Annotated in this window: 42 protein-coding genes and 2 pseudogenes (1 of these 44 running past the window's edge); 17 read left to right on the top strand and 27 right to left on the bottom strand. The window is 72.2% G+C overall.

Annotated features, from left to right (window positions below):
• From ACFWBF_RS14285 to ACFWBF_RS14270, 4 genes are all read right to left on the bottom strand, one after another.
• Positions 1–590: the beginning of an arginine deiminase gene (locus ACFWBF_RS14285; protein WP_385600324.1), read on the bottom strand. Its footprint begins 637 nt before the window's first position; the window shows 590 of its 1,227 coding nt (coding positions 1–590); it begins with the start codon at positions 588–590; the stop codon falls past the left edge of the window.
• A gap of 46 nt (positions 591–636) precedes the next feature.
• Positions 637–1,143, bottom strand: a complete 507-nt coding sequence (locus tag ACFWBF_RS14280) for a hypothetical protein (protein ID WP_385600321.1) — start codon at positions 1,141–1,143, stop codon at positions 637–639.
• Positions 1,144–1,358: 215 nt separating this feature from the next.
• Entirely contained in the window at positions 1,359–3,914 is a 2,556-nt protein-coding gene (locus tag ACFWBF_RS14275) for a polynucleotide kinase-phosphatase (RefSeq protein ID WP_385600318.1), read from the bottom strand.
• On the bottom strand, positions 3,911–5,401 hold the full coding sequence (locus ACFWBF_RS14270; RefSeq protein WP_385600315.1) for a 3' terminal RNA ribose 2'-O-methyltransferase Hen1: 1,491 nt from the start codon (positions 5,399–5,401) through the stop codon (positions 3,911–3,913). The genes ACFWBF_RS14275 and ACFWBF_RS14270 overlap by 4 nt, the downstream gene beginning before the upstream one ends.
• Before the next feature lie 214 nt (positions 5,402–5,615).
• Here ACFWBF_RS14270 and ACFWBF_RS14265 point away from each other — a divergent pair, with 214 nt between their 5' ends.
• The gene (locus ACFWBF_RS14265) at positions 5,616–6,038 is read left to right on the top strand and encodes a hypothetical protein (RefSeq protein ID WP_385600312.1); all 423 of its coding nucleotides are present in this window, start codon (positions 5,616–5,618) and stop codon (positions 6,036–6,038) included.
• Positions 6,039–6,048: 10 nt separating this feature from the next.
• Here the strand turns inward: ACFWBF_RS14265 and mmuM are convergent, their stop codons facing one another.
• Positions 6,049–6,948 carry a homocysteine S-methyltransferase gene (gene mmuM, locus ACFWBF_RS14260; RefSeq protein WP_385600309.1) on the bottom strand — a complete coding sequence of 300 codons (900 nt, stop codon included), beginning with the start codon at positions 6,946–6,948 and terminating at the stop codon, positions 6,049–6,051.
• Between the two features lie 14 nt (positions 6,949–6,962).
• The gene (locus ACFWBF_RS14255) at positions 6,963–7,886 is read right to left on the bottom strand and encodes an LLM class F420-dependent oxidoreductase (RefSeq protein ID WP_385600307.1); all 924 of its coding nucleotides are present in this window, start codon (positions 7,884–7,886) and stop codon (positions 6,963–6,965) included.
• A 201-nt stretch (positions 7,887–8,087) separates the two neighbouring features.
• On the opposite strand from ACFWBF_RS14255, the gene ACFWBF_RS14250 reads away from it, so the two are divergent.
• Positions 8,088–8,291 carry a hypothetical protein gene (locus ACFWBF_RS14250; protein ID WP_385600305.1) on the top strand — a complete coding sequence of 68 codons (204 nt, stop codon included), beginning with the start codon at positions 8,088–8,090 and terminating at the stop codon, positions 8,289–8,291.
• A 132-nt stretch (positions 8,292–8,423) separates the two neighbouring features.
• On the opposite strand, the gene ACFWBF_RS14245 is transcribed toward ACFWBF_RS14250, so the two are convergent.
• From ACFWBF_RS14245 to ACFWBF_RS14230, 4 genes are all read right to left on the bottom strand, one after another.
• The gene (locus ACFWBF_RS14245) at positions 8,424–8,909 is read right to left on the bottom strand and encodes a DUF6099 family protein (protein WP_385600302.1); all 486 of its coding nucleotides are present in this window, start codon (positions 8,907–8,909) and stop codon (positions 8,424–8,426) included.
• Positions 8,910–9,032: 123 nt separating this feature from the next.
• Positions 9,033–9,419 carry a nucleotide pyrophosphohydrolase gene (locus tag ACFWBF_RS14240; RefSeq protein ID WP_385600299.1) on the bottom strand — a complete coding sequence of 129 codons (387 nt, stop codon included), beginning with the start codon at positions 9,417–9,419 and terminating at the stop codon, positions 9,033–9,035.
• Complete coding sequence (locus tag ACFWBF_RS14235; RefSeq protein ID WP_385600296.1) at positions 9,416–10,639, bottom strand: ATP-binding protein; 1,224 nt, start codon at positions 10,637–10,639, stop codon at positions 9,416–9,418. Before ACFWBF_RS14235 ends, ACFWBF_RS14240 begins: the two co-directional genes overlap by 4 nt.
• Before the next feature lie 67 nt (positions 10,640–10,706).
• Positions 10,707–11,105: a cell division protein SepF gene (locus ACFWBF_RS14230; RefSeq protein WP_385600293.1), complete on the bottom strand. Its 399-nt coding sequence runs from the start codon at positions 11,103–11,105 to the stop codon at positions 10,707–10,709.
• A gap of 172 nt (positions 11,106–11,277) precedes the next feature.
• Between ACFWBF_RS14230 and ACFWBF_RS14225 the strand changes: the two genes are divergently transcribed.
• Together ACFWBF_RS14225 and ACFWBF_RS14220 are read left to right on the top strand one after the other, a co-directional pair.
• The gene (locus ACFWBF_RS14225) at positions 11,278–12,012 is read left to right on the top strand and encodes a DUF2470 domain-containing protein (protein ID WP_385600290.1); all 735 of its coding nucleotides are present in this window, start codon (positions 11,278–11,280) and stop codon (positions 12,010–12,012) included.
• Positions 12,013–12,106: 94 nt separating this feature from the next.
• On the top strand, positions 12,107–13,027 hold the full coding sequence (locus tag ACFWBF_RS14220) for an NADP-dependent oxidoreductase (RefSeq protein WP_385600287.1): 921 nt from the start codon (positions 12,107–12,109) through the stop codon (positions 13,025–13,027).
• A gap of 73 nt (positions 13,028–13,100) precedes the next feature.
• Here ACFWBF_RS14220 and ACFWBF_RS14215 read toward each other — a convergent pair whose 3' ends face one another.
• From ACFWBF_RS14215 to ACFWBF_RS14190, 6 genes are all read right to left on the bottom strand, one after another.
• The gene (locus tag ACFWBF_RS14215; RefSeq protein WP_385600285.1) at positions 13,101–14,429 is read right to left on the bottom strand and encodes an LLM class flavin-dependent oxidoreductase; all 1,329 of its coding nucleotides are present in this window, start codon (positions 14,427–14,429) and stop codon (positions 13,101–13,103) included.
• Between the two features lie 1,038 nt (positions 14,430–15,467).
• A complete protein-coding gene (locus tag ACFWBF_RS14210) occupies positions 15,468–16,373 on the bottom strand; it encodes an ABC transporter permease (protein WP_385600282.1) in 906 nt (301 codons plus the stop codon).
• A complete protein-coding gene (locus ACFWBF_RS14205; protein WP_385600279.1) occupies positions 16,370–17,200 on the bottom strand; it encodes an ABC transporter ATP-binding protein in 831 nt (276 codons plus the stop codon). Before ACFWBF_RS14205 ends, ACFWBF_RS14210 begins: the two co-directional genes overlap by 4 nt.
• Before the next feature lie 6 nt (positions 17,201–17,206).
• Positions 17,207–18,244 carry an ABC transporter substrate-binding protein gene (locus ACFWBF_RS14200; RefSeq protein ID WP_385600276.1) on the bottom strand — a complete coding sequence of 346 codons (1,038 nt, stop codon included), beginning with the start codon at positions 18,242–18,244 and terminating at the stop codon, positions 17,207–17,209.
• Between the two features lie 94 nt (positions 18,245–18,338).
• A complete protein-coding gene (ssuE, locus tag ACFWBF_RS14195) occupies positions 18,339–18,920 on the bottom strand; it encodes an NADPH-dependent FMN reductase (protein WP_385600273.1) in 582 nt (193 codons plus the stop codon).
• Between the two features lie 49 nt (positions 18,921–18,969).
• Positions 18,970–19,926 carry a TauD/TfdA dioxygenase family protein gene (locus ACFWBF_RS14190; RefSeq protein ID WP_385600269.1) on the bottom strand — a complete coding sequence of 319 codons (957 nt, stop codon included), beginning with the start codon at positions 19,924–19,926 and terminating at the stop codon, positions 18,970–18,972.
• A 1,139-nt stretch (positions 19,927–21,065) separates the two neighbouring features.
• Here ACFWBF_RS14190 and ACFWBF_RS14185 point away from each other — a divergent pair.
• The 4 genes from ACFWBF_RS14185 to meaB all read left to right on the top strand — a co-directional run bounded on the left by ACFWBF_RS14185 (position 21,066) and on the right by meaB (position 27,448).
• Positions 21,066–22,310: an ROK family protein gene (locus ACFWBF_RS14185; protein ID WP_385600266.1), complete on the top strand. Its 1,245-nt coding sequence runs from the start codon at positions 21,066–21,068 to the stop codon at positions 22,308–22,310.
• A 62-nt stretch (positions 22,311–22,372) separates the two neighbouring features.
• The gene (locus ACFWBF_RS14180) at positions 22,373–24,250 is read left to right on the top strand and encodes a methylmalonyl-CoA mutase family protein (protein WP_385600263.1); all 1,878 of its coding nucleotides are present in this window, start codon (positions 22,373–22,375) and stop codon (positions 24,248–24,250) included.
• Entirely contained in the window at positions 24,247–26,439 is a 2,193-nt protein-coding gene (scpA, locus tag ACFWBF_RS14175; RefSeq protein WP_385600260.1) for a methylmalonyl-CoA mutase, read from the top strand. Before ACFWBF_RS14180 ends, scpA begins: the two co-directional genes overlap by 4 nt.
• 10 nt (positions 26,440–26,449) lie before the next feature.
• Positions 26,450–27,448 carry a methylmalonyl Co-A mutase-associated GTPase MeaB gene (gene meaB, locus ACFWBF_RS14170; protein WP_385600257.1) on the top strand — a complete coding sequence of 333 codons (999 nt, stop codon included), beginning with the start codon at positions 26,450–26,452 and terminating at the stop codon, positions 27,446–27,448.
• A gap of 69 nt (positions 27,449–27,517) precedes the next feature.
• Here the strand turns inward: meaB and ACFWBF_RS14165 are convergent, their stop codons facing one another.
• Positions 27,518–28,519: an asparaginase gene (locus ACFWBF_RS14165; RefSeq protein WP_385225012.1), complete on the bottom strand. Its 1,002-nt coding sequence runs from the start codon at positions 28,517–28,519 to the stop codon at positions 27,518–27,520.
• A gap of 132 nt (positions 28,520–28,651) precedes the next feature.
• Here ACFWBF_RS14165 and ACFWBF_RS14160 point away from each other — a divergent pair, with 132 nt between their 5' ends.
• From ACFWBF_RS14160 to ACFWBF_RS14145, 4 genes are all read left to right on the top strand, one after another.
• Positions 28,652–29,101, top strand: coding sequence for an Lrp/AsnC family transcriptional regulator (locus tag ACFWBF_RS14160; protein WP_385600255.1), 450 nt, complete (start codon positions 28,652–28,654; stop codon positions 29,099–29,101).
• A gap of 97 nt (positions 29,102–29,198) precedes the next feature.
• The gene (locus ACFWBF_RS14155; RefSeq protein WP_385600252.1) at positions 29,199–31,304 is read left to right on the top strand and encodes a PQQ-binding-like beta-propeller repeat protein; all 2,106 of its coding nucleotides are present in this window, start codon (positions 29,199–29,201) and stop codon (positions 31,302–31,304) included.
• A gap of 82 nt (positions 31,305–31,386) precedes the next feature.
• Entirely contained in the window at positions 31,387–32,388 is a 1,002-nt protein-coding gene (locus ACFWBF_RS14150) for a serine/threonine protein kinase (RefSeq protein ID WP_385600249.1), read from the top strand.
• 5 nt (positions 32,389–32,393) lie between these two features.
• Complete coding sequence (locus ACFWBF_RS14145) at positions 32,394–34,616, top strand: protein kinase (protein WP_385600246.1); 2,223 nt, start codon at positions 32,394–32,396, stop codon at positions 34,614–34,616.
• Positions 34,617–34,670: 54 nt separating this feature from the next.
• Here ACFWBF_RS14145 and ACFWBF_RS14140 read toward each other — a convergent pair.
• Both ACFWBF_RS14140 and ACFWBF_RS14135 read right to left on the bottom strand, forming a co-directional pair.
• Positions 34,671–35,513 (bottom strand): annotated as a pseudogene (locus ACFWBF_RS14140) (serine/threonine-protein kinase); the annotation flags it as partial.
• 126 nt (positions 35,514–35,639) lie between these two features.
• Positions 35,640–36,254 (bottom strand): annotated as a pseudogene (locus ACFWBF_RS14135) (SPFH domain-containing protein); the annotation flags it as partial.
• 793 nt (positions 36,255–37,047) lie between these two features.
• Here ACFWBF_RS14135 and ACFWBF_RS14130 point away from each other — a divergent pair.
• Positions 37,048–38,910, top strand: a complete 1,863-nt coding sequence (locus tag ACFWBF_RS14130) for a DNA/RNA helicase domain-containing protein (protein WP_385600244.1) — start codon at positions 37,048–37,050, stop codon at positions 38,908–38,910.
• A gap of 197 nt (positions 38,911–39,107) precedes the next feature.
• Entirely contained in the window at positions 39,108–39,236 is a 129-nt protein-coding gene (locus ACFWBF_RS14125; RefSeq protein WP_274549949.1) for a DUF6408 family protein, read from the top strand.
• 54 nt (positions 39,237–39,290) lie between these two features.
• On the opposite strand, the gene ACFWBF_RS14120 is transcribed toward ACFWBF_RS14125, so the two are convergent.
• The 6 genes from ACFWBF_RS14120 to ACFWBF_RS14095 all read right to left on the bottom strand — a co-directional run bounded on the left by ACFWBF_RS14120 (position 39,291) and on the right by ACFWBF_RS14095 (position 50,660).
• A complete protein-coding gene (locus tag ACFWBF_RS14120; protein ID WP_385600413.1) occupies positions 39,291–41,372 on the bottom strand; it encodes a DUF2075 domain-containing protein in 2,082 nt (693 codons plus the stop codon).
• Positions 41,373–41,621: 249 nt separating this feature from the next.
• A complete protein-coding gene (locus tag ACFWBF_RS14115) occupies positions 41,622–42,407 on the bottom strand; it encodes a hypothetical protein (protein ID WP_385600240.1) in 786 nt (261 codons plus the stop codon).
• Positions 42,408–42,506: 99 nt separating this feature from the next.
• Positions 42,507–43,748: a TIGR02679 family protein gene (locus tag ACFWBF_RS14110; RefSeq protein ID WP_385600237.1), complete on the bottom strand. Its 1,242-nt coding sequence runs from the start codon at positions 43,746–43,748 to the stop codon at positions 42,507–42,509.
• Positions 43,739–47,866 (bottom strand): TIGR02680 family protein, encoded by a 4,128-nt coding sequence (locus ACFWBF_RS14105; RefSeq protein WP_385600234.1) that lies wholly within the window; start codon positions 47,864–47,866, stop codon positions 43,739–43,741. Before ACFWBF_RS14105 ends, ACFWBF_RS14110 begins: the two co-directional genes overlap by 10 nt.
• Positions 47,863–49,101 (bottom strand): TIGR02678 family protein, encoded by a 1,239-nt coding sequence (locus ACFWBF_RS14100; RefSeq protein ID WP_385600232.1) that lies wholly within the window; start codon positions 49,099–49,101, stop codon positions 47,863–47,865. Before ACFWBF_RS14100 ends, ACFWBF_RS14105 begins: the two co-directional genes overlap by 4 nt.
• Positions 49,098–50,660 carry a TIGR02677 family protein gene (locus tag ACFWBF_RS14095; protein WP_385600229.1) on the bottom strand — a complete coding sequence of 521 codons (1,563 nt, stop codon included), beginning with the start codon at positions 50,658–50,660 and terminating at the stop codon, positions 49,098–49,100. Before ACFWBF_RS14095 ends, ACFWBF_RS14100 begins: the two co-directional genes overlap by 4 nt.
• A 625-nt stretch (positions 50,661–51,285) precedes the next feature.
• Between ACFWBF_RS14095 and ACFWBF_RS14090 the strand changes: the two genes are divergently transcribed.
• On the top strand, positions 51,286–52,509 hold the full coding sequence (locus tag ACFWBF_RS14090; RefSeq protein WP_385600226.1) for a hypothetical protein: 1,224 nt from the start codon (positions 51,286–51,288) through the stop codon (positions 52,507–52,509).
• Positions 52,510–52,549: 40 nt separating this feature from the next.
• Here the strand turns inward: ACFWBF_RS14090 and ACFWBF_RS14085 are convergent, their stop codons facing one another.
• Positions 52,550–53,881: a class I SAM-dependent RNA methyltransferase gene (locus ACFWBF_RS14085; RefSeq protein WP_385600223.1), complete on the bottom strand. Its 1,332-nt coding sequence runs from the start codon at positions 53,879–53,881 to the stop codon at positions 52,550–52,552.
• 125 nt (positions 53,882–54,006) lie between these two features.
• A complete protein-coding gene (locus tag ACFWBF_RS14080; RefSeq protein WP_385600220.1) occupies positions 54,007–56,055 on the bottom strand; it encodes an APC family permease in 2,049 nt (682 codons plus the stop codon).
• A 219-nt stretch (positions 56,056–56,274) separates the two neighbouring features.
• Here ACFWBF_RS14080 and ACFWBF_RS14075 point away from each other — a divergent pair, with 219 nt between their 5' ends.
• Positions 56,275–56,943: a potassium channel family protein gene (locus ACFWBF_RS14075; RefSeq protein WP_385600217.1), complete on the top strand. Its 669-nt coding sequence runs from the start codon at positions 56,275–56,277 to the stop codon at positions 56,941–56,943.
• The gene (locus ACFWBF_RS14070; protein ID WP_385224996.1) at positions 56,940–57,602 is read left to right on the top strand and encodes a potassium channel family protein; all 663 of its coding nucleotides are present in this window, start codon (positions 56,940–56,942) and stop codon (positions 57,600–57,602) included. Before ACFWBF_RS14075 ends, ACFWBF_RS14070 begins: the two co-directional genes overlap by 4 nt.
• Positions 57,603–57,671 lie beyond the last annotated feature (69 nt).

Below are 57,671 nucleotides of genomic sequence, written 5' to 3'. Positions count from 1 at the left end.
GTGAAGAGCGGGTGGTGCTTGTAGATCGCCTCGAAGTGGACGGTCTCGCGCTGCCGGGCAGGCCAGCGCATGGCGTTGATGGAGACCCCGTCGTAGATCCAGGCGGAGGTGTCGCGGGTGAAGAGGTGGTTGGGCAGCGGGCCCAGCAGGAAGCCGTCGAGTTCCAGGACGTGGAAGCGGACCGACACCGGCTCGGCGTGCCGCTCCAGGAACTCCCGCTTGGTCATCCCGCCGACCAGCGCCTCGACCAGCTCGGCCGAGGTCAGCCCGTCGAAGACCGACCGCAGGTGGTCGGTGGCGAGCGGACCGTACTCCTTCTCGTCGAAGACCCGGTCCAGCACGAGGTGTCGCGCCTCCGGGATCTCCAGGGCCTCGCCCAGCAGGTCCCCGAAGAGGTGGACCTCGACGCCCCGGTCACGCAGCACGTCGGCGAAGCCGTCGTGCTCCTGGCGGGCCCGGCGCACCCACAGCACGTCGTCGAAGAGCAGCGCGTCCTTGTTGCTCGGTGTGAGCCTCTTCAGCTCCAGGTCGGGCCGGTGGAGGATGACGCGGCGAAGCCGCCCGGTCTCGGAATCGACATGGAATCCCATGCCGTACACGTTCGCAGACCGAGCGGCTTTTTGACGTGGCGTCGGCTCAGCGGGGCAGAGCGAGGCCGAGCAGGGCCGTCGGCGCACCGGTGAGCTCCGGGGCGATGACGCCCAGCTTGGGCGCCGTCACGTTCGGCAGACCGAAGTTGGAGCCGTCCGGCATCGTCAGCGGGGAGCCGATCACCGCACCCGGGGTCCGGGTGTGCATGGTCGTGGCCGGCGCGTCCAGGGAGCCCTCGCCGTCCGTCTCCGGCCTGCCGAGCAGGTTCGGCACCGGCGAGGTGACGAGGGTGTTGCCGAGCTCGGTGGCGATCGGGACGGTCGGGAGCAGCGGGGTGGGGAGCATGTCCCCCGTGTGATGGCGGGGGACTTCGGGCGCGCCGACGACCGGCACCGGAACCCCGGTGGCCACGCGCGGGGTGTCCACGCCCAGCGTGGTCTTCACGGCGTCGAGCGGGACCCCGACCGGCACCGCGTCCGCCACGGCCGGGGTGGCCGCACCGGCCGCGGCCATACAGGTCATGAGCGCCGCAATGCTTCCGCGCGCGGTCATCTTCATAGGTGATGTTCCGTCCTTCCAGGGTCGCGGACATTCCGCTGCCCTGGATGAACGATCCCGCCGGTGGTTTCCCCGGAGTTCCGGGCGAAAGTTCCCCCATACGACCTAATTAGCGGCCGTACGGGGGCCTCCGCTTTACGCGCGTGCGTCGTCTTGTGTCGTCCCGGTCGTACCGGTCGTCCCGGGTCGTCCCGCGTCGTCCCGCGCGGTCAGAGCCGCGGGTCGACCGGCTCCGACTCCAGGGCGAGCACCGCGAAGACGGCCTCGTGGACCCGCCACAGCGGTTCCTGCCCAGCCAGCCGGTCCAGCGCCTCCAGGCCGAGTGCGTACTCGCGCAGGGCGAGCGAGCGCTTGTGCCCGAGGAACCGCCCGCGCAGCCGCTCCAGGTTCTCCGGACGCGTGTACTCCGGGCCGTAGATGATCCGCAGGTACTCGCGTCCGCGCACCTTCACGCCCGGCTGGACCAGCCGGCCCTTGCCGTCCCTGGCGTACGCCTGGAGCGGCTTGACGACCATGCCCTCGCCGCCCGCGGCGGTCAGCTCCAGCCACCAGTCGGTGCCCGCCCGCACGGAGTCCTCGTCGGCGGTGTCCACCAGGATCCGGCCGGTGCGGCGCAGCAGGCCGGTGCCGGCGGCCTCGTCCGCGGCGACCAGCCGGTCCAGCCAGAAGAGCTGCTCGTCGTGCGGTACGGCCGCCAGCGAGCGCCCGGCCACGGCCAGCAGCTGGAACGGCGCGAACCGTACGCCGTCCAGCCCGTCGGTGGTCCAGCAGTAGCGCCGGTAGGCGTCGGTGAACCTGGCCGCGTCGGCGGACCGCTCGCGCTGGCGCTCCAGCAGCTCGCCGGTGTCGACGCCCCGGGCGGCGGCCGCCTCCAAGGCGGCGAGCGCGTCCGGGAAGACGGCTCGGGCGGCCGCGCCCACGGCGGCGTACTGGTTGCGCAGCAGTCCGGTGGACTTCAGCGACCAGGGCAGGAGTTCCCCGTCGATGAGCAGCCAGTCGGTGGCCAGCTCCTCCCACAGGCCGGCGTCGCCGACGGCCGAGCGCAGCCGGGCGAGTATCTCCTCGGTGACCTCCGGGTCCTTGAAGAAGGGCCGCCCGGTGCGGGTGTGGACGGAACCGGTCGGCCCCTCGACACCGAAGTGCTCGCGTGCCGCGTCGGCGTCCTTGCAGAGCAGGACGACGGCCCGGGAGCCCATGTGCTTCTCCTCGCACACGACCTGGGCGATGCCGTCCTTGCGGTACTGCGCGAAGGCCTCGGCCGGGTGCTCCAGGTAGCCGTCCTCGCCGGAGGTCGCGGTCGGCGCCATGGTCGGCGGGAGGTACGGCACCAGCCGCGGGTCCACCGCGAAGCGGCTCATGACCTCCAGGGCCGCCGCCGCGTTCTCCTCGCGCACGCTGACGTTGCCCAGGTGGCGGGTCTGGACGATCCGGCGCCCGGTGACGTCGGACAGGTCGAGCGGGCGGCCGTCCTGCCCGCCGGGTGCCTCGGCGACGAGCGGCCGGACCGGCTCGTACCAGACCTTCTCGGCCGGTACGTCGACCAGTTCGCGCTCGGGCCAGCGCAGGGCGGTCATCCGGCCGCCGAAGACGGCGCCGGTGTCGAGGCAGATGGTGTTGTTGATCCAGGCGGTGTCCGGGACCGGGGTGTGGCCGTAGACCACGACGGCCTTGCCCCGGTAGTCCTCGGCCCACGGGTAGCGCACGGGCAGGCCGAACTCGTCGGTCTCGCCGGTGGTCTCCCCGTACAGGGCGTGCGAGCGCACCCGGCCGGAGGTGCGGCCGTGGTACTTCTCGGGCAGCCCGGCGTGGCAGACCACCAGCCTGCCGCCGTCGAGGACGTAGTGGCTGACGAGGCCGCGGATGAACTCCCGCACCTCCTGGACGAACTCCTCCGGCTCCCCCTCCAGCTGCTCGATCGTCTCGGCGAGGCCGTGGGTCCGCTGGACCTTGGAGCCCTTCAGGTAACGGCCCAGCTTGTTCTCGTGGTTCCCGGGCACGCACAGGGCGTTGCCGGACTTCACCATGCCCATCACCCGGCGCAGGACGCCCGGACTGTCGGGACCGCGGTCCACGAGGTCGCCGACGAAGACCGCGGTGCGGCCCTCGGGGTGGGCTCCGTCCTCGTATCCGAGCTTGGCGAGCAGCGACTCCAGCTCGGAGGCACAGCCGTGGATGTCGCCGATGATGTCGAAGGGTCCGGTGAGGTGGGTGAGGTCGTTGAAGCGTTTCTCCAGCACCACCTCGGCCGACTCCACTTCCTCCGCGGAACGCAGCACGTGCACCTTGCGGAATCCCTCGCGCTCCAGGCCGCGCAGCGAGCGGCGCAGGTCGCGGCGGTGGCGCTGGATGACGGCGCGGGGCAGGCCCGCCCGGTCGGGACGGCCCGCGTTGCGCTCGGCGCACACCTCCTCGGGCAGGTCGAGGACGATGGCGATGGGCAGTACGTCGTGCTCGCGGGCCAGCTCGACGAGCCGGCGGCGCGACTCGGCCTGCACGCTGGTGGCGTCGACGACCGTGAGCCGGCCCGCCGCCAGCCGCTTGCCGGCGATGTAGTGCAGGACCTCGAAGGCGTCCTTGCTGGCGCTCTGGTCGTTCTCGTCGTCGGCGACGAGACCCCGGCAGTAGTCGGAGGAGATGACCTCGGTGGGCTTGAAGTGCCTGCGGGCGAAAGTGGACTTGCCCGATCCGGTGGCCCCGATCAGGACGACGAGGGACAGGTCGGTGACGGGAAGTGCGCGCGTTCGGTGGGTATCGGTGCCGGTCATGCCGCCTCGCCCTCCTTCGGGGTGTCGTTGGTGGTGGTGATGGTGGTGATGGTGGTGGTGAAAACGGCCATCTGGGTGGGCGGTCCGACCTCGGGGTCGTCCTCGCCGACGGGCGCGAACTCCACGCCGTAGCCGTACCGTTCGGCCACGCGGCCCGCCCAGGTGCGGAACTCCGCGCGGGTCCACTCGAAGCGGTGGTCGCCGTGCCGGACGTGCCCGGCGGGCAGGGTCTCCCAGCGGACGTTGTACTCGACGTTCGGGGTGGTCACCAGGACCGTGCGGGGCCTGGCCGAGCCGAACACCGCGTACTCCAGGGCGGGCAGCCGCTCCACGTCCAGGTGCTCGATGACCTCGCTGAGCACCGCCGCGTCGTAGCCCGCCAGACGCTTGTCGGTGTACGCGAGGGAACCCTGCAGGAGCCGGACGCGGGACCTCTGCCGCTCCCCCATCCGCTCCAGGCCCAGCCGCCTGGCCGCGGTGTTCAGGGCCCGCACGGACACGTCCATGCCGACGATCTCGGTGTACGCCGGGTCCTTCAGCAGAGCCTGCACCAACTGCCCCTGCCCGCAGCCCAGGTCGAGGACGCGGGCGGCGCCGGCGGCCCGCAGGGCGGCGAGGACCGCCTCGCGCCGGTGCACCGCCAGCGGCACGGGCCGCTCTTCGGTGTCCTTGGTTTCGTCCACCGCGTTGTCGAGCTCCTCGACCTCACTGCCGTCCACCTCGGCGAGGCGCACCAGCTCCAGCCGCTCCAGGGCGACCTGGGTCAGCCGCTTGTGGCGGGCCAGGTAACGGGCGGTGATCGTCGCGTTCTCCGGGTGCGCGGCGAGCCAGCCGTCTCCGGCGCGCAGCAGCTTGTCCACCTCGTCGGGGGCGATCCAGTAGTGCTTGGCGTCGTCCAGCACGGGCAGCAGGACGTACAGCTGCCGCAGGGCCTCGGCGAGCCGCAACTCCCCCTCCAGTACGAGCCGTACGTACCGGGAGTCGCCCCACTCCGGGAACCGCTCGTCGAGCACCACGGGACTCACCGTCACCGACGCCCAGCCGAGCGGGTCGAACAGCCGGTGCACCAGCGCCGCCCCGCCGCGCGCGGGCAGCGCCGGGATCTCGATCCGCAGCGGGCGCGCCTGCTCCGGCAGCTCCGGGCGGGCGGTGCACTGGCCCTTCAGCGCGCTGCGCAGCACCCCGCCGAGGGCCACCGCGAAGAGCGAGGAGGCGGCGTACGGCCGGTCGTTGACGTACTGGGCGAGCGCGGCGTCGGGCGCCTGGCCGCGGCCCTTGCCCTGACCGCGCCGCACGAGCGCGACGGGATCCACCTCCAGCAACAGGGCCGCCGTACACCGCTGCTCCGTGGCCTCGGGGTAGAACACATGGGCCGTGCCGTGGGAGGTGGAGAACGTCTGCGCCTTCCCGGGGTGCTTGTGCAGGAGAAAGCCCAGGTCGGTGGCCGGGTGCTCGGCTGTGCCGGTCGTGGAGATCGTCAGGAACATGCACCCGAGTATGTGTCGACCACCCCGGCCGGACCAACGCGTTTTGTGCGCTGGGGCGGGCCGCGGGCCGCCATGGAGGCCAACGGGCCGTCCGGAAAGGGGCGCAGGGGTGATGACGTATCCATCATGACAGGTCAGAGGGCGTTTTCGTAGGACGAAGGGCACAGTCGAATGCCCTTGTTTGGACCCCTGTGCGGCTTTCAGAATCTCCCTCATGAATCCCACGGAGAACATCAATCACGACGCCGTGCTGCGAGCCCGGGTGGCCCTGCTCGAATCGGGGACCGTGCCGGTCCGCCGTCAGGTCGCCGCCTATCGCGTTCTGGTCCAGGTGAGTCCGTTGGCCTATCTGCCCCCGCTGGCGGTCGCGTTGTTCGGCTACAGCCGCGAGGAGTTCACCCATCGGCCCGCGATAGCGCTGGCCCTGCGCGCCGAGTCCGTCGCCGCCGCGCGCCGGATGTGCGCACTGGAGCCCGAGCGGACCCAGTTGCTCCTCACCTCGCTGGTCCACTACCGCGAACAGCTGGTCCTCATGGAGCGGCCCGGGGAACTCGCCTCCGTGGAGGCGGAGATGACCGCGCTGGTCCAGTCGGGCGGCGGGAGGCTGAGCGTCCGCTGGGACACCAACGGCCGGTAGCGGCCCGCGGCTACCGTCCGGCGGCCAGTTCCGCAATGCGGGGCGGGCCGATGCGGCAGCAGCCGCCGATGAGGCGGGCTCCGGCGCGGCGCCAGGCGGCCGTGGGCCAGGGGGCCGGGGCCCGGGGGGCGTGCCAGGTCCGCGTGACGGCGTCCCAGACGGATCCGTCGTTGGGGTAGGCGAGCAGCGGCTTGCCGGTGACCGAGGCCGCCGCCTCCAGGGCGGGCAGGACGTCCTCGGGGTCACAGCAGTTGACCCCGAGGGCGATGACGCCGGGGGCCTCGGCGGCGAGGGCGAAGGCCTCGGGCAGGGGCTGTCCCGCCCTGGTGCGGCCGCCCGCGACGGTGTAGGCGAGCCAGGCACGGGCCCCCGTCTCGGCGAGGACGGTGAGCAGGGCCTCGGCCTCGGCCGTGTCCGGCACGGTCTCCATCGCCAGCACGTCGGGCGCTGCGCCCAGCAGCGCCTCGATGCGGGGCCGGTGGAAGGCCGCCAGCTCGCGCCGGCTCAGCCCGTACCGGCCCCGGTACTCGGAGCCGTCGGCGAGCACCGCCCCGTACGGGCCCACGGAGGCGGCCACCCACACCTCGTGGCCGGCCGCCCGGGCCGCACGGTCGGCCAGCCGTACGCTGCGCCGCAGCAGCGCGGTGGTCCGCGGCGGCCCGTACCCGTGCCGGTCGAAGGCCGCGTACCCCACCTGGTAGCTCGCGGTGATCAGCACCTCGGCGCCGGCCCGCGCGTACGCCGTGTGCGCGGCCGTCACCTGGTCCGGGCGCTGCGCGAGCACCCGGCCCGACCAGAGGTCGCCGGACAGGTCGCAGCCCTGGTCGGCGAGCTGATTGCTCAGCCCGCCGTCCAGGATCACGGTCCTGCGGGCCAGGGCCCCGGCGAGCGGGCCGGACGCGCGGGCCATCTTCCGGTCCCCTGTCAGCCGAGCCGGGACAGGACCTGGGCCGAGATCAGCTCCAGGTGGTCGAGGTCGTCGAGGTCGAGCACCTGGAGGTAGATGCGGGAGGAGCCGATGGCACCGTACGTGCCGATCTTCTCCACCACCTCGGCCGGGGAGCCGGCCAGCCCGTTGGCCTTGAGCTCGTCGACGTCGCGGCCGATGGCGGCGGCCCGCCTGGCCACCTCGGCGTCGTTCTTGCCCACGCACACCACCAGGGCGTTGGAGTAGACGAGTTCGTCGGCCCTGCGCCCGGCCTGCGCGGCGGCCTCGCGGACGCGGGCGAACTGGCGGCGGCTGTCCTCGATCGAGGCGAACGGCATGTTGAACTCGTCCGCGTACCGGGCGGCCAGGCGCGGGGTGCGCCGCGCGCCGTGGCCGCCGATCAGGACGGGCACCTTGGCCTGGGCCGGCTTGGGCAGCGCGGGCGAGTTCTCCACCTGGTAGTGCTTGCCGGCGTAGTCGAAGGTGGCGCCGGTCCCGGTGGCCCACAGGCCGGTGATGATGGCCAGCTGCTCCTCCAGCCGGGCCATCCGCTCCGCCGGGAAGGGAATGCCGTACGCCTTGTGCTCGTCCTCGAACCAGCCTGCCCCCAGGCCCAGTTCGACGCGCCCGCCGGACATCTGGTCGACCTGTGCCACCTGGATGGCCAGGACACCGGGCAGCCGGAAGGTGCCGGCCGTCATCAGCGTGCCGAGGCGGATCCGCTTGGTCTCGCGGGCGAGTCCCGCGAGGGTGATCCAGGCGTCGGTGGGACCGGGCAGGCCGTCCGCCGAGCCCATCCGCAGGTAGTGGTCGGAGCGGAAGAACGCGTCGAAGCCGAGGTCCTCGGTGGCCTTGGCGACCCTGAGGAGGCTGTCGTAGCTCGCGCCCTGCTGGGGCTCGGTGAAAATACGGAGGTCCATGCCTCCCATCCTGCCCCTTCCACCCCGGCCGGGTGAATCCGAGTCAACGGGCGGTCCACCCCGGGGCCCGCCAGTGACCAGCCCGGATGGGGATCGTTGCTCGGAGGGAGCCGGACCGCCCGGCCCGCGCGCCGGCGGCCCTTCGCCGGTGCGTCCACCGCCCCCTTCTGCCCCGGAAGGGCCAGGGCCGAGGAGGCCGCCATGTCCCAGGAGCCCGCGGTACCCGGCCAGGGCGCGCCCAAGGGGCTGCTCCAGCAGATGGAAGAGCTGATGGCGGCGCTGAACGCCGACCTCTCGCAGCTCGACGCCGACCTCCAGTCCCCCACGGACCGCACCGCCGCCGCCCCCCTGACCCCGGGCATCAGCACGCCGGAGAGCGAACGCCCCTCCTACCGGTCGTACTGACCGCACGGGTCCCGCCGCGCGCGGCGGGACCCCGCTCGAAGCGCCAGACCGCCCGGACCGCCCGGGCAACCCTCCGGACGCCGGCACCGCCGGACCCTGGCCCCACCTGGCTCGGGGCCGCGCCGCCGGGCCTCACGCGACGCCGGTCGCCGACCCCCGTTCGCGCACGGTCAGCCGGCGCAGGATCGCCCGTACCCGATCGCTCGACTCGTCGGCCGCGTCTATCGACTCGATGCACTGCCAGTACAGGCCTTCGTCGTCCGTCCCGCAGGCCACCCCGACCAGGGCTATGCCCACTTCGCCCAGCAGTGCCTGGAGTCCGAGCAGCGCCTGCCGGACGTCCCCCACCTCGGTCAGCTGCGCCGCCCGCGGCGGATGGTCCGGCGCGGCGCCCTCACCGAGCAGGGCCGCCCGGTCGAGCACCCCGCAGCCTCTGCCCCCTGCTTCACCCAGTCCCCGTGCCTCCGCTCTCAGCTCCGGCGGCCCGGTGATCGCCAGCCAGCCCCCTATCCCCTGCGCGAGGGCCTGTGCCTGCCAGGCCTCGCCCACGATGTCCCACGCAGCCCCGCTCTGTGCCAGCGCGTGCCGGCCGGCCGCGATGAGCCGTACCGCATCCATATGCCGTCCCCCGTCCGCACGACATCCGCCGTTCTCACCACTACCCAGAGTGAGGGCAACGAACCAGTAAAGCCAGGGGTATTCGGAAATCTGTGGACACAAACATGGTTGTGGACGACGCCATCACTCCGAAGAGTGACGATTCGGTGTCGAAGCCCCCGGCGCCGGGAAGCGGAGCTCGTTCCTCTCGATCTTCGCGGCGAGCGCATCCAGCACATCCACCCCGAGAACCTCACAGAATTGCAGCAGATACGCGAGCACATCGGCCACCTCATCGGCAACTCTGTGTGCGCTTTCCGGCTGTTCCATGATGCGGGCCGACTGTTCCGGCGTCAGCCACTGGAAGATCTCGACCAGTTCGGCCGCCTCCACGCTCAGCGCCACGGCCAGGTTCTTGGGCGTGTGGTACGGCTCCCAGCCGCGCGCCGCGGCGAACTGCGCGAGCCGCCGCTGGAGTCGGTCCAGCCGCTCGTCGGGCCGCGATTCGGGGGTGTCCCGCTCGTCGTTCATGCCGACAGGTCTACCACCGACACCCCCGGGATTTCCCGGGCGGCCGCCGCGCACGCCTCTTCCACCGACGCGACGAGGCGGACGTGGCCGCGCCCGCACGCCAGCAGGGCCAGCCGCAGCAGCTCGGCGGTCTGCCGCCGGTCCAGGTCCCGGTCGAGGCCGTCGGCCAGCACGGTCAGCGCCTGCCGCGCGGACAGCAGCTCGGCAGCCGGGTCCATGGCCAGCACCCCCGGCCCGGTCAGCAGGACCAGCGCCAGGGCCAGGAAGCGGAGTTCACCCGCGCCGAGCCGGCCCAGTTCGGTTCCCGGCCGGCCGGGGCCCCGGTCCAGCAGCGCCGTGACGAGGCCTTCCGTGGCAGTCCGTACGTCCAGCCCCGCCACCGGTCCCGCGCAGCCGGTACGGGCCGCCTCGGCCAGCAGCGTGTGGCGGGTACCGCACTCGCCGCGGGTGCGGCGCAGCACGTCGGCCAGGTTCGCGCAGTCACCCAGCAGGCGCCCCCACCCCGGCTGCACGGGCGCCCGCATCCGCTCCGGGCGGGGGTCGCAGGGGAACACCGAGCGCAGCGCCACCACCACCTGCTCGGCGGCGGCCAGCACCTGCCGCTGCCCGGCCGTGGCGCCGGCCACCCGCAGCGGGAGCATGGCCGTGCCGAGCCGGTCGTCGGGCAGCGGCGCCTTGGTGACGCCGGTCGCGCCGCCGGTCAGCCAGGCGGCCTGGACGGATCGCCGCCCGGGGTCGCGCAGGGCGGTGCTGAGCAGGACCTGTCCGTCCACCGAGAGCCGTTCGCCGACGATCCGCAGCGTCGGCTCGGCCTGGACTGCGAGGTCGAGCCGGACCGGCCCGACGGGCCCGTCGACCGTGCAGCCGATGCGGAAGCCGCGCCGCCGCTCGGCGTCGGGCACGGCACGGTCCGGGATCAGGGCCCGCGCATCCGGCCAGACCTGCTCCACGGTGGCGCCGGAGCCCAGCACGGCGAGGGCCTCGTAGGCAGCCAGGGCCTGGGACTTCCCGCTGCCGCTCGGCCCGGTGAACAGGGTGACGGGCCCGAGCGGGAAGACGGCGGCGCGGTGCGAGGCGTAGGCGGAGAGCCGTAATCGCGTCACCGCGGGCCGGTGGTGGACCGCGGCGTCCGCCGGCGCGACCGGGGCGGCGGCGTCCAAGGCGGTGGCGTCCGAAGTCGTGGCGTCCAAGGCGGTGGCGTCCAAGGTGGTGGCGTCCATGCGCCGGACGGTACGGCCCGCCGGACCCCTCCTGGGCCCGCCGAACCGTTCCCTCGCCGCGACCTTCCTACGATCGGGGGACGGCCGCGGCCGCGATTCCCTCGACCTCGGTGCCGACGGGCGCCAGCAGGAAGACGTTGCGGTCGACCCGGTGCATCCCGCTGCCCAGCCCGAAGACCACGCCGCTGCTGAAGTCCAGGATCCGCTTCGCCACTTCGCCGTCGGCGCCGGTGAGGTCGAGCAGCACCGGGATCTGCGCGATCAGGTACTCGGCCACCTCCCGGGCGTCCGCGAAGACCTGCACCCGGATCACCACGAAGCGCCGCTGCTGCTCCGCCGCGGACGCTCCGGGCGCCGTGGGGATCGTGCGGTGGTCCACCCGGGATGGCCATTCGTTGCGGCTGCGCAGGGGGACCACCTGGGCGAGCCCCTCCCACTGCTCGTCGGTGACGTCGTACCTGCTCACCGGGCCGCCTCGGCCGTGCGCTTCATGTGCATCCCCCCATCCTCTCGTGTTTCACCCGTTCAGCCCAACAGCGACACGAGGCACCTGTCACCTCGTCCGCTGCCCCGGAACGCGAGGGATGAGTTAGGTTAGGCATACCTAAGTATCCACTCGGGACGATGGAGAGACCCCCATGCGCCTGTCCGGCCCCCCTGCCACCCCGGCCGACCGCCCCGTGCCCGGCGCCTCCCGGCCCAGCGATGCCGAACGGGTGCGCTCGGTCCTGGCGGCCGCCCACTCCATGACCGTGGTCACCGACGGACTGCGCACCGAGGTCCGCCACCTCGACGGCACCGATCCGCTCGGCCGGCTGCACCTGCACCTGCACCCCGCCGAGCCGGGCGGCCACGGCGAGCACCGGCCGGCCATCCGGCTGGAGTTCACCGACGTCGCCCCCACCCCGGTACGCGACCGGGTGCGCGCCCGCGCCACGCTGCTCGGGCGTCTGCTGACCCCGTACGACGACCAGGGCGCCGACTCCACCTGCGTGGAGTTCCGCCGGGCCGTGCTCGAGACCGCGGACGGCCGCTCGTACGTCGGCCTCGACGAGCTGGACGCCGCCCGCCCCGACCCACTGGCCCCCTACGAGGCCGGCATGCTCACCCATCTCCTCGACGACCACGCCGAACTGGTCACCCTCCTGCTGCGCCTGGTGCGGCCGGCGCCCGTCACCGCGGTCGTCCGGGCGCTTCCGGTCGCCATGGACCGGTACGGGATCACCCTGCGCCTGGAGGAGCGCCGCGGGCACCGCGACGTACGGCTGCCGTTCCCCTCGCCGCTCGACGACGTGGAACAGTCCGGGGCGCAGATCCAGGCCCTGTTCAGCGCGGCGCGCCGGCGCTCGCACCGCAACACCCTGCCGGCGTGAGGCAGGGCGCGCTGGCCGCCGCGGAAACGGGGCTCCGCGGAAAGGGTCGCTGGGATGCGGAATAGCCGTCCGCGGCGCCTCGTTTGAGACGATCATGAAGGCAATCACTTACAGCGCATACGGAACTGCAGACAACCTCACGCTCGTTGACGTCCCGGAGCCGAAGGTCGGCCCCGGCGAGGTGCTCGTCCGCGTCAAGGCCGCGGGCGTCAATCCGGTGGACTGGAAGCTCGCCGCCGGCTACCTCGACCCGATCCTGGAGGTCCGCTACCCCGTCATACCCGGCTGGGACGTGGCCGGCGTCGTCGAGGCCGTCGGTGCGGACACCTTCGACCACGCCGTCGGCGACGAGGTGTACGGCTACGTCCGCAAGGAGTGGGTCGAGCTCGGTACCTACGCCGAACTGGTCTCCGCCCCCGTCCGCACCCTCGCGCGCAAGCCTCGCGGGCTGACCTTCGAGCAGGCCGCGGGCATCCCGCTGGCCGGCCTCACCGCGTACCAGTCGCTCACCCGGGTGGGCCTCAAGGCGGGCGAGACCGTGCTCATCCACTCCGCCGCCGGGGGCACCGGATCCTTCGGCGTCCAGATCGCGGTCGCGCTCGGCCTGCGGGTCATCGGCACGGCGGGCGCCCACAACCACGACTACCTGCGCTCCCTCGGCGCCGAGCCGGTCCTCTACGGGGAGGGCCTGGCGGACCGGGTGCGCGAGCTGGCCCCCGAAGGCGTCGACGCTGGACTGGACTTCTACGGGGACGGGGTCGTCGAGACCCTCCAGTCCCTCGTCAAGGACCGCGGCCGGGTCGTCTCCATCGCCGATTACGAGGCCGCCGCCAAGGGCGCCCACCAGCTGTGGGTACGCCCGGACACCACCGACCTGACCTTCCTGGCGGAGCTGGCGCAGGAGGGCAGGCTCACCGTCAACGTGGAGCACGCGCTGCCGCTCGCCGAGGCGGCCAGGGCCTGGGAACTGAGCGCGGCGGGCCGCACCCGCGGCAAGATCGTCCTGACGGTCTGATGGACGCACGCGCGGCGGCGCCGCCGGAGCGCACGGCTCCGGCGGCACCGCATCGGTGGCACGGCCCCCCGGCCTACCCCGCGGCGGCGAAGCGGTTGGCGGGGCGGGGCAGGCCGTAGTTCTCGCGGAGGGTGCGGCCCGTGTACTCGGTGCGGAAGAGGCCGCGGCGCTGCAGGAGCGGCACGACGTGGTCGACGAAGTCGGTGAGTCCGGTGGGCAGCACGGGCGCCATGATGTTGAAGCCGTCGGCGGCTCCCTGCGTGAACCAGGTCTCCAGCTGGTCGGCGATCTGCTCGGGCGTCCCGGCGAAGACGCGGTGGCCGCGGCCGGCGCCGAGCCGGGCGATCAGCTCGCGCAGCGTGAGGCCGTCGCGGCGGGCGAGTTCGGCGACGAGGGTGAAGCGGCTCTTGTTGCCGTTGATGTCCCGCTCCTCGGGCAGCTCGGGCAGCGGGCCGTCCAGGGGGTGGCCGCTCAGGTCGACGCCGAGCATGCCGGAGAGCTGGGCGAGGCCGTACTCCGGGACCTGGAGGTCGGTGAGCTGCTGCTCCAGGGCCTTGGCCTCGGCCTCGGTGGAGCCGATGACGGGGGCGATGCCGGGCAGGACGAGCAGATCGCCCTCGGCGCGGCCGTACTTCGCGAGGCGGGACTTGAGGTCCTTGTAGAAGGTCTGGCCGTCGGCGAGGGTCTGCTGCGCGGTGAAGACGGCCTCCGCGTACTGCGCGGCGAACTCCTTGCCGTCCTCGGAGGAGCCGGCCTGGACGAGGAGCGGGTGGCCCTGCGGCGAGCGGGGCACGTTGAGCGGGCCGGCGACGCCGAAGTACTCGCCGCGGTGGGCGGCCGGGTGGAGCTTGTCGGTGTCGGCGTAGATGCCGCGCTCCTTGTCGAGGACGATCGCGTCGTCCTCCCAGCTGTCCCAGAGCTTGGTGGCGACGTCGAGGAACTCGCGGGCCCGGTCGTAGCGGAGGCGGTGCTCCAGGTGTTCGTCGCGGTTGAAGTTGCGGGCCTCGTCGACGGTGCCGGAGGTGACGATGTTCCAGCCGGCGCGGCCGTTGCTGATGTGGTCGAGGGACGCGAACTTGCGGGCGGTGTGGAAGGGCTCGTTGAAGGTGGTGGAGACGGTGGCGATGAGTCCGATGTGCTCGGTGACGGCGGCGATGGCGGAGAGCAGGGTGAGCGGCTCGAAACCGCCGAGGGCGTTGTAGCGGGCCTTGCCCCAGAGGGCGAGCCCGTCGGCGAAGAAGATCGAGTCGAGCCGCCCGCGCTCGGCGGTGCGGGCCAGTTCCTGGAAGTACCGCAGATCGGTGACGCGCTCGGGAGCACTGTCCGGGTGCCGCCAGGCGGCATCGTGGTGCCCGGCGTTCATGAGGAAGGCGTTGAGGTGCAGGGTCCGGGGTTCGGGCATGACGGTTCCTTGTGAGTCGACGGGTCGCTGCGCCGGTGCGCTGCGCTGGCGGTGACGGTTGGACGGGTCGCTGCGCCGGTGCGCTGCGCGGCCGGTGTGCCGCGGGGCGGTGACGGTTGGGCGGGCGGGCCGCTGCGCGGGTTCGCTGCGCGGCCGGGTCGCTGCGCGGGCGGTGTGCCGCGCGGGCGGTGTGCCGCGCGGGCGGTGTGCCGCGCGGGCGGTGACGGTCCCGGGGTGGTGAGCGGTACGTGGACGTGGGCGGTTCGGCGGTGGTGCACTGCGGTGGCCCGGCGCCGCCGGGGGCGAGGTCCGGCCGCCTTCGGTGGCGGGGCTGCACGGGGCCGGCCCTGCGGGCGCAGCCCCTGGGCGGGTGCGTACCCACCGGGGCCGGGTGGAAGGTCCCGCCCCTGGGGGCGGGTTGGCCACCCGGCCGGCCCGGGGCCGCCACCACCCCGTGGGGGTTGCCCCGGCGGGCCCGGTGGGCGCCCCCGCCAGGCGGGGGTTTGCCCCGGCGAGCGCGAGCCACCGCCTGCCGGGGCCGGGGGCCACCCCCGGCGGACACCCCCCGGGCGGGAGCCACCCCCAGCGGACCCCCCGGGCGGGGGCCGTCCCCCGCGGACACCCCCCAAGCGGGAGCCACCCCCGGCGGACACCCCCCCAGGCGCGACCCCGGGTGGCGGACACGCCCCAGGCGCGACCCCGGTGGGGGACACCCCCCGGGCGGGGGCCGTCCCCCACCGCCGTCCCCCACCGCGGTCGCGTACCCGGCCGGGCCGTGGGCACGGGGCCCGCCCGCAGGCGGGGAGCTTGCCCCGACGGGACCCGATGGCGCGGCCGCCATCCAGGGGCGGAGGCCGCTGCCCCGGGCCGGGGGCTTCCGCCCGAGGCCGGGGGCTTCCGCCCGAGGCCGGGGGCTTCCGCCCGAGGCCGGGGGCTTCCGCCCGAGGCCGGGGGCCGCCCGAGGCCGGGGGCCCCCCGGGGGCGACATCCCCCGGGCGGGGGCCGGCCCCCGGCGGGGCCGGCCTGGGGTGCGGTGGGTCAGGAGGGGGGGCGCCAGAGGCTCAGGCGGCGTTCTATCGCGACCAGCAGTTGGTTGAAGGCCACGCCGATCGCCGAGATGGTCACGATGCCCGCGTACATCTGCGGGATCGCGAAGTTGAACTGCGAGGCGTTGATCAGGTACCCGAGGCCGGCCTTGGCGCCGATCATCTCCGCGGCCACGAGGACCAGGATGGAGACGGCGCCGGCGAGGCGGATGCCGGTGAAGATGGCCGGAACCGAGGACGGCAGGATCACCTTCTGGAAGAGCCGCGGGGTGGACAGGTCCATCGAGCGGGCCAGTCGCACCAGCGTCGGGTCCGCGTTGCCCACCGCGCTGATGGTGTTGAGCAGGATCGGCCAGACGCACGCGTAGACGACGATCGAGACCTTCGAGGTCTCGCCGATGCCGAGCAGCAGCACGAACACCGGGAGCAGCGCGAGGGCCGCGGTGTTGCGGAACACCTCCAGCAGCGGGCCGAGCAGCGCCGCGACCGGGCGGTACCAGCCGATCAGCAGCCCGAGCGGGACCGCGACGACGACGGCGATGCCGAAGCCGCCGAAGGAGCGGACCAGGCTGGCCCGGGTGTGCTCGGCGAGCTGGCCGTCGGCCGCCAGTTCCCACCAGGCCTTGGCGACCTCGCTCACCGGCGGGAGGAAGGTCGCGTCCACCAGGCCGAGCCGCGGCGCCGTCTCCCACACCACGAGCAGCGCGATGATCGCCGCCGAGCGCAGTGCGGCTGCCCGCAGCCACCGCGCTGTCGTTCGCGCCGCGACGCGGGTGGGCTTCGGGGCCTTGGGCCGCTCCTTTGGCGCCGCCGCGCGGGCGGGGACCCGTACCTCCTCGGCTTCGGCCGACGCCAACGCCGTGGCCGGGGCGGGGGTGATGTCGATTCCGGTACTCATACGGAGGCCTCCTCCTTCTCCAGTTGCTGGGCGCGGGCCACCTCGTCGTGGAGCAGGGTCCAGATCTCGTGGCGATAGCGGGCGAACTCCGGGCTGGAGCGCAGGTCTTCACCCGTCGCACCGGCGGCACGGTCCCCGAACGACACCGGGACGACCTCCTTGACCCGGCCGGGGCGGGAGGTGATGACGGCCACCCGCTGCCCGAGGTACACGGCTTCCTCGATGCCGTGCGTGATGAACACGATCGTCTTGCCGGTGCGCTGCCAGATGCGGCGCAGCTCGTCCTGGAGGGACTCGCGGGTCTGCGCGTCGAGTGCGGCGAACGGCTCGTCCATCAGCAGCACGTCCGGGTCGTACGCCAGCGAGCGCGCGATCGCGACCCGCTGGCGCATGCCGCCGGACAGCTCGTGCGGGTGGCGGTCCTCGAAGCCGGTGAGGCCGACCAGGTCCAGGAACTCCCTCGCCTTCGCCGTTCGTTGCCGGCGCGGGACACCGGTCGCCTCCAGGCCGAATTCGATGTTGCCCAGGGCGGTGCGCCACGGCAGCAGCGCGTACTGCTGGAAGACGATGCCCCGGTCCAGCCCCGGCCCGGTGACCGGCTTGCCGTCGAGCAGGATCCGGCCGGACGTCGGGAGGGTCAGGCCGCCCAGCAGGTCGAGGAGGGTGGATTTGCCGCAGCCGCTGGGGCCCACGACGACCGTGAACTCACCGGTTTCGATCTCCAGGTCGATGCCGTCGAGGGCGGTGAACTGCCCGCCGTCGGGGCGGCCCTTGGTGTTCTTCGTCGGGAAGGTCTTGGTCACTTCCTCGAACACGATCTTCGCCATGGCCGGTCAGCCCTTTCCCTGGCCGTTGAACTCGTTGGTGTAAAGGTCGGCGGCCTTGAGCTGGCCCTGCTTGATCTCGCCGCGCTCACCGAGCCAGTCGAGCCAGAGCTGGAAGGACGTGTCGGTGATCCGGCCGCCCGTCTCGGCGACCCCGTACGAGTGCCAGTACTGGAGGGTGGCGGTGTCCTCGTTGCGGCCGCGCTTCTTGACGATCTCCGTCATCCGGGCGATGACCTGCTCGCGCGGGGTGGTGCGGGACCACTCGATGGCCTTGGCGACGCCGGTCACGAAGGTCCGTACGGTGTCCGGGTTCTGCTTGATGAAGCGCTCGGTCATGATGTACGTCCCCGCGCTGAACGGGCCGAGCAGTTCGACGTCGGTGAACAGCGGCCGGATGCCGCCCGCCGCGAGGGCCTTGTCGCGCAGGACCCCCGTGAGCACCCCGACCTCGATCTGCTTCTGCCGCAGCGACTGCTCGGTGTTGACGGGTGGTATGACGAGCGGCTCGACCTTGGCCGCGTCCCCCTTGGAGAGGCCGCCCCGGCTCAGGTAGATGTCGAGCAGGGCCTGGTAGTGGGCGCCCAGGGTGTTCATGCCGACCTTCTTGCCGATCAGGTCGCGGGCCGAGCGGATCGGGCTGTCCTCCAGGACGTAGTAGCCGCCGTACGAGTACTGGTCGGAGCCGTAGGAGGAGATGACGGCCTTGATCGGCGCCTTGCTGGAGGCGAGCTTGATGACGGCGCCGTTGAAGGCCATGCCGAAGTGGGTCTGGCCGGTGGCGGCGGACTGGATGTCCTGGGGGCCGCTGATGGTGTTGCCGACCCAGTCGAGGGTGACGTTGCCGAAGTAGCCCAGGTCGGCGGCGAGTTCGGGGAGGGAGACCGCGCCGACCGAGCCCTGGTACTTCAGGGACGTGATCTGGCCGGAGCCGCCGGAGCCGTTCGTGGCGGTGGCCGTGCCGCAGCTCACCGCGGCCGCCGAGATGCCGAGCAGGGTGAGGAACTGGCGCCGGGAGGTGGAGGTCGTGGTGAAGGCTGCGGGCATGACGGGTCCTTGTCGGGTGCGCGGGGTTGCGTCGGGGGACGAGGTACGGGGGCGAGCTACGGAGACGAGGTACGGGACGAGGTACGGGTGACGGCTACGGGGCGGTGGTGAGCGCGGCGGTGTCGACGGTGTCCGCGGTGCGCAGCGCGTCGGCCCGCAGGGCGTCGGCGAACTCGTCGACGGCCTGGAAGAGGTCCAGCTCCGCCTCGGGCCGCAGCCGGTCGGGGCCGTGGCCGCGCTCGACGGAGGAGTCCAGGACGAACCGGCCGGCGGTGACGTGCCGGGCGCCGAGGGCGGCGAGGACCGGACGCAGGGCGTAGTCGATGGTCAGGACGTGGGCGAGGCTGCCGCCGGTGGCGAGCGGCAGAACCGTTTTTCCGGTGAGCCCGTCCTGCGGGAGCAGGTCGAGGAAGGCCTTGAGCAGGCCGGTGTACGAGGCCTTGTAGACCGGGGTCGCGATGACGATCCCGTCGGCTTCGGCGACGGCTTCGAGGGCCCGGCGGATCTCCGGCTCGCCGCGGCGGGCGGCGAGCAGGTCGGCGGCGGGGAGCTCGCGTACGGAGAGGTGGCCGGTCTCGAACCCGGCGTGGGACAGGCGGCGCAGCGCGTGCTCGACGACGACGGCCGTGCGGGAGTGGGCGGAGGGGCTGCCGGTGATGGCGAGCAGCTGGGGCACGGGGGCTCCTTGGGTGGTCGTTCGGGCCACGGAGGTCAGGCGGCGGAGGTCAGGCGGCGGGTGTGGCCGGTGAGGCGGAGTTGGACGCACCGGAGGCGATGCCGAAGGCCGGGTCCGGCACGGCCTCGGGGCTGATCAGGCGGGACGGCACGCCGTCGGGGCCGACCGGGACATCGCCGTCGACGGTGACGCGGCGCAGGGTGCGCTCGTGGTCGTCGGAGTCGTCGACGCCGTAGTGCTGGGTGGCGCGGTTGTCCCAGATCGCGACGTCGCCCTCCCGCCACTGCCAGCGGACGGTGTTCTCCGGGCTTTCGATGTGGGCCTGGAAGAGGTCCTGGAGGACACGGGAGTCACGGCCGGTGAGACCGCTGATCCGCTGGACGAAGTTGCCGAGGAGCAGGGTGCGTTCGCCGGTCTCGGGGTGGACGCGGACCACCGGGTGCTCGGTGAGGAAGGTGGTGGAGGTGAACACCTCGCGGTACTGCGCGAGCGCCTCGGGCAGGACGTCGGGCCTGAGCGCCGCGTAGTCGTACTCGTTGGAGTGGACGGCGCGCAGGCTGTCGGCCAGCGCGCGCAGCGGCTCCGGGAGGGTGCTGTAGGCGGTGGCGGTGTTGGCCCAGAGGGTGTTGCCGCCGTACGGGGGGATGGTGACGGCGCGCAGGATGGAGAAGGCCGGGTAGGCGGGGACGAAGGTGACGTCGGTGTGCCACTGGTTGGCTCGGGCGCCGTGGTGGGAGTCGATGCCGAGGGCGTAACGGCCGTCCGCCGAGGGCACGGTGGGGTGCGCGACGGGGGCCCCGAGCAGTTGGGCGAAGGCCTCGTGGGAGGCCTCGTCGAGGTGGCCCTGGCCGCGGAAGAAGACGACCTTGTGGGCGAGCAGCGCGGCGCGGATCTCGGCGACGGCGTCGGCGGCGAGCTCGCCGCCGAGCGTGACGCCACCGATCTCGGCGCCGATGCGGCCGCCGATCTTGGTGACGGTGATGTCGGTACGGGTGGCGGTGGCCATGGGGACTCCTTGGTTGTTTCCGCAGCGGAAGAAAAGCGAATGCGGGTACCTGGCGGTGCGGTGCGGTGCGGTGCGGTGCCTTGGCGAGGTGGGAGAGGGCGCCGGGCCGGACGGACCGGGCCGGGTGGCGCCAAGGCGGTTCGGGGAGGGTCGCGGTGCGGACCGGACCGGCCCGGACCAGGAAGAGCGGGCGTGACCCGGGAGGAGCCAGGCGAGGCGACTCCCGAGCCCGGCCCCACCGGTAGGCGCGGGCAGGACCCAGGAGGAGCGGCCGCGGCCGAGCCGGCCGGGACCGCAACCACCTCGGCGGCCACGCGGGCCGGATCCGGCTCGGGCGCCGCCAACCGGGTCCGGGCGCTGCCCCCATTGGCGCGGCACGACCGGGCCCTGGCGCCACTCCCGCCAGGGGCGGCTTGAGCTCGGGCACCACCCCCGCCAGGGGACGGACTCAGGCTCGGACGCCACGCCGAGGGGCGGATCAGGCCCGGGCACCACCCCCGCTCGGGAACGGGCTCGGGCACTGCCCCCGCTCAGGAGCGGGCTCAGGCACCCCCCGCTCAGGAGCGGGCTCAGGCACCCCCCCGCTCAGGCTCGGGCTCGGGCACCACCCCCGCTCGGGAGCGGGCTCAGGCTCGGGCGCCACCCCAGAGGGTTGGCTCAGGCTCAGGCGCCGCCCCAGAGGGTTGGCTCAGGCTCGGGCGCCGCCCCGCGAGGGGCGGCTCGGGCTCTGGCGGCACCCCGCGGGGGGGGGCGGCTCAGGCTCGGCGCGGGGCCGGACAGCGGCCCGGACACTCGCCCGGCGCGGTACAGAGGCCGGTGGTGTGGAGCCGCGGGGCGAGGACTTCGGTCGCGGACATGTCCCGGAGCCTGTCAGCGCCCCCGCCGCCGGTCAACCCCCGCACCCGGCCCCCAAAAAGGCCCGGGCGGACACCCCCCGCCGGCCCGCCAAACCGCCCCTGACCTGGCGTTTCCCCCCGACCCGCGGAACCCGCCACCGCACCCCCGGCAGCCGAAAGCCCCGGCCGGATTTCACACCGCCGCAACGCACCCGCCACGCTCCCGCCGAACAGCCCCCGCCGGAGCCCGCCGGACCCTGCCGGACCGCGCCCCGGCCGCCGGGCCGGACGCGACGGACCGGCATGATCGGGGGCACGCCCCCCTGTTCCCCCGCCCGAGGAGGACCCGTGCCCCCCACCACCGGTGACAGCCGGGCCGCCGCCAACGCCGCCTCCGTGCTGCGCACCGTGCTGGCGCACGGGCCGATCGCCCGGAGCGGGATCTCCCGGGTGTGCGGGCTCAGTCCCGCCGCCGTGTCGCGGCAGACCACCGCCCTGCTCCGCGGCGGGCTGCTGCGCGAGCTGGCCGAGCCCGCCGACGCCGCGAGCCCGGCCGGAGTGGGACGGCCGCGGATCCCGCTGGACCTGCACACCGGGGCCGTCGGCGGGCCGGTCGCCGCCGGTCTGCACATCGGCGTGCCCGCCTCCACCTTCAGCCTCGTCGACCTGCGCGGCCGTGTCCTGGCCCGCCGGGCCATGCCCCACGGGGACCGCGCTCCCGCCGCCCTGCTGGCTGCCATCAAGAGCGAACTCCCCGGCTTCCTGAGGGAGTTCGACTTACCGCACCGCCCCCTGCTCGGCCTCGGCGCGGCCCTCGGCGGCTGGGTCCGTCCCGGCGACGGCACCGTGGTGCGCCACGAGGCGCTGGGCTGGCGGGACGTCCCGCTCGCCGCCGAGCTCGGCGGCGCCCTGGAGGCGCACGGCCACCCCGGGCTCACCGTCCGCGTCGACAACCACGCCCGCGCCGTCGCCGACACCGAGATCGTCTTCGGCCGCCCCGAGGCCCGCCGCAGCCTGCTGCACCTGTTCATCGGCAATGTCGTCGACGCCGCTTTCGGCATCGAGGGCACCGTGCACCGGGGCCCGGGCGCGGCCGCCGGAGACGTCGCGCACCTCCCGGTGCCCGGTTCGCGGGTCCCGTGCGCGTGCGGACGTACCGGCTGTCTCCAGGCGACCGTCTCCGACACCGTGCTCGGCGCCGAGGCCGTGCGCCGCGGGATCGTCCCCGAACCCTCCGTGTTCCTCCTCGCGGACGCGGCCGCCACCGGCGACCCCCGCGCCGACCGGCTGCTGCGCGAGCGGGCGCGCGCGGTCGGCCGGGCCGCGGCGCTGCTCCTCGACGTGTTCAACCCGGCCGTCATGGTGATCGCGGAGTTCTCCAGCGTGCTCGACGAGAGCTACCTCGACGAGATCCGCGGGGCGGCCGGCGACCCCGAGCGCTACGGCAGGCGCATCGTCGGCCCGCACGCCGGGCCCGCCGTACTGCCCGTGGCCGCCGCGACCGTACTGCTCGGTCCGCTCTTTCGTGACCCCTCCCGTCTCACATGAGAGGGGGAGATCACATCCAATGGTTATAGGCGCGCTCATGGGACCCCCCTAACATTCGAGCCATGACGGTCCTGCCTGATGACGGGCTCTCCTTGGCCGCCGAATTCCCTGACGCGACGCATGAGCAGTGGCAGCGCCTGGTAGAGGGCGTGCTGCGCAAGTCGGGCAAGGAAGTTTCCGGCGAGGCAGCGGAAGACGCGTTGTCCACGAAGCTCGAGGACGGGCTCACCACCCGCCCGCTGTACACCGCACCCGCGACGGCCGAGGACACCGGCCTCGACGGGTCCGCCGGCTTCCCCGGCTTCGCCCCCTTCGTACGGGGCGGCAGGCCGGAGGGCAACGCCGCCGCGGGCTGGGACGTGCGCCAGCGGCTGCTGGGCACCGATCCCGTACGGGTGAACGAGGCGGTCCTCGGCGACCTGGAGAACGGCGTCACCTCGCTGTGGCTGACCGTCGGCAGCGGCGGTCTCCCGGTCGACGCGCTCCCCCGCGCCCTGGACGGGGTCTACCTCGACCTCGCACCCGTCTGCCTCGACGCCGGCGCCGAATACGCCGACGCCGCCCGCGCGTTGCTGCGGCTCTACGGCGAGCGCGGGGTGGCCCCCGAGGCCGCCCGGGCCTCCCTCGGCGCCGACCCGCTGGGCCACGAGGCCCGTACGGGCGAGGCGCTGGACCTGGCCGACGCCGCCGCGCTCGCCGCCCGGGCCAGCGCCGGGTGGCCCGGTGTGCGCGCCCTGACCGTCGATGCGCTGCCCTACCACGAGGCCGGCGGCTCGGCGGGCGAGGAGCTGGGCCTGTCCCTGGCCACCGGCGTCGCCTACCTGCGGGCCCTGGCCGAGGCCGGGCTGAGCACCGAAGCGGCCCTCGGGCAGTTGGAGTTCCGCTACGCCGCGACCGCCGACCAGTTCCTCACCATCGCCAAGCTCCGTGCCGCGCGCCGCCTGTGGGCCCGCGTCGCCGAGGCCTGCGGGGCCCCGGAGGCCGGCGCGCAGCGCCAGCACGCCGTGACCTCGCCGGTGATGATGAGCCGGCGCGACCCCTGGGTGAACATGCTGCGCACCACCATCGCCTGCATGGCGGCGGGCGTGGGCGGCGCGGAGGCGGTCACCGTGCTCCCCTTCGACCACGAGCTGGGCCTGCCGGACGCCTTCGCCCGCCGCATCGCCCGCAACACCTCCACCATCCTGCTGGAGGAGTCGCACCTGGCCCGCGTCATCGACCCGGCCGGCGGCTCCTACTACGTGGAGCGGCTCACCGACGAACTCGCCCATGCGGCCTGGGAGTTCTTCCAGAGCCTCGAGAAGGCCGGCGGCCTGGCCGCCGCCCTGCGCTCCGGGCTGGTCGCGGACCGTCTCGCGGCGACCTGGGCGGAGCGCTCGAAGAAGCTGGCCAAGCGCCGCGAACCGATCACGGGCGTCAGCGAGTTCCCGCTGCTGTCGGAGAAGCCGCTCGTACGCGAGCCCGCGCCGCCGCGGCCCACCGGCGGGCTGCCCCGCGTACGGCGTGACGAGGCGTACGAGGCGCTGCGCGCCCGCAGCGACGCACACCTGGCGGCGACCGGCGCCCGCCCGAGGATCTTCCTCGCGGCGCTGGGCCCGGCGGCCGCGCACACCGCGCGCGCCACCTTCACCTCCAACCTGTTCCAGGCGGGCGGCATCGAACCGGTGCACGACCCGGTCTCGGTGGACCCGCGGACGGCCGCCGCGGCCTACGCGGCGAGCGGCGCGGACGGCATGGCCGTGCTGTGCTCCAGCGACGCGCTGTACGAGGAGCAGGCCGAGGCGGTGGCCGCCGCCCTGCGCGCGGCGGGCGCGACGACCGTGTTCCTCGCCGGCCGGCCCGGCACCGCCGAAGCCTCCGTGGACGAGTACGTCTTCGCCGGCTGTGACGCCGTCGCCGTGCTGTCCTCCGTACTCGACCGGATGGGAGTGCAAGCATGAGCATCCCCGATTTCTCCGAGCTCGCGCTGAACGGCGCCGGCGCCGGGCGCGCGGCCGGTTCCGAGGACCAGTGGCGTACGGCGGTGAAGGAGTCCACCGCCGGCGCCACGGGCGATCTGCTGTGGGAGACCCCCGAGGGCATCGGCGTACAGCCGCTGTACACCGGCCGGGACGTGGAGGGTCTGGACTTCCTGCACACGTACCCGGGCGTGGCCCCGTACCTGCGCGGCCCGTACCCGACGATGTACGTCAACCAGCCCTGGACGATCCGGCAGTACGCCGGCTTCTCCACGGCCGAGGAGTCCAACGCCTTCTACCGGCGCAACCTCGCGGCCGGCCAGAAGGGCCTGTCGATCGCCTTCGACCTGCCCACGCACCGCGGCTACGACAGCGACCACCCGCGCGTGACCGGTGACGTCGGCATGGCGGGCGTGGCGATCGACTCGATCTACGACATGCGCCAGCTCTTCGACGGCATCCCGCTGGACAAGATGACGGTGTCGATGACGATGAACGGCGCGGTGCTGCCGGTCCTCGCCCTCTACATCGTGGCGGCGGAGGAGCAGGGGGTGTCCCCCGACAAGCTCGCCGGGACCATCCAGAACGACATCCTCAAAGAGTTCATGGTCCGCAACACCTACATCTACCCGCCCAAGCCCTCGATGCGGATCATCTCCGACATCTTCGCCTTCACCTCGCAGAAGATGCCGCGGTACAACTCGATCTCCATCTCCGGCTACCACATCCAGGAGGCGGGCGCGACGGCCGACCTGGAGTTGGCGTACACCCTCGCCGACGGCGTGGAGTACCTGCGGGCCGGGCAGGCCGTCGGGCTGGACGTGGACGCCTTCGCGCCGCGCCTGTCGTTCTTCTGGGCGATCGGCATGAACTTCTTCATGGAGGTCGCCAAACTGCGCGCCGCCCGCCTGCTGTGGGCGCGCCTGGTCAAGCAGTTCGACCCGAAGAACGCCAAGTCGCTGTCGCTGCGCACCCATTCGCAGACCTCGGGCTGGTCGCTGACGGCGCAGGACGTCTTCAACAACGTCACGCGTACGTGCATCGAGGCGATGGCCGCTACCCAGGGCCACACCCAGTCGCTGCACACCAACGCCCTCGACGAGGCCCTGGCCCTGCCGACGGACTTCTCGGCGCGCATCGCCCGCAACACCCAGCTGCTGCTCCAGCAGGAGTCGGGGACCTGCCGCTCGATCGACCCGTGGGGCGGCAGCGCGTACGTCGAGAAGCTGACGTACGACCTGGCGCGCCGGGCCTGGCAGCACATCGAGGAGGTCGAGGCGGCCGGCGGCATGGCCCAGGCCATCGACGCGGGCATCCCGAAGCTGCGCGTGGAGGAGGCCGCGGCCCGTACCCAGGCGCGGATCGACTCCGGCCGGCAGCCGGTGATCGGCGTGAACAAGTACCGCGTGGAGACCGACGAGCAGATCGACGTCCTGAAGGTCGACAACTCCTCGGTGCGCAGCCAGCAGATCGCCAAGCTGCGGCGGCTGCGCGAGGAGCGCGACGAGGCGGTCACCCAGGACACCCTGCGGGCGCTGACGAACGCCGCGGAGCGCGGCGACGGCAACCTGCTGGCGCTGGCGGTGGACGCGGCGCGCGCCAAGGCGACCGTCGGTGAGATCTCGGACGCACTGGAGAAGGTGTACGGCCGGCACGCGAGCCAGATCCGTACGATCTCGGGTGTGTACCGCACCGAGGCAGGCGAGTCCCCGTCCGTGGAGCGCACGCGCGCCCTCGTCGACCGGTTCGAGGAGGCGGAGGGACGGCGTCCGCGCATCCTGGTCGCGAAGATGGGCCAGGACGGGCACGACCGCGGCCAGAAGGTGATCGCGACGGCCTTCGCCGACCTGGGCTTCGACGTGGACGTGGGCCCGCTCTTCCAGACGCCGCAGGAGGTGGCCCGCCAGGCCGTCGAGGCGGACGTCCACGTGGTGGGCGTCTCGTCGCTGGCGGCCGGCCACCTGACCCTCGTACCGGCGCTGCGCGAGCAGTTGGCGGTGGAGGGGCGCGAGGACATCATGATCGTCGTGGGCGGGGTCATCCCGCCGGCCGATGTCCCCACGCTGCTGGAGATGGGCGCGGCGGCGGTGTTCCCGCCCGGCACGGTCATCCCGGACGCGGCCCACGACCTGGTGACGCGGCTGGCCGCGGACCTGGGCCACGAGCTGTAGGCGGCGGCCGGTGCCGAAGATCGACATCGAGGCCTACGCGAAAGGGGTGCTCGACGGGAAGCGCGCGTTCATCGCGCGCGCCATCACCCTCGTCGAGTCCACCCTGCCGGCGCACCGGACACTGGCCCAGCAGCTCCTGACCGAGCTGCTGCCCCACTCGGGGCGGGCCCGGCGCATCGGCATCAGCGGTGTGCCGGGGGTGGGCAAGTCCACGTTCATCGACGCGTTCGGCACGATGCTGACGGCGCTGGGCCACCGGGTGGCGGTGCTGGCGGTGGATCCGTCGTCGACGCGCACCGGCGGCTCGATCCTGGGCGACAAGACGCGGATGGAACGCCTCGCGGTGGACCCGGCGGCGTTCGTCCGGCCGTCGCCCTCCGCGGGGACGCTGGGCGGGGTCGCGAAGGCGACGCGCGAGTCGATGATCGTGATGGAGGCGGCGGGCTACGACGTCGTCCTCGTGGAAACGGTCGGCGTCGGCCAGTCGGAGACGACGGTGGCGGGGATGGTCGACTCCTTCCTCCTGCTCTCCCTGGCCCGTACGGGCGACCAGCTCCAGGGGATCAAGAAGGGCGTCCTGGAGCTGGCGGACGTCCTGGCGGTGAACAAGGCGGACGGGCCGCACGAGCGGGACGCGAAGGCCGCGGCGCGCGAGCTGGCGGGCGCGCTGCGCCTGATGCACCCGGCCGACGCGGCCTGGACCCCGCCGGTCCTGACGTGCAGCGCGCGGGAGTCGGCGGGGCTGGACGAGGTCTGGAACCGGCTGGAACAGCACCGCCGGCTGCTGGACGCGGGGGGCCGGCTGGCGGCCAAGCGGGCGGCGCAGCAGGTGGAGTGGACCTGGGCGATGGTCCGCGACGAGCTGCTGGAGCGGCTGCGCGCGAACCCTTCGGTACGGTCCCTCGCGCCGACCCTGGAGGCCGCGGTCCGGGCGGGCACCCTGACCCCCACCTCCGCGGCGGACCAACTCCTGACGGCCTTCGGCAAAATCAGCCCCGCCAGCGTTTGAGGCGCGGGGTCTGGGGCGGAGCCCCGGCAGCGGGGCCGCGCCGGACGGGCGCGGCAACCCCGCAGGGGGTCAGGCGTCGACCAGGACCGAGCCGGCCGCGCCGAGCACGCGGCGCAGGACCCGGCCCTGCTCCGCCACATCGTCGGACGCGAGCAACGCGGCAAGCACCGCGATCCGCGCCTGCCCGGCCCGCAGGGTCCCCGTCGCGGCGGCCCCGGCCGCGACCAGGTCCACCGCACCGCCGTGCGTGTAGATCTCGGTGACCGGCCCGGCCGCGACCCGCGTGGTCAGCGCGACCAGCACCCCCCGGGCCACGGCGGCCGCGACGGCCTCCACGATCTCCGGGGTCGCATTGCCCGCACCCGTCCCGACCAGCACGATCCCCCGCGCCCCCGCGGCAACGGCGGCGTTCAGCAGCACGGCGTCCCCGTCGGCGTGGTGCACGACGACGTCGACCCGCGGCGGCAGCTCCGGCATCGCAGGCAGCGCGAGCGCCGCCGACCGCTGGGGCGACCGCAGCACGGTGACCTTGCCGAAGCCGACCTTGCCCAGCAGTTCCTTCGAGGGGTCGGCGAACGCGTCCAGCGCCACGGCCTGCGTCTTCACGGTCCCGCGGGCCGCGTGCACCCGCCCGGCGAAGGCGACCAGCACGCCCAGCCCCCGTACCGTCGCGGCGGTCAGCAGCGCGTCGTACAGATTGCCGGGGCCGTCCCCGTCCGCCGTGCCCATGGGTCGCTGCGAGCCGGTGAACACCACGGAACGCGCGTCGTGGTGGTGCAGGTCCACCAGGAAGGCCGACTCCTCCAGGGTGTCGGTGCCGTGCGTGACGACGATGCCGTCCACGCCCGGGTCGGCGAGCACCTCGTGCACGGTGCGCAGCAGGGTGAGCTGGTGGGCGGTCGTCAGCCGGGGGCTGTTCACGCTGAACAGGTCCACGACCTCGACGGTGAGACCCTCGGGCAGCGGCGCGGTCGCCATGACCTCGCTCCCGTCGGCGTCCGCGGCGAAACCGGATCCCTGCCAACGGCTGGCTATCGTGCCGCCCGTGCTGATGACGACGATGCGTCCCATGGCCGCCCTTCCCTCGCAAATCACCCGGAGGTCGTACAGATTTTCTATAGATGGCAATAGTAGGGGGATCTACGCGCAATGCGATTGCGGATTCAACCCTTCCTGTTACGTACGATGGGGGATGATTGCGTGATGGACGCCATCGACAGAGATATCTTGCGTGAGCTCCAGGCCGACGGCCGGCTCAGCAACCAGGAGCTCGCCGCACGCGTGGGCCTGACCCCCTCCCCCTGCATGCGCCGGGTACGCCAGCTCGAACAGGACGGGGTCATCCAGGGGTACCGCGCGGTGATCTCCCCAGAGGCGGTCGACCGCGGCTTCGAGGTACTGGTCTCCGTCGAGGTGCGCCGCGACCGCGAGGCGGTGGAGGCCTTCGAGTCCGCCCTGCACGACATCCCCGACGTCATCGAGGCCTACCGCCTCTTCGGCAGCCCGGGCTGCCTGCTGCGCATCGCGGTCGCGGACCTGCGCGCGTACGAACGCCTCTGGATCGAGAAGCTGACGGCCCTCTCCGGCGTCACCGAGGTCAACTCCCAGATCATCATGAAGCGCATCAAGGAGCCGACGGGCCTCCCCGTCTGACGTGACGTGGGCCTGCCCGTCTGACGTGGGCCTGCCGTCCGGCCTCGCGGCCGCCGCCCTAAGATCGGGCCCGGCCCCGAACAGAAAGCAGCACCCCATGAAACCCCTCGGCTCCGGCGACCCGGTCCGGCTCGGCCCCTACCGGATCCTCGGCGTCCTCGGCGAAGGCGGCATGGGCAAGGTCTACTTCGCCCGGGACAACGCCGGCGCCGTCGCCGCGGTCAAGGTGCTGCTGCCCGAGCTCGCGCACGATCCGCACCTCGCCCAGCGCTTCCTGCGCGAGGCCCACACCGCGCAGGCGGTCTCCAGCGGTGGCGTCGCACGCGTCCTGGGCGCGCAGAGCGAGGACAGCCGGCCCTGGATCGCGACCGAGTTCCTGGCCGGTCCCACCCTCGACGAAGCCGTACGCCGGTACGGGCCGTTCGGCGCCGACGGGGTGCGCGCGCTGGCCGCCGCGCTCGCCGCCACCCTGCGCGACATCCACGCCGCGGGGCTGGTGCACCGCGACCTGAAGCCGGCCAACATCGTTCTGACGTCGACGGGACCGCGGATCATCGACTTCGGCATCGCCCGCCCCGAGCACGGGCTGACGCTCACCACCACCGGTCAGGTGCCGGTCACCCCCGGGTACGGCGCCCCGGAGCAGGTCCTGGGGCGGCGCGTGGGACCGGCCGCGGACGTCTTCTCCCTGGGCGCGGTGCTGGCGTACGCCGCCACGGGACAGCGCGCGTTCGACGGGACGCACGTGGCCGCGGTGCAGTACGAGGTGGTGCACGGGGAGGCGCAACTGGGCTCCGTACCCGATGAGTTGCGCCGGCTCATCGCGCCGTGCCTCGCCAAGGAGGCCGCGTACCGTCCCACGCCCGACCAGGTCGGGGGTGCCTTCGACCCGCCGCGCGGAGCGGACCGGGCCTGGCGCAAGGGGCCGTTGGCCGAGGACATCGCGCTCCGGACGGCCGAAGCCGCCCGCCAGGCCGCGCAGGGCGCACCGGGCGGCGGCCCGCGGTCCGGGGCCGGGCCGTCGCGGCGGCGGCTGCTGCGCACCTCGCTGGCGGCGGGCGGGGTGCTGGTGGCCTCGGGCGGCGCCACCGGGGGCTGGTGGCTGATGCGCGACGAACCCCGGCGGTTCCCCGCGGCCGGCCTGCCGAGCAACGCACAGCCGCTGTCGCTTTCGGACGCGCGGTCCGGCGCCGCCCCGAAGCCGCTGTGGGGGCCGCTGCGGGTGGCGGCGCAGCCCGAGGACGGCAGCGTCACCACCCCGCTGCCCCTGCGTGACGTGGTCGTCTTCGCGGCCGCGGGCGGCGGCCTGGCGGCGCGTCTGGCGACCGACGGCAAGGAGAAGTGGCGGCTGGCGGACGTCTCGCCGGCGGCCGGCGTCCTCGCGCTGTCCGAGAACTGGTTCACCGTCGCGGACAAGGCCGGCGCGCTGCACGCCTTCGAGGCCTCCACCGGCAAGCCGCTGTGGTCGGCGCCGGACGCCGACGCCGAACGCCTGCTGGCCGCGGACGAATCGGCGGTCTACCTGCTGACCCGCGACGGGCGGCTGCGCTGCGTGGAGACCCGCAACCGCACGGTGCGCTGGAGCGCGCCGATCCCGGCGGCCACCGTGGCGAAACCCGGGCCGCGGGCCGCGGTGGGCAGGGACGCGCTCGTCGTCTCCGGCACGGACGGCACCGTCATCACCTTCGACACCGCGACCGGAGCGCAGGTCTGGAAGGCCGCGGGCCAGGCCCCGTCCGCCATGGCGCCGCTGATCCACAAGGACATCGTCTACCTGGGCGGCCGGAGCCTGACGGCCCGTGTCCTGCGGACCGGCGTCGAGCGGTGGTCGGCCGCGGCGTCGGAAGTCCCGCAGAAGGGCGCCGGCGGCTGGGGCCCGCTGGCGCTCGGCGCCGACCTCGCCTACGGCATGAACGGCACGTCCCTGTACGAGGTGTCGCTGGACCCCGAGCGCGGGCAGCCCGCGACGCGCGGCCGCGCCGCACGGGGCCCGCTTCCGCACACCCCGCCCGTGGTGCAGGGCCGCGCGATCTGGGTGGTCGAGCCCGGCGGGCAGGGCGTCTCGGCGTACTCCGCGGCACAGGGCGTACGGCTGTGGACCTGGGCGCCCGAGGCGAAGGGGGCCTGGGCGCTGTCCGGTGCCTGGAACCGGGTCTTCCTCGTCAACGGCGGGAAGCTCACGGCCATGCCGACGGTCGGATGAGCCGGGCGGTTTTCGGCATGCCGCCGGGAACCGCTTAGGCTCGGGCGGCCGAGCAACCGACCCGGGGGACGGGACCACACGCATGGAAAGCCTTCGTCAGGACGACCCGACGCACGTCGGGCCGTACGTCACCCTGGCCCGGCTCGATGCCGCGCCCGCCGAACGGGCCGTCCCCGAACGCCGCTACCTCGCGCGCGGCGCCGACGGGGAGCGCACCGTTCTCGTCTGCGTGCCGCGCGTCGGGGCCGATCCGTCGCGGTGGGCCCTCGAGGCCGAGGGCGCCCGGCGGCTGTCGCCGTCGCTGCCGCGGTTCCTCCCTGTCGCCGAGGTCGGCGGAACGGCCGGGTTCCCGTGGTACGCGGCCGCGTACACGCCCGTACTTCCGCTGCCGGCCGTGCTCGACGCGTACGGCGGGCCGCTGCCCGAGGAGTACGTACGCGGGCTCGGCGCGGCGCTCGCGCAGACGCTGGCCGCCGCGCACGCCCAGGGGGTGGCGCACGCGGGGCTGTCGCCGGCCGCCGTGCTGCTCACCGCGGGCGGGCCGCTGCTGGGCTGCTTCGGCGCCGCACGCGCGGCGGCCCCCGACGGGGTGCGCCGGACGGGGCTCCCCGGGCTCGACCCGGGATGCCTGGCGGCGGAAAGCGCCTCGGGCGGCCGGCCCGGACCGCCGGGCGACATCTTCGCGTTCGGCGCGGTGCTGGCGTACGCGGCCACCGGCCACACGGTGCCGGAGCGGAGCGAACTCCCCGCCGGGCTCCGGGACTTGGTCGGCGCCTGCCTGTCCGCCGACCCGGCGAACCGCCCCGGGTCGGCCCAGGAGCTGCACCGGATGCTCACGGCGCCCGCGCGCGCCGTCGGGGCCACCGTCCCCGCCGCCCGGACCGCCGCCGGAACCGCCGCAGGAACCGCCGCCGGGCCCGCTTGGGACGGCGCCGCGCCCGTTGCGACGGTGCTCGATCACACGGCCGATCCGGTGGCTCCGGGGCGGGTCGTCGCCGCGCTCGCGGCGCAGTCCGCCCGGCTGCTCGCCGCGGAGCTGCCCGCCCCGCGAGACTCGTTCCCGCCGCCCCTGAAAGCGCACTGATCCCGATGCTCCCCACCCCGGCCGCGCGCGGCCCCCTCGTCCCTCTCGCCCCGCTCGCCCATGACGATCCGCACCACCTCGGCGGCCACCGGCTGTTGGCCCGGCTCGGCAGCGGTGGCATGGGCACGGTCTATCTGGCCCGCTCGACGGCCGGACGTACGGTCGCGCTCAAGACCGTGCACGCCCGGATCGCCGCCGACGCCACCTTCCGTACCCGCTTCCGGCTGGAGGCCGACGCGGCCCGGGTCATCGGCGACCGGCACGGGGCCCGCGTGTTCGGCGCCGACCCGCTGGCCGAGACGCCCTGGCTGGCCACCGAGTACGTCATCGGCCCGCAGCTCGACGAGGCGGTCGCCGCCGCCGGTCCCCTGCCCGAGCCGGTGGTCCGGGCCCTGGGCGCGGACCTGGCCCGGGCGCTCGGCCGGCTGCACGCCTCGGACGTGGTGCACCGCGATCTGAAGCCGTCCAACATCATGGTCACCGCCGCCGGGCCCAAGGTCATCGACTTCGGCATCGCGCGCGCCCTCGGCGCCGAGCGGCTGACCGGCGTGGGGGTCGCGGCCGGCACCCCCGCCTTCATGTCGCCCGAACAGGCCGCCGGGCTCGAACACACCCCGGCCGGTGACGTGTTCGCGCTCGCGGGGGTCCTGCTCTTCGCGGCCGCCGGGCACGGCCCCTTCGGCGGCGGGCAGGCCGCCGACCTGCTCTACCGGGTCCGCTACGCCGAGCCCGACCTGGGCGGCGTACCGCAGGCGCTGGCGCCGCTGCTCGCCCGCTGCCTGGACAAGGACCCCGCGCGGCGGCCCACGACGGCGGAGCTGGCCGAGCTGCTCGCCCCCGGCACGGGGGTGTTCTCGGACGGTCTGCCGCGGCCGGTGCTCGCGGACATCGCCCGGCGCGCCGCGGCCGTGTGGCAGGAGCCGCCGCCCCGGCTCCCGGCCCCCGCCGGGGAACCCGCGACCGTACCCGACGCCGGGGGCGCGGCCGGGACCACGGCCGGCGGCATGTCGCGCCGCAGGCTGCTCACGGTCGCCGGCGCGGCGGCCGGCGGGGTCGCGCTCGCCACGGGCGGCGGGCTGTGGGCCTGGCTGTCCGCCCGGGGACAGGAGGAGGAGGCTCCGCCCGCCCTGGGGCAGCCGCCGGCCGCCCTGTGGGAGACGGGCGCCGTGAGCGCCAAACCCGGCAGCGAGCCGCTGCGTACGGGCGACGAGCTGATCGCGACCGCAGGCTTGGGGGCCTTCGGCTTCAACCCGCAGAAGGGCAAGCCCCTTTCGGACCGGGGCACGGTCGCCGACGCCTGGCGCATCGCCACCGACGGCAAGGTGCTCTACGGGCTGAAGGAGCAGGGGACCGGCGACAAGGCCCTCGTCGTCGTACGCCTCCCCCAGGGCGGCCGGGGGCAGCAGGACACATCCGTACGGCTGCCGGCTTTCGACGGCGCCGAGCGGCTCAACCAGATCCTGTGCGTGGACGGCGACACCGTGTTCCTGTGCGCCAAGTCCGTCGCGGACGGGCAGTGGTTCGTGCTCGCCGCGAACCTGAAGACCGGCGGTGAGCTGTGGCGCAGGGCCACCGCGCCGCCCGCCGAGGCCTCCCTGGCCGGATCGCTCCCCTGCGTCGTGCGCGCCAAGACCGTGCGGGCGGGGCTGCTGGTGTGCCGCCCGGTGAACCGGGGCGACTCCCTGCGCCTGTCGGTGCACGACCCCGCCACCGGCGCGGAGCGCTGGACCGTCTCGCTGCCCGCGCCGGGGGCCCCGCCCCACCGGCTGGCCACGGACGAGGACCACGTCTACCTCGGCACGGCGACCCTCCAGGCACTGCGGCTCACCGACGGGTCGACGGCCTGGTCCTTCGGCGCGGGCCGCGAGGTGGGCGACCTGAGGCCCGCCGAGCGCCGGTACGGCATCCCGACGGTCCGGGACGGGGTGGTCTACGCCGTCGAGGGCACCCGCGGCATCGTCGCCGTCGATGCCCGTACGGGCAAGGTGCGCTGGGCGGAGACCCCCCTGAAGGACGCCCGCCCCGACCGCGACCTGGCCCCGGTGGCGGGCACCGAGCAGGTCTACAGCATGGACGGTACGGGCCTGCGGGGGATCGACGTCCGCTCGCACCGCGCGCTCTGGCGCTACACCACGTCCGCGATCACCGTGTCCCCCGACCCGGACCCGGCCGTCAAGCAGCTCTACATCCGTGACGACAAACGTGTGTTGGCCCTCCCGACGCGGTGACCGCGGACAGCCGCGCACCGTCTCCAGGAACCGCGACGCGCTCCCCGTGGCGTGTCATCGGGAAGAGGGAGGGACCCGGGGCGCGGTTGCCCAAGCCCCGGGTGCCGAGACGGTGGGCATCTGATGCAGGCCGACCAGGGTGCGTACGGCACGCGGCAGCCAGTCCGTCAGGGTCTTCTCCTCGGCGCCTGCGATCCGTCGCAGGATCTCGGTGGGGGTGGGGCGGTCCGCGGGGTCCGAACTGAGGCAGTCCGTCACCACCGCGGACAGATCGCCGGGCAGCAACCGCAGCGCGTTGTCGAGAACGGCGCCCTCGGGGAAGGGGGCGGCTCCGCAGGCGTGGCACAGCACCATTCCGAAGGCGTACGCGTCCACGGCCGCGGTCAGCGGAACACCGGTCAGCTGCTCTGGGGCGAGGAACCCGCGGGTACCGACCACGAAGTCCGTGCGCGTGAGCGCCGTGCCGTCCGCTGCCCGCGCGATGCCGAAGTCGATGACGCGGGGTCCCGCATCCGAGATGACGATATTGCTGGGCTTGAGGTCCCGGTGGATGATCCCGCAGGCGTGGATGCCCTCCAGCGCCTCGGCCACGCCGAGCGCCAGGGTCCGTACGGTCCGGGAGGGCAGCGCGCCGTGGGTGCGCAGCACCTCGTGCAGGGAGGGGCCGGGGATGTACTCCGTCACCAGCCAGGGCCGGGCGTCCTCCGCGCCCGTGTCGACCACGGGTGCGGTGTGGAAGCCGCCCACGCGGCGCACGGCCTCGATTTCCCTGGCGAAGCGTCGGCGGAAGGACGGATCCTCGGCCAGCTCCTCCCGGACCACCTTGACGGCCACGCGCCGGGCGCCCGGCGACAGGCCGAGGTAGACGGTGCCCATCCCGCCTTCTCCCAGCCGGGCCGACAGCCGGTAGCGGCCCACCTGACGCGGGTCCTCCCGGCGCAGCGGCTCGTGGTGAACGGCGGGCGGGTTCGGCTCGGGCGGGGCGAGCGCCGAGCGTGGCTGAAGCGGCATCAGGAGCGCGTCCCGGGCCTCTGCCGCCTTGCGGATCTGCGCGATCTCGATCTCGCCCTCGGCGCGCAGGATGGCGGCCTGCTTCTCGCCTTCGGCGCGCAGGATCTCGGAGTGCCGGACGCTTTCGGCGTAGAGGATGGCGGCGCGCTTGTCGCGGTCGGCGCGCATCTGCTTCTCCATCGAGTCCTGGATGGAGGTCGGCGGCTCGATGGCCTTGAGCTCGACGCGGTTGACGCGGATGCCCCACTTGCCGGTGGCCTCGTCGAGGACGCCGCGCAGGGCCGCGTTGATCTCCTCGCGGGAGGTCAGGGTCCGCTCCAGGTCCATGCCGCCGATGATGTTGCGCAGCGTGGTGATGGCGAGCTGCTCGATGGCCTGGATGTAGCTGGCCACTTCGTACGTCGCGGCGCGGGCGTCGGTCACCTGGTAGTAGACGACGTAGTCGATGTTGACGACCAGGTTGTCCTGGGTGATGACCGGCTGCGGCGGGAACGGGACGACCTGTTCCCGCAGGTCGATCCGGTTGCGGATCCGGTCGAAGGGCGGGAACACCAGGTTGGGTCCGGCGTGCAGCATCCGGGTGTGGCGCCCGTTTCGCTCGACGACGGCCACCGAGGCCTCGGGGATGATCCTCAGGGCCAGGGCCGCAAGGCCCGCGAGCACCAGCGCCAAGGCTCCCGACAGCACCATGACGTTCAACAGCGCCGCCCCTCGCGCACCCGCCCACCCGGAACTGCAGTGTCGCAGAACCGCCGTGCCCCGCACAGGCTTTGCAAAGACACCCGCCCGACACCCGGCACGGTTGCCACCGGTGGCGCGCTACCGACGCGGCGCAACCGAGCCGGCCCCGGACGCGGCGCGCCGCCGCTCGGCGAGGAGGACGACGTCCGGAAAACCCGGCTCGAACCGGAGGCGAATACAGCGGGCGGTGCCGCGGAACGACGTGCCCCAGTCGACACGACGAACGGCCGCCCGCCGTAGCCGCACCGGCAGCAGCGCGCGCCCTCCCGGACGGCGGCCGGCCCGGAGGGAAGTCACTGCGCTCAGCCGCATGGCTGGAGCGCGTAAACCCCCGGCTGCACACTGCCCCAACCCGCAGGTCAGGCGCCCTTGGCGACCGGCTCCAGAATCGCCACGCACTCCACGTGGTGCGTCCCTGAGAACGCATTGAAGAGTAGGAGACTGGGCAAAACCCCAGGTCAGATCCCCCGTTTCGTCGACGCAAGGGCTGTGTGCGTCGGAGAAGCGTTACCTCTCCCCATCTATGAGACTGCTGACCAGCTCAGGTGCATGATCCACGTCCTGTTCTAGGATGGCGAGACCATCTCAGCGGCCCGACGGGCTTCCGCTCCACTTCCGTGGAACCGAAGGACATGCCCCCACCCGCACGAGCTACTTCGTGCTGCCTGGGGGCACTTCCTTGCTGTTCCGTGAGTCCGCGGCGTCGTTGGCCGACCGCACCCATCTTGAAGGACGGCTGGCCGAGCTCCTGAGCGAGAACTTCCTGCACAGGCACCGCCACCGGCCCCACCCATCGGAGGTGCGCTCTTGGGAACGGAGCATCCCGGCGCTCACCAACGCGCTCGTCGAAGCGGGGCTCGGCGAAGTCGAGATGCTACTGGAGTACGCGCTGCCCCTTACCAGCAAGCGCGCGGACGTGATACTTGCCGGTGTTCATCCGAGTACCGGAGAGCCCTCGTACGTGGTGGTCGAGCTGAAGCAGTGGAGCGAGGCTTATCCCGAGGAGGGTGATCCGCTGCTGTGCCGCATCGACGCCTACCCGGACCCGGTCCTCAACCCGATCGAGCAGGTGCGCGGCTACTGCGACTACCTCATCTCGTTCAACGGAGCGTTGGAGCAGATTCCCGACTCGGTCGCGGGGGTTGCCTACCTGCACAACGCAACCGACTTCGGGGTGGCCGGGCTCCGCGCCGTCACGGAAGACGATCGCGGCCGGATGTTCACCGGTGACCAGCGTGGCGCCTTCCTCGGCTACCTCCGGTCTAGGCTTGCGGCGAAGCCGGGTGCCGAAGCGGCCGACGCCCTGATGCAGGGCAAGATCCGGCCATCACGGCAACTGATGGCCGTTGCCGCCGAAGAAGTGCGCGATCGAGAGCAGTTCGTACTGCTGGACGAACAGCGGCTGGCTTACGAAACAGTCATGTCGGCAGTGCGTCAGGCCCGGCGGTCCAACCACAAGCAGGTCGTCGTCGTTGCCGGCGGGCCGGGTTCCGGCAAGAGCGTGATTGCCCTCTCCCTGTTGGGCGACCTCTACCGACGCGGTGTGCCGGCCCTGCACGCCACCGGCTCACAGTCCTTCACCAAGACGATGCGCAAAGTCGCCGGTGCCCGCAAGCCCGAGGTCCAACGTCTCTTCCGCTACTTCAACAGCTTCATGGAGTCAGAGCCGAACGACATCGACGTACTCGTATGCGACGAGGCACACCGACTCCGCAAGACCTCTGCCAACCGCTACACCAAGGCAACTCTGCGGACCGGCCGCCCGCAGGTGGCGGAGCTGATGGATGCCGCTCGGGTTCCGGTCTTCCTGCTGGACCAGCACCAGGTGGTGCGTCCGGGCGAGATGGGAACCGTGGAACAGATCCAGGATGCCGCGGCCGAACTGGGCTTGGACTGCACTGTGGTGGAGCTCGACAGCCAGTTCCGGTGCGGGGGCAGCGACGCCTACCTGCGTTGGGTGGTCGACCTCTTGGGGATCGAAGGGAATGCACCCAGCGCGTGGGAGCCGGACGGCAAAGTGGGGCTCCGGGCTGCCGACAGCCCGCAGGAGCTGGAGGACTTCCTGGCCGCCCGGAGGTCCCAGGGCTACGGCGCTCGCATGTCCGCAGGCTACTGCTGGAAGTGGACGACGAAGATTACCTCCAGCATGCACGCCCTGCCCACCGACGTGGTCATCGGCGACTGGGCCAGGCCATGGAACCTCTTCGGCGACCGCGCCTTGCTCGGCGCCCCGCCCGCGCCTCTCTGGGCCACCGACCCTGCCGGATTCGGACAGATCGGGTGCGTCTACACGGCGCAGGGCTTCGAGTACGACTGGTCGGGCGTGATCATGGGCCCGGACCTGGTCTGGCGGACCGACCGATGGGTGGTCGACCGCACGGCTTCGAAGGACCCTTCGTTCACCAAGGCGACGCCGGACGAAGACGTCGACCGTCTCATCCGCAACACGTACAAGGTGCTGCTGACCCGCGGAATGATCGGAACGGTCGTCTACTCGACGGACCCCGAGACGCGCGAGAAGCTCCGCTCCCTTATTTCCTGAGTCATGGCACTACCCGGCCGATACCATGATCTGGCTGCGCACCTTCCCGGAGGGTACGAGGCTGCGGTTCATGCACGAGGCCGAACAGGCCATGAGTGACGAATGGTTGTGCCCGTCGTGTGGTGACACACGACGTGAGCGTGGCTGCCCGGTAGGGCTCCCCCTGCCATTCCGATCTCACAGCCTGGAGTGGCCGTATGACCCCCGTCGAGTACAAGCTCGCGCGTCGTGAACGGATTCGCGAAATCCTGATCGACATCGCTGCCGGAGCCGTCTCCAGCCTTCTGGTGACAGCCCTGACCGCGCTGGCGAACCTGCTCTTCTGACGCAGGTGTGTGGCGGGCCCGGCGAGCCCGCCACACGCGGTTGGACACCCCACGTCAGAACAGACGGTCAGGACCCGAGGTCCGCCGCTTGCCGGACTTGCGGCCCTTCGGCCGGGGCTCGTGCGGTGCACGATCCTTCTCGTGTCGATTCTGCATGGTGGGACGAAGTCCATGGATCTCTACCGGGCCCGCCCATTCCTTCAAGTAGGCGCGGGTCTCTTCGTCTGTCGAGTACAGCACCGTCGCGCGACTGCCTCGGGTCATGAGCACGTGGTACGCCTGGCGTACGAGTAGCGTGAATTCATCGGGACCAACAGTGGAGGCCTTGACTTCGGGGTCGAACGAGCCAGGTTGGGCCACGCGCCAAATCTTCGACGTCTCCTTACGCCTCTTCCCCCGGCGGAAGACCCACTCGCCTCCGCGTCGGACCATATCCTCGCCCATGATCACACCGCACCAGTCCCACTCCAGGCCCTGCGCTGTGTAGACACAGCCCACCTGGCCCAAGCCGCCCTCGTGCACAGCCCAGATTTTCGATGGCGGTGCTCCACCCGCACAGAAGCTCTGGCTGTCCGCGTTCCACGGCCGATGCCATTCGCCGATGCGGACGTCGGCTTCCAGCCTCTTCTCCTTGCCGAGGGGCTTGGTCCAAGGCCAGCAGTACCCTGCCACCATGCGCGCGGAAGCTCCTGCAGCGGCCTCGGTCCGGATGATCTGCTCAAGCTCTTCGGGGGTGTCCGCGACCTCTACGTGCATGAGGCCGTCGGGCCTCCAGAGTTCCGGCGCACCGTCGGTCACCCCGAGCAGGGTGCGTACCCAGCGGATGTAGGCATCGCTGCCACCGCACCTGAACTGCTCGCGCAGATCGTAGGAGACGAGTCGGGCGCCGTAGCGGTCGGTCGCGTCCTTGATCAGATTGGGTGTGCCCACCTCCTTGGGACGTACGGACTGCCGCTCGTCCATGAAGAAGACCGTCAGGCGCGACGCATCGAGGAGTTCGTCCACCTGTGGACGGGTACCCGACTTCCTCGCGTCCCTGGTGTTCGTGGAACGTTCGCGCAGACGGTGGGCCTCGTCACAGATCAGTACGTCCAGGAGCGGGTCCGGCGTTTTGACGAAACTACTGAAGTAGGTGAACGTCTTCTTGAACTTCCCGTCCCCGTATCCGACGTGGTCTCTCAAGGCCCCATTGAAAGCCCGGCTTCCGCTGGCATATTTCACCGTGCGGCCCTGCGCTTCGAGTTTCTTCTTGACCTGCAAACCGATGGCGCTCTTCCCGGTGCCGGCCCCACCGGTCACCAGGAAGACCACACGCCTTTCGTCCGGAACCAGAGCCGGTTCCCAGAGATCCGGAAGAACCTTGGCAGCCGCTTCCAGAATCTGGTCCGCGGCGGTCTTCTGCCGCCCGCGCAGGGTGAAGACCGTGTCGGTGCCGTGGGACCGGATCATGGCATCGAGCAACGGGGTGTTACGCAGCCCCATGCTCTTCAGCATCGCCTCGGCCTCGGTTGCACCGCCGTGGGCATCGAAGCTCCTCCTGAGCCCGTCGAGGAGTTCAGCACGCTGATCACCCGTGTACACCTGCGCATAGGCACCCGTCGGCGCATCCACGTCAAGGAGTGGACGCACCGAGTCCTGCGTGGCGTTGTGCAGGTAGGCGAAACCACCGCACTCGATGTCCAGCCCCCTGAAGGGGCCCTTGTCGCTCGTGAAGGCCTGGTAGTGCTCGCGGAGCTGAAATGCAGGGTGCTTCTTGTTGCCCATGCCCGGCACGTCCACCAGAGCCGCGGTGGCCCGCTCGATCCTGGTCACGGTCGACCAGCGCTTCAGTTCCACCAGCTGCACGGATGGCCGGCTCTCCTGCGGATGCCGCCCGACCAGCACGACATCCACCAGCAACGGATGGTCGGTTTCCTCAACCGTAGCGGCACACTCGACAATCATTTCCACGTTGCCGCGATCTGCCGCAACCAGGTCGTTCGCAAGACTGATCAAGCTCTCGGCCCACGCGGAGCGCTCCCCGACCGAGGCGTCAGCGCCCCGGAAGTACCGCCACCGGGCGGCAAGGTGCGGGACCATGCGGCGACGCGAGTGCAGAGTGAGCAGGTCCCGCGCCGAGAGTTTCAGCAGGAGCATGGACACGAGGTGGTTCCCCCAGGGCACGAGTAGCTCGTGCGGGTGGGGGCATGTCCTGTTCAGGAAGCCCGTCGGGCCGCAATTCGGTTGTAGTGATCTTAGGTAGGGCCTGGCCTTGCCGAGAAATGCCACCACGGCTGTCGACCGGAACCACAGCGATCATGGCTGGATCAAGCTGTACGAGTCACGCAGCACCACCTGCGCTCCGCAGCCCTTCGGTCCTCCTCGGGCGCGGGATGCACGTGCGCCTCATGGCCCAGCGATCGAGACGAATCGCACAGGTTCGGCCAACACGGTGACCGCAGGCCCCAAGCCGGCCCTTGTCCACCTCCGGCCCGCCTGACCGGACCTCGACTGCGTCTTGTTCGCGGTGGCCACCTCGCCGTGGACCCTCGGGACGAGCACTCGGTGATCACCGCCGCCCCGGTACTGGGTCAGCTCGACGGCATAGACATCCGTCTGGCGCAGCTGACGGTTCAGAAACTCGACGATCGCCCTCAGTTCCAGAGGTATCCGGTCCGCCACGAAGAGCAGCCGCATCCGTCCAGCCGCGAGCCGCTCCTCGACCGTCGCCCAGAACTCCTCGGGTGACTGGCCAACCAGCAGCTCCTGGTAGGCGTCCTCGAGAGGCCGCCCGTCCACCACGCAGGTTTCCTCGAAGGTCTGCTGGAGCAGGGCGGCAGGCCAGTAGCGCGCCCCGTTGGCGGCATAGTCGAGCATCTGGCCCACGACTTCCCGTCGTATGCGGGTGTCGGCCGCCCGCTTGACCTCCACCAGGGTCGGCACACCGTCCGCGTCCACGAACAGATGGTCCAGCCAGTACGTGGAGCCGATCTCGTTGCTGGTAGGGACTCTCATCTCCCGCGCCACGAGAACGAGCCGAAGGGGGCGACCGTCAGCGAGCGAACCGAAGTCCAGGATCCGGGGATGGCGTGCGAGCAGCGCCTGGAACTCGGCCTCGGTATCGAAAGGGGCAGGATCCAAAGCGTTCAGTCCCTCGCCCAGCAGAAACACCGGTTGTTCGGCCACTTCCACCCCCATCCCCCTGCACATCAATCACCACTGCCGACAGGCTTATCAAACTGCACTGACAACCGAGCAGGGAGCGGTCGTGGCCGCAGGTCCGCATCGTCGTCACGCAAGGTCGGACAGCAGCACGTCGAGGACTGTCTCTTCCTCGACTCGGAAGGCGAGTTGCAAGAGGGCCTGCTGTAGATCCGGGTCCCAGGGAGCCTCGGCCGGCTGCCCTACGAGTGGCGGACCGTCAGGCTTTGCGAGCGCCGCGGCGCGGTAGTCGGCGGCCGTGTAGCGCCAGGGATGCCAGGGGACGCGACGCAGCAGCGCGGATGCGATGCGGAGCCCGCCCCAGTCGAAGTCTCCGTGGTAGAGCAGTCTTGCCCCACGCTCGTGCAGGTGCCGCAGGAGAGTAAGTGCTGCTGCGGACGGCTGCCCCTGGAGGCACACCAGCGGGGCGGAATCAGCCCCGTGGACGTCGGCTGCCGCCGCTAGCACCGCCGGGTTCTCGCAGATCCGGACTACCGTGGCAGAAGCCGCAACGGGGTGGCGGATGAGCTGGCGGAGGGTGAGGACGGACGGCTCGCCCGCGTCAGCCATCAAGTCGAGGGTGGGCGCTCCCCTCAGGTTCAGGGTGAGGACCGTCGAGGACAGCTCGTCGCGGAGCAGGCCCGCCGATGCCCATGCCTCCCGGCGCCATTCCGCGCCCGACCCATCGGGGAAGCCCGTCAGCGCTCGGATGCCCGAGAGAGTAAGGGTGGCCAAGGGGGTGCCGTCGTCCAGGGCATGGGCAGCGCCGAGCAGCCGGGCCGCGAAGGCGGGAAGCGAGACGGGCGGGTCTGCGGGGAGGGCGCTGAGGGCAGTGGCGACTTGGCCGAGGAGGTCTTGGGCTGCGGCAGGTGTGCCGGCGAGGCGGCGTACCAGGCCGTCGCCGCGAAGCCGGTCGGCCCATGCGGCAAGGCCCGGGATCTGGTCCGCAAGGGCGTCGATCACGGCGTACGCCTCCTGCCAGGCCCGCTCCTCGGCCTGCCGGACCGGGCCGAGCAGGACGAGCGGCCCGGTGAGCACGACTACGGCGGCCGCCAGGCCGTCCGGGCTGATTCCAGAACGGCGCAGGACGGTGTCCACCTCGTCGAGCCGGACGGTCAGGGAGCGCCCGCTCCCAGGGGAGCGGCCCAGCAACCGCTCGGCCGATGCCCGCTGCGCCGGCATGGGCGCGCGGAGGGAAACCGGACCGGTCAGAGGCTGTTCACGCTCCAGGCGTCGGCGCACCCGGTCGACCAGCCAGTCGAGGGCGGGGTCGCCCAGCAGGCGGCGCAGGCGGGCATCGTCAACCGGCGCGGTGGCGGATGTCAGGTCCACAGCTGCTCCGGTCCGGCGGTCGTCTCCGCGAGCGGGTCCCGATTCGGAGCCTCCGACCGCACCGGGTCCTCTCGGCGGAGCCGCCGTGCGCCGTCCCATTCCCAGCGGGTGACGAGTACCGCCGCCACCTCGTCGATCCGCGAAAGCTGGGCGATGGCGACGCCGGGGACCTGCGGATAGCAGGCCCACTCCCGTTCGCTCGTCATCACCACGTCCAGGTCGAACGCGTGCAGCAGGCCCAGGCACTTGGCGCGCGAGTCGTCGTCCACGCCGGCGAACGCCTCGTCGAGGGTGACCAGGCGGGGCGCGTACGGGCTGCCCGCGCTCGCGTAGTGCGAGGAGGCCGCGGCGAACAGCGGTACGGATACCGCGAGGACCCGCTCGCCACCCGAGGCCGGGCCCGTGGCCGGGACCCAGCGGCCGTGCTGGTGCCGCTCGACCCCGAATTCGTGCCAGGCGCGGTAGTCGAGCGCGGCGGTGAGGTGTTCGAGCCAGCTGCCGGACGTATCGTCCGTCTGCTGCCGGGCGATCTGCGTCTGGAGGAACTCACCCACCGCCGCCCGGTCTTCCGGGGTCCAGGCGTCAGCGGACTGGCGTAGCCGCTCACGGGCCGGGGCGAGGCCCGAGGGTGCCTTGCGGGAGCCCCGCCAGACCAGCCGCAGCTTCATCCCGGTGGAGGTGGGCCGGTCCTCCAGCTCGGTGTTCATGTCGCGCACCTGCCGTTCGGCGGCCCCGATGAGTTCCTGGAGGGTGCCCGCGACCTCGGTGATCAGATGGGTTTCGAGGATCTCCCGTTCACGGGCCGACAGGATGCGGGTGAGTTCGCCGACCTCGGCGGTGAGTGCCTTGGCGAGTTCGGGTACGGCACGCTCGCGGCCCTGGTAGACGATGTCGACGACCATGCCGTCCTCCACCATCCGGGCGGACGCGGTGTGCCCGTGTCGGGACAGGGTGTCCTGCAAGGACTTGAATTCCTCGCTCAGCCTACGTTGTACGCGCTCCCAGGCGCCGTCCGAGTCATCGGCCGACGCCAGCCCGGACTCGATGGCGCGGGCGAGCACGATCGCCGGGGTGGCCGCCCAGGGACCGTCACCCGCGGCCGGCACCGGGAGGTCCGGGAGGGCAACCGTGATCAAGCCCGTAGCCGTGAACCGCTGGAGCCCCGCGATGGCCTCCGCCCGTGCCTCGGCCGCTTCCACGAGGTCCTTCTCCAGCTGCTCGATGCGGCCTTCGGCCTTGCTCGCCGCCCGGTCCGCCTCGGCATGGCGCGTGCGGGTGAGCTTCTGGTCCGCGTCACAGTCGCGCAGGGCTTCGGCGGTCTCGGTGAGCCGTCGTTCGAGTTCGGCCACGGCCGCGCCGACGGTGGAGCGCAGCGTGGTGTGGCGCTCGTCCGCTGTCACTGCCTCGCGCCCGGCCTCATCGGCCCGCAGCGCGAGTTCGGCGGTCCGCTCCGCCGCCTGCCCGGCCTCGGCGCGTTCCTCCTCCGCCTGGCGTGCCGCCTCGCCGCGTTCGCGCAGGGCCGGCCACAGGGCGGCCAAGGTGACGGCGAGGGAGCCGTGGGCCTGCCGTACCTCGGCAAGACCGGCCCGATCGGTGGGCAGGCCCAGTTCGCCGGCGGTCTCGGTGAGTTCCGCGGCGGCCCGTTCGGCCCGTCCGGCCGCCTCCAGGAGGTCGGCGGCGCGCTCCTCGCGTCGCAGGCGAGTCCGGCCCACCGACTCCGCGGTGGCGGTCACCTGGGCGTACGCCCGGGTGAGGGGGCTCTCGTCGGGTACGCCGGCCAGCTCGGCGTCGATGGTGGCGCGTCGCACGGCCACAGTCTCAGACTGTGCCACGGCCTTGTCCGACTCCTGCTGGAGCAGGTCGAGTTCAGTACGCAGGGCGGCGATACGGGACCGTCGCGCAACCTCCCGCGCCCCTTCGCCGACGTACTCGGCAGTCGGCTTGGCCCAGCGGCCGATGAGCGCGCCGACGCGGAAGCGCCCGTCCACCCCCGCCCAGGTGCCGGCTCCACCATCCCCTCCCGCGCCGATGGCGGCGAGCAGCCGTGTCACCGTGTCCTCGCCCACCGCCGCGGCTTGTGCGTCGCCGCCGTCCCCGGCCGGGCGCAGCAGCCCGCCGAGCGACTCCCCGGCCACCGGCCCGGTCGTCGGGGAGAGGAGTACGTCGTGCCCGTCCGCGTCGAGGACGGAGCCGTCGGGGAGCACCCAGGCGTCCAGCAGCCCGGAGGCTTCCAGTGCCGCCTCCAGTCCGGCGCGTTCGTGTTCCGGGAGTCCGTCGTGGAAGTCCACCAGCCGCCACAGCGGTGCTCCGGAAAGCCGCTCGCGCAAGCCGGGCGTGCGGGTGAGCGGGGGCTGGGGGCCCCGTCGGCCGCCAGCTTCCAGCGCGGCGATCTCCTCGCGGACCCGGCCGATGCGTGCTACCAGCTCCGTCGTCCGGCGCACCGCTTCGGCTGCCTCGTCGGCCAGTTGCGCCGAGGCCGCGCTGTGGACTCGTGCGGCGTGCACGCGGGCCGGGTAGGGCCCGTCGAGGTGCAGCGTCCACTCCTGGAGTTCATCGAGCAGGCCGGTCAGGTCGGGGCAGGCCAGTCCGGTCCAGGTGCGCGCGTGTTCTCGTACGTCGTCCAGCAGGGCTTGCCCCGCCCGTGCGGCCGCTTCCTCCGCCCGGCCCTGCGCCGCGGTGGTCTGGTCGAGGTCGGTATCCGCCTCGTCGAGGCGGACGGATGCCTGCCGCCGGACCTGGGCCGCCCTCTCAGCCGTCTCCGCGAGGTCCTCCGCGTGGGCGAGCGCACGATGTCCGCGGTCCGTCGACTGCTCCGCCGCGCGCCGCAGTTCGGACTCCGGCAGCCCGTCGTCCCCAGGCAGGTCGATCCGTGCGGCGGCGGCCGCCTCCCGTGCCGTGCGGAAGGTGTCCTGGGCCAGCCGGCCGGCGGCGCGCAGCCGGTTTTCGGCCGCGCCGAGCCGTCCGAGCGCCTTGTTGTGCAGACCTGCCGCCTGGTCCCGGTCGTCCCGGGCGCGGCTGCGGGCGCGGTCGGTCCGCTCGACCTCCTTGGCCGCCTGCTCCAGCTCCCGGGCGCTGCGCATCTCGGGGCCCTCGCGCAGGGCCGCGTCCTGGGCCCGCAGGCGCGCCTGGGTCTCTTCCAGGGCGGCGATCCGTACCTCCGCCGTCGCCCGCGCCTCCTGGGCACGGGTCTGCTCGGCCTGTCCATCGGCGAGGTCGCGCTGAAGGTGCTCGTAGCGGGAATGCTCGCCGCGCGGGAGGCGGGCGCGCCGACGGGTGGCGATCCGGGCGTAGCGCCGGTAGTGGTCCAGGAAGGCTGTGGCGGCCCGCTCTGCAGCGGAGGCGGCCGCCAGTTCCTCCTTCTCCTCGTCCAGGGAGCGGAAGGCTTCGGCCACGTCGGCGATGACCGCCTGGTCCATGGGCGGCAGGGCCTCAGTGAGGGCTCGGGACAGGGCTGCCTCGTTCGGGCGCTTGGACAGCTGAGGCTGGCGCAGCTGGATGAGCAGGTCGACCAGAGCGCCGTACCGCTGCTCGCCGAGTCCGAAGAGGGCCTCGTCAACGGCCCTGCGGTAGGTCTTGGCCTGGTCGTACACCATGCCGTGCCCAGTGACGGCCTCGGCGAGCCGGTCGCGGGACAGGGCCGTGCCGGTGGCGTCGAGCAGGCTGAGGGACGTCTCGGCGGCGGCCCCCCGGCCGTGGTCGACGCGCTGGCTGGTGAGCGCGTACCAATGGCGTGCGATGCCCCGCCCGCTGACTGCCTTGAGTCCGCAGAGCAGCGTGCGGAAATGCCGCTCGCCGCTGGTCTCGTCGAGCCTGCCGAACTCGATCCAGGTGTAACCGAGCCGCTCGGAGTGCGGATGTTCGCCGCCGAGGAGCAGGTTCCACTCCATCCTCTTGCCCGGGTCGCCGTCGGGTTCGACGCGGCGTGAGCTGAGGTCTCCGTCGAGCAAGAAGGGCAGGGTCAGGGCGAGCACCTTGGACTTGCCGGTGCCGTTGTTCCCGCGCAGGAGCAGGCGCCCGTCCCGGAAGTGGAATTCCTCCACGTCGTAGTGGAAGAGGTCGACGAGTCCGATGCGCAGGGGCTGCCAACGGGAGCGCAGGGGATCGGGGAGGCGGGTCACGGCTTGCTGGCCTTTCGCTGCGCGGGCATACGTGCGGTGCCTGGTTCGAGTACGACGGTCTCGCCCACCGCGTACCGGGCGAGGGCCGGACGCGGCGCCACGCCGAGGGCCGTACGGGAGACCAGTCCGAGGGCGGCGAGCCGGGCAACAGCCTGTTCCACGAGTTCACCTTCCATGCCGGGCTCCCGTGCGGACTTGGCCCAGAATCCGCCGTGCTCGGCGGCGAGTTCCCGGACTCGGAGCGCCAGCTGGTCGGTAGTAACGGGACCGCCCGCCGCGGCCAGGTGCTCTGCGAGCAGCAGCGTGACGTGACCGTTGGTTCCCTGCTCGGGCATCCGGACGTCGGTCAGGTCGTCGTCCGGGTCGACCATCGCGATGCCTTCGGCCCGTACCTCGGGGACCAGGCCGGTCAGCTCGGTGATGCGGGCGGTGAGGAAGCCTCGCTGCCGGGTGAGGTAGCCGAGCTCGGCATCGGTCAGCTCGTCGTAGTAGAGAACCGGATCATCCAGGAGCCTGCGGGTCAGCGAGCGCCGCATGGCGCGGAAGCGCAGCTCGTCGCTGTCCAAGGCGGTGTCGGAGACGAGTTCGGCGAGGCGGTCCGCGGGATCCTCGGCGTGCACGGTGGAGGGGCCGCGGCGCGCGGCGAGCAGGCCGGCCAGCACCCGCCGTTCCACGTCGTACAGGACATCGCCGGCTCCGCTGACGTACGCCTCCTCGTCGCCGGCCACGCGCCGGAGCACGCCGAGCCCGAGGAGGAGCCGTACGACGGCGGCGAGGTCGAGGCGCTCGTCCCGGCGGTCCAGGGTGAACTGGATGCCCGCCCGGACGAGCTGCGGGTCGGCGGCGTCGAGGACGACCTGGCTGGCGAGGCGGCCGAGCGCGATCTGGGCCTCGCCCCGTTCGAGGGCGGCGAGGGCGAGACAGAGCAGGACGTAGCGGCGCCGCGTGAAGGGGGCGGCCGCGCGGCTCGCCTCGCGCGCGGGGTGCGTGGGGTCGGTGAGCACGCCGGGTATTTTCCGCAGGCGGGCGGCCTCGGCATCTGTCTGGAGGGCCCAGCCGGTATTGCGGTCGAACCATTCGCGCAGTTCGGAGGCGTGCCGGCGGACGAGGCGGAACTCGTCGGCGTACCGGCCACGGGCGAGCAGGAGAGGCTGCTTGAGCAGGGCGCGAGCAGCCTTGCGGAGGTCGGCCGCGTGCTGGCCGTCGAGCACCTCGGCGAGCGGAGTGCTGTTCATCGGACACCAGCCCCGTCCGTCAGGTCGATGATCTCGATGAGGTGGTCGGGACCGCGGAAGAGGCCTCCGGCCGTCCGGATCTCCGCGGTTCCGCCGTCGGCGAGCGCGCTGAGCCGGATCTCCATGGAGCCGTCGTTGCTGGTGGCCACGGTGTGCCGCATACCGGGCCGCCAGGTGGCCAGCGCATCGCCGAGCAGCTGGAGGAAGAGCCCGAAGGAAACCGGGTCGAGTTCGCCGAGTCCGGAGAGCCGGGTGATCCCGTCGGTGACGAGCCGGGCTCGTGCCGCCGCGGTCTCGGCCGCCTGCTTGGCGGCCACCTCGGCGAGTCTGCGGCGCGGCTCCTCCCGGTCCTCGACCTTGCGCGGCTTGCCGCGCCGCTCGTAGCTACCGGTACGACGCAGTTGGGGGCTTATCCGCAGCGGCTCGGCCTCGGCCCACGGAGTGGCAGCGGGAACCGGCAGCGCTGCACGGGAGGCCAGCGTCTCGGCGTCGACGGTGAGATGTCGCGCGGGGTACAGCCCGAAGGCGGTGCGCCACAGCCGGTGCCGGGCGTCGTCGTCCGGCGCCTCGGCGAACCAGCGGGCGAGCGTACGGAAGTCGGCGGACCGGTCGGAGCGCCCGGCCCTGCGCTCGTTCAGCGACCGTACGACGGCCAGGAGCTGAGGAATCGCCCCGAGCGCTCGGCCGCGCAGCAGTCTGGCCTGCGACTCGCGCCCGTCCCGGCTGATGAACCAGGCGGCGAGGCCGGTCCACCGCCCGGACCAGCGCTGGTACGCCTCCCACTCGGCGTGCTCGGTCTCCTCCGGCGAGGCGTCGGCCGCCTCACGGGCCGCGGCAGCCCGCAGTAGAGGTTCGATGCTCCCGACGTGTTCCAGCTCCAGGATCAAGCGGGCGATGCGCCCGCCAAGGGTGATCAGGTCCTGGATGAACCGCTCCAGGTACTGGATGAGCCGGTCCTTGTAAGCGAGGAAGACTTCCTCTTCGACGTCATGGAGGTCGATGGTCCGCTGCAAGGACCCCATGAAGGCGCGGGCATTGTCGGCAAGAGCGGCGAACCGACTCGCCAGCGCGTCAAGTGCCAGGTGCGTTTTGGCCTGATCCGGCTGTTCCTCGGCTGCCAGCACGAGGAGGGCCCGCAACTGGGTAACAATGTCGTGCAGGGCGACGGCCTGCAGCGAGCCGCGCCGCCCGAGCGCCTCGTCATAGACGCCCAGTGCCTCCTCGGCAGCTTCTCCGGCCTGGGTGAGCTGGTAGACGAACCGCTTCCGGTAGAAGTCCTCGACGGCGGTGACGCGGGCGGTGTCGGGGTCAGCGCGGAGATTGCCCCAGCCGACGAGGCTGTCCAGCGCCTTGACCACGACGTCCAGCTCAGCGGGTCGCGCCTCGGCCGGCAGGGCGGCATGCACGTCTTCGGGACGCAGATGCACCGCGAACCGCTCTTTGGCGATGACGAATCCCCGCATCACCTGACGGTAGAGAGCCGTGTTCTGGACGGTGAGGTGGGCGAAGGGGCTGTAGCCGTCCGGTCGTGGCTCCGGGGCGGTGGTGGTGACGGTCATCGCCGACCATTGTCCCCCAGCGGACAGAGTCGCAGACAGGGACGAAAGCACTTGGCCGATTTACACCACAATGCGATCTTGCATGCCTCTGTTTCACCGAACTCCGGGAGATCGCGGGCCGAGGCTGGCAACATGCGACATTGCCCGATCGACCCAGGCGGAGGCCCAAGTGAAGCAGCAGCTCAACTAACGTCAGCTGGCGGTGCTGCAGTGGGTCGGGCACGGGTGCCCCGATGGCGTGTGGGAAGACAACACATACAAGACCAGCTGTCAGGCTCTGCAGAATCGCGGGCTGCTGAAGGTGGTCAGGCAGCGGGGGCGGTGGAGCGCCGCGATTACCGACGCGGGCCGGCACTATCTGACGCACGGGGCGTACCCGCCCGCTCAACCGCAGCGCAGATCCATGACGCAAACGCAGAAGTCGACTCCTTCCGTCCCTGCCGCATCTCTTGAGAGTGAGCCGGCTGCAAGGCAGGTTGCGCTGACAGCACCACAGAAGGCGATGCGTCTCAGGCACCCCCGTAGGACGGTCACGGAAGAGCTTTTGGAGGAACTCGCAGAAGCGGGCGGCCGGATTGTCAAGAGCAGCAGGTCTGGCCCAAACTCCGTGAATTGGTCCGCCCGCGTGAGCGCTGCGCGCAGATCCGGAAGGATTCCGGAGACGAAGGAGCTGTACGGGCGCTGGTGTCGGAACGGCTACGAGATCCGGTTGGAGGATGTTCCCGTGTGGCGCCTGGCTGTGCTCGAACCCGTTCCCGTGACTGCTCGGCTCACGCAGCCGCATGCCGTGGTGAAGGCTATGCAGAGCCATTCCCATCCCATGGGTGTGACCAAGGCCGTACAGGCACGGGCCCTGCGACTTGTTCAAGCCCTTATTTTGGCGACGCAGAAGCTGGGGCACGTCAGCAAGGTCGGGCCGACTCGCGGTGCACCACCCCAGCATCGGCGGCGAAGCGCTGCGCCGCACTTCACGATCACCGCGCAGGGACAGACGTGCGACTTCCTGGTCCTTCAGGAGCAGGACCGCACAGATCACACAGCCACCGAGAAGGAACTAGCGGAAGCCAAGAAGTACTCGTGGGTCACGACCCCGCGGTTCGACTACTCCCCTGCCGATCGGCTACGGATCGCCCTCAGCGGCGGCCAGCCACATCGGGCCAGCGAGTGGGTTGACACAGCTGCGCGCTCCCTTGAAGAGCAACTCGCCGAGATCGTGCAGGAAGTCGGGCTCCGAGGTGAAGCTACGGAACGCAAGCGGCTGGCCGATCTGGAAGCAGCACGACAAAAGCGGCTGCAATGGGAAGCTGCGATGCACCAAGCACAGATCGACTACGCAGAGGCATTCCGCGTTCAGTGCCTCGAAGCGCAAGAAAAGGCATGGCGGCACGCAGCGGGCCTAACCGAATACGTCAACGCTCTCCGCCTCCACGCAGCGACCCTGCCCGCCGGACCGGAGAGGGATGGCGCCGAGGCCTGGATCGCTTGGGCCGACGGCCATGTACGACGTCTGAACCCACTCAGCGGGACGCTGGGCCTGCCGGACATTCCAGCGCCTCGCGCCGATGATCTGAAGCCGTTCCTCCGCGGCTTGAGCCCCCTACGGCCCCGGCTACTGAAAGTAGCCATCTGCGCCCATTCCGAGGCATCCAGCGGTGTTCGCAGACAGTTGCCGCTGCCATGGGCGTTGGCCACCCATGGCAGCGAACAGTCAAGACTTCGCAATGCCAAGTCTCCGGATGTAGGCCTGACACCTGACGCGACCTGCGCGATCAGGGAGCTGGCGACCCGTCAGAACGTGCGTCAAACGAGCGTCACGAGCGTCGAATTTGCGTCAAGATATCGCCCGTAACGCCCACAATGCACATAACGCACACCGAGAAACCCGCAGGTCAGGCGTCCTTCGCCACCCGCTCCAGGATCGCCACGCACTCCATGTGGTGCGTCATCGGGAAGAGGTCGAAGACGCGCAGGGTGCGGACCTTGTAGCCGTTCTCCTTGAAGTAGCCCAGGTCGCGGGCCAGGGCCGCCGGGTCGCAGGCCACGTAGGCGATGCGGCGCGGGGTGAGGCCGGCCACCTGGCGGACCGTCTGCTTGCCGGCGCCCGCGCGGGGCGGGTCGAGGACGACCAGGTCGCACTCGGTGATGCCGGTCTTCGGGAGGATCTGCTCGACCTTGCCCTGCTCGACGCGGACCCGCGGGAAGTCCGCCAGGTTGTGCCGGGCGTCCTCGACCGCGCGCTTCGTGGACTCGATGCCGAGCACCGCGCCCGTGTCGCCGAGGCGCTCCGCCAGGGCGCCCGCGAAGATGCCGACGCCGCAGTAGAGGTCGAGGGCCATCTCGCCCTTGCGCGGCATCAGGCCCTGCATGACGGCCTTGATCAGGGTGTCGGCGGCCTGCGGGTGGACCTGCCAGAAGCCGCCCATGCCGACGCGGTACGTACGGCCGTCCGCGCGCTCCCGTACGAAGGGGCGGCCGTGGACCCGGTGGACTCCGCCGTCCTTCTCCTCGACGCGCAGGACGGAGACCGGCTTGTCCAGCTCGACGAGGGGGAGGCGGCCGCCGGGGCGGGGGGTGAGGACGACCTGACGGTCGTTCGAGCCCGAGGCCGCGATGGCCTCGACCGACGCCATCTGGGGCCAGTCCTGCTTCTCGATGCCCAGCTCGCTGACGCCCGGCGCCGCGATCATGCAGTGGTCGATCAGCTCGATGTCGTGCGAGCGGTGCTTGCGCAGGCCCGCGTTGCCGTCCTCGTCGATGGCGAACTGCACGCGGGTGCGCCACTGCGGGACCTGCCCGGCGGGGAGCTTGTCGCCCTCGGCCGGCATGACCGTGCCGTCCCAGCCGGCCTCCTCCGGGGTGAGCCCGGCGAGCCGCTGGAGCTGCTCGGCGACGACCTCGCCCTTGAGCCGGCGCTGGGCGCCCGGCTTGGCGTGCTGCCAGTCGCAGCCGCCGCACTTGCCGGGGCCGGCGTACGGGCACGGAGCCTCGACGCGGTCCTTGGAGGCGTCCAGCACGGTGATCGCGTCGGCGCGCAGGAAGCGGGAGTCGACGTCGCCCTCGGTGACCTTGGCGACGATCTTCTCACCGGGCAGGGTGTGGCGGACGAACAGGACCCGGCCGTCGGCGGTCCGGGCGATGCAGTGCCCGCCGTGCGCGACGGGACCGACCTCGACCTCGTACTCCTCCCCGACCAGTGACTGCTTCTCGTTCTGCTCGGTCATGGTGGGGAGGCTCCAAGGCTGTGAAAGGGAGAGATGGGGAGAGATGGGGAGAAAACGAGAAAACAAGGAACGGCCGGACGGCCGACCCACCAGTTTACGTGGATCTCGTCCGGCCGTTCACCACGCTACTTCGCGGCGGGGTCCCTGGGCCGCGGCGTGTCCACGGGCCCGCGGCGCACGGCGCCCGGGGCGCTCCACTCGGCCCGCTTCTTCGCCCGCTTCTTCGCGAGCTCGGAGGACTCCAGCTGGTAGGGCACCGAGGTGACCATCACACCGGGGGTGAACAGCAGCCGGCCCTTGAGCCGCAGCGCGCTCTGGTTGTGCAGGAGGTGCTCGTACCAGCGCCCGACGACGTACTCCGGGATGTACACGCTGACGGCGTCGCGCGGGTTCTCGCTGCGCAGGCCCTTGACGTACTCCACGACCGGCCGGGTGATCTCGCGGTACGGGGAGTCGAGGATCTTCAGCGGGACGTTGATCCCGCGCCGCTCCCACTCCTCGCGCAGCGCCTTGGTCTCGGCCGTGTCGACGCTGATGCTGAGCGCCTCCAGGGTGTCCGAGCGGGTCAGCTTGGCGAAGGCCAGGGCGCGCAGGGTGGGCTTGTGGACCTTGGAGACCAGGACGATCGAGTGGACCCGGGAGGGGCGCACGCTGTCGTCGCTGGGGCCCTCGGCCGCCGCGATCTCGTCGGCGACCCGGTCGTAGTGCTTGCGGATCGCGCTCATCGTTCCGTAGAAGATCAGCATCCCGAGCAGGGCGACCCAGGCACCGTGCGTGAACTTGGTGGCCAGGACGACGACCAGCACCATGCCGGTGAAGAAGGCGCCGAAGGTGTTGATCGCCCGCGAGCGGTGCATCCGGCGGCGGACGATCGGGTCGTGCTCGGAGGCCAGGTGGCGGTTCCAGTGCCGGACCATGCCGATCTGGCTCAGCGTGAAGGAGACGAAGACGCCGACGATGTAGAGCTGGATCAGCTTCGTCGAGTCCGCGTCGTAGATCCACACCAGCAGCATGGCCGCGCCGGCGAGGAGCACGATGCCGTTGGAGAAGGCGAGCCGGTCGCCGCGGGTGTGCAGCTGGCGCGGCAGGTAGCGGTCCTGGGCGAGGATCGAGCCGAGCAGCGGGAAGCCGTTGTACGCGGTGTTGGCGGCGAGGAACAGGACCAGCGCGGTGGCCGCGGCCAGCACGATGAAGAGGAAGCTGCCGTTGCCGAAGACGGCCTCGGCCACCTGGGAGATGACCGGGTGCTGGACGTAGTCGGGTCCGACCGGGACCCCGTCCTTGAGCAGGTTGGTGGCGGGCTTCTCCGACATCCGCACGTTGGTGGCCATGGCCAGGCCGATGATCCCGCAGAACATGGTGACGGCCAGTCCGCCCATGAGGGCGAGGGTGGTGGCCGCGTTCTTGCTCTTGGGCTTGCGGAAGGCGGGTACGCCGTTGCTGATGGCCTCGACACCGGTCAGGGCCGCACAGCCGGAGGAGAAGGCCCGCAGGAGCAGGAAGACCAGCGCGAAGCCGGCCAGCCCCTGATGCTCGGCCTTGATCTCCAGGCCGGCCGTCGGGGCCTCCATGGACTCGCCCATGACGAGGCCGCGCCAGGCACCCCAGGCGATCATGACGAAAACGGCGCCGACGAAAATGTACGTCGGGATGGCGAAGAGGTTTCCGGATTCCTTCACGCCCCGCAGATTCATCAGCGTGAGCAGCAGAATCATGATCATCGCCGAGAGCACCTTGTGCTCGATGACGAAATCGACGGCGGAGCCGAGATTCTCCACCCCGGAGGAGATGGACACGGCGACGGTCAGGACGTAGTCGACCAGCAGGGCGCTGGCGACGGTGAGACCGGCCTTGGGGCCGAGGTTGGTGTTGGCGACCTCGTAGTCACCGCCGCCGCTGGGGTACGCGTGGACGTTCTGGCGGTAGGAGGCGACCACGGTGAACATCAGCACCACGACCGCGACGGCGATCCATGGGCTGAACTGGTACGCCGACACACCCGCGATCGACAGGACCAGCAGGACCTCGCCAGGGGCATATGCCACTGAGGAGAGCGGGTCGGATGCGAAGACGGGAAGGGCGATTCGCTTGGGGAGGAGCGTTTCCCCGAGGCGGTCGCTGCGTAGCGCCCGGCCGATCAGGATCCGTTTGGGCACGTCGGTCAGTTTGGACACGCAGAGGATCGTAAGCGTTCGAAATCAGCCTGACGAACCCCCCGCCGGTATACGGGGCAAAGTGACACCGCATCGAGGGCAATGCGCCGCCCCCTCCAGCGCAAATGGTCACACTGGTGACCGCCCGTGTGTAGCTTGGGCCATGGTCTGAGACCCTGTTAAGCCAGAGCAGCAATGAGGCTGGAAACCAGCGAGCCGCTGACAGCCGGAAGGACGGCCGTGCACATCGTCATTATGGGCTGCGGAAGAGTGGGTTCCGCCCTCGCGCAGACCCTGGAGCAACAGGGGCATACGGTCGCCGTGGTGGACCAGGACCCCACCGCATTCCGTCGGCTGGGAGCGTCCTTCGGCGGCCGCCGCGTCACCGGCGTCGGCTTCGACCAGGACACCCTGCGGGAGGCCGGTATCGAGGACGCGGGTGCCTTCGCGGCCGTCAGCAGCGGTGACAATTCCAACATCATCGCCGCTCGCGTGGCCCGTGAGATGTTCGGCGTCGAGAACGTCGCCGCCCGCATCTACGACCCCAAGCGCGCCGAGGTCTACCAGCGCCTGGGCATCCCCACCGTCGCGACCGTGCGGTGGACCGCCGACCAGATGCTGCGCCGGCTGCTGCCCTCGGGCGCGGAGCCGCTGTGGCGCGACCCGAGCGGCGGTGTCCAGCTCGCCGAGGTGCACACCTCCGCCGCGTGGATCGGCCACAAGGTCAGCAAGCTGCAGGAGGAGACCGGCGTCCGCGTCGCCTTCCTCACCCGACTGGGCGAGGCCATGCTGCCGACGTCGGCGACGGTCCTCCAGGAGGGCGACCTCGTCCACGTGATGATGCGCACGGACGAGATCGACAAGGTCGAGGCGTCCTTCGCCGAGGGCCCCGAGGAGGCACACGCATGAGGGTCGCGATCGCCGGAGCCGGCGCGGTGGGCCGCTCCATCGCCGGTGAGCTGCTGGAGAACGGCCACGAGGTGCTCCTCATCGACAAGGCGCCGACCGCCATCTCGGTGGAGCGGGTGCCGCAGGCCGAATGGCTGCTGGCCGACGCGTGCGAGATCACCTCGCTGGACGAGGCCGCGCTCCAGCGCTGCAACGTCGTCATCGCGGCGACCGGCGACGACAAGGTCAACCTGGTCGTGTCGCTGCTCGCCAAGACCGAGTACGGGGTCCCGCGGGTGGTCGCCCGCGTGAACAACCCGAAGAACGAGTGGCTCTTCAACGAGTCCTGGGGCGTCGACGTCGCGGTCTCCACGCCGCGCCTGATGTCGGCCCTGGTCGAGGAGGCCGTCAGCGTCGGTGACCTGGTGCGGCTGCTGCGCTTCAGCCACGGTGACGCCAACCTCGTCGAGCTGACCCTGCCGCCCGACTCCTCGGTGGCGGGCACCCAGATCAGCGAGATCGCCTGGCCCGAGGACACCTCGCTGGTCACGATCATCCGCGGCAACCGGGTCCTCACCCCCCACGGCGAGGAGACCCTGGAGCCGGGCGACGAACTCCTCTTCGTGGCCGCCCAGGCCCGCGAAGAACAGCTGGAGGACCTCCTCCAGGCCCGCCACTAGCCCGGCGGGCACGCTTCCGGGGGAGCCCTCGGCAGCGGCGCCGCACCGGCACACGAAGGGGGCGGGACG

Source organism: Streptomyces sp. NPDC060028 (assembly GCF_042736725.1).
Classification (GTDB): Bacteria; Actinomycetota; Actinomycetes; order Streptomycetales; family Streptomycetaceae; genus Streptomyces.
The sequence above is the reverse complement of the archived record's forward strand: the minus strand, read 5'-3'. Positions and strand labels throughout refer to the sequence as shown.

Bases quoted from the DNA above. Each gene is read 5' to 3' on its own strand.
- ACFWBF_RS14150 (WP_385600249.1), top strand. From the start codon at position 31,387: ATGGAAAGCCTTCGTCAGGACGACCCGACGCACGTCGGGCCGTACGTC.
- ACFWBF_RS14220 (WP_385600287.1), top strand. From the start codon at position 12,107: ATGAAGGCAATCACTTACAGCGCATACGGAACTGCAGACAACCTCACG.
- ACFWBF_RS14245 (WP_385600302.1), bottom strand. From the start codon at position 8,909: ATGGATGCGGTACGGCTCATCGCGGCCGGCCGGCACGCGCTGGCACAG.
- ACFWBF_RS14180 (WP_385600263.1), top strand. From the start codon at position 22,373: ATGACGGTCCTGCCTGATGACGGGCTCTCCTTGGCCGCCGAATTCCCT.
- ACFWBF_RS14255 (WP_385600307.1), bottom strand. From the start codon at position 7,886: ATGGACCTCCGTATTTTCACCGAGCCCCAGCAGGGCGCGAGCTACGAC.
- ACFWBF_RS14235 (WP_385600296.1), bottom strand. From the start codon at position 10,639: ATGGACGCCACCACCTTGGACGCCACCGCCTTGGACGCCACGACTTCG.
- ACFWBF_RS14240 (WP_385600299.1), bottom strand. From the start codon at position 9,419: ATGAACGACGAGCGGGACACCCCCGAATCGCGGCCCGACGAGCGGCTG.
- scpA (WP_385600260.1), top strand. From the start codon at position 24,247: ATGAGCATCCCCGATTTCTCCGAGCTCGCGCTGAACGGCGCCGGCGCC.
- ACFWBF_RS14185 (WP_385600266.1), top strand. From the start codon at position 21,066: ATGATCGGGGGCACGCCCCCCTGTTCCCCCGCCCGAGGAGGACCCGTG.
- ACFWBF_RS14070 (WP_385224996.1), top strand. From the start codon at position 56,940: ATGAGGGTCGCGATCGCCGGAGCCGGCGCGGTGGGCCGCTCCATCGCC.
- ACFWBF_RS14275 (WP_385600318.1), bottom strand. From the start codon at position 3,914: ATGACCGGCACCGATACCCACCGAACGCGCGCACTTCCCGTCACCGAC.
- ACFWBF_RS14210 (WP_385600282.1), bottom strand. From the start codon at position 16,373: ATGAGTACCGGAATCGACATCACCCCCGCCCCGGCCACGGCGTTGGCG.
- ACFWBF_RS14270 (WP_385600315.1), bottom strand. From the start codon at position 5,401: ATGTTCCTGACGATCTCCACGACCGGCACAGCCGAGCACCCGGCCACC.
- ACFWBF_RS14250 (WP_385600305.1), top strand. From the start codon at position 8,088: ATGTCCCAGGAGCCCGCGGTACCCGGCCAGGGCGCGCCCAAGGGGCTG.
- ACFWBF_RS14265 (WP_385600312.1), top strand. From the start codon at position 5,616: ATGAATCCCACGGAGAACATCAATCACGACGCCGTGCTGCGAGCCCGG.
- ACFWBF_RS14100 (WP_385600232.1), bottom strand. From the start codon at position 49,101: ATGAACAGCACTCCGCTCGCCGAGGTGCTCGACGGCCAGCACGCGGCC.
- ACFWBF_RS14095 (WP_385600229.1), bottom strand. From the start codon at position 50,660: ATGACCGTCACCACCACCGCCCCGGAGCCACGACCGGACGGCTACAGC.
- ACFWBF_RS14160 (WP_385600255.1), top strand. From the start codon at position 28,652: ATGGACGCCATCGACAGAGATATCTTGCGTGAGCTCCAGGCCGACGGC.
- ACFWBF_RS14200 (WP_385600276.1), bottom strand. From the start codon at position 18,244: ATGCCCGCAGCCTTCACCACGACCTCCACCTCCCGGCGCCAGTTCCTC.
- ACFWBF_RS14120 (WP_385600413.1), bottom strand. From the start codon at position 41,372: ATGCTCCTGCTGAAACTCTCGGCGCGGGACCTGCTCACTCTGCACTCG.
- ACFWBF_RS14155 (WP_385600252.1), top strand. From the start codon at position 29,199: ATGAAACCCCTCGGCTCCGGCGACCCGGTCCGGCTCGGCCCCTACCGG.
- ACFWBF_RS14280 (WP_385600321.1), bottom strand. From the start codon at position 1,143: ATGACCGCGCGCGGAAGCATTGCGGCGCTCATGACCTGTATGGCCGCG.
- ACFWBF_RS14225 (WP_385600290.1), top strand. From the start codon at position 11,278: ATGCGCCTGTCCGGCCCCCCTGCCACCCCGGCCGACCGCCCCGTGCCC.
- ACFWBF_RS14190 (WP_385600269.1), bottom strand. From the start codon at position 19,926: ATGGCCACCGCCACCCGTACCGACATCACCGTCACCAAGATCGGCGGC.
- ACFWBF_RS14125 (WP_274549949.1), top strand. From the start codon at position 39,108: ATGACCCCCGTCGAGTACAAGCTCGCGCGTCGTGAACGGATTCGCGAA.
- ACFWBF_RS14145 (WP_385600246.1), top strand. From the start codon at position 32,394: ATGCTCCCCACCCCGGCCGCGCGCGGCCCCCTCGTCCCTCTCGCCCCG.
- ACFWBF_RS14215 (WP_385600285.1), bottom strand. From the start codon at position 14,429: ATGCCCGAACCCCGGACCCTGCACCTCAACGCCTTCCTCATGAACGCC.
- ACFWBF_RS14205 (WP_385600279.1), bottom strand. From the start codon at position 17,200: ATGGCGAAGATCGTGTTCGAGGAAGTGACCAAGACCTTCCCGACGAAG.
- mmuM (WP_385600309.1), bottom strand. From the start codon at position 6,948: ATGGCCCGCGCGTCCGGCCCGCTCGCCGGGGCCCTGGCCCGCAGGACC.
- ACFWBF_RS14165 (WP_385225012.1), bottom strand. From the start codon at position 28,519: ATGGGACGCATCGTCGTCATCAGCACGGGCGGCACGATAGCCAGCCGT.
- ACFWBF_RS14085 (WP_385600223.1), bottom strand. From the start codon at position 53,881: ATGACCGAGCAGAACGAGAAGCAGTCACTGGTCGGGGAGGAGTACGAG.